At 34.3% G+C, this 57671-nt stretch carries 54 protein-coding genes and 5 pseudogenes (2 of these 59 cut by a window edge); 17 read left to right on the forward strand and 42 right to left on the reverse strand.

The genetic code is table 11. The features are described from left to right. The 19 genes from ACLL8X_RS00560 to murC form a co-directional block, all read right to left on the reverse strand. Positions 1-40, reverse strand: the beginning of a protein-coding gene (locus ACLL8X_RS00560; protein ID WP_411989012.1) for an ATP-binding protein. It extends 806 nt beyond the left edge of the window; 40 of the gene's 846 nt are visible here — the first part of the coding sequence; it begins with the start codon at positions 38-40; its stop codon lies beyond the left edge, outside the window. Between the two features lie 57 nt (positions 41-97). Next, complete coding sequence (locus ACLL8X_RS00565; RefSeq protein WP_411989013.1) at positions 98-982, reverse strand: helix-turn-helix domain-containing protein; 885 nt, start codon at positions 980-982, stop codon at positions 98-100. Beyond that, positions 975-1478 carry a GNAT family N-acetyltransferase gene (locus tag ACLL8X_RS00570; protein WP_411989014.1) on the reverse strand — a complete coding sequence of 168 codons (504 nt, stop codon included), beginning with the start codon at positions 1476-1478 and terminating at the stop codon, positions 975-977. Before ACLL8X_RS00570 ends, ACLL8X_RS00565 begins: the two co-directional genes overlap by 8 nt. Further along, positions 1472-2077: a thiamine phosphate synthase gene (locus tag ACLL8X_RS00575; protein WP_411989220.1), complete on the reverse strand. Its 606-nt coding sequence runs from the start codon at positions 2075-2077 to the stop codon at positions 1472-1474. Before ACLL8X_RS00575 ends, ACLL8X_RS00570 begins: the two co-directional genes overlap by 7 nt. Continuing rightward, positions 2067-3197, reverse strand: a complete 1131-nt coding sequence (gene thiH, locus ACLL8X_RS00580; protein WP_411989015.1) for a 2-iminoacetate synthase ThiH — start codon at positions 3195-3197, stop codon at positions 2067-2069. The genes ACLL8X_RS00575 and thiH overlap by 11 nt, the downstream gene beginning before the upstream one ends. 19 nt (positions 3198-3216) lie before the next feature. Next, on the reverse strand, positions 3217-3543 hold the full coding sequence (locus tag ACLL8X_RS00585) for a PDDEXK family nuclease (RefSeq protein WP_411989221.1): 327 nt from the start codon (positions 3541-3543) through the stop codon (positions 3217-3219). After that, on the reverse strand, positions 3544-3840 hold the full coding sequence (locus ACLL8X_RS00590; RefSeq protein WP_411989016.1) for a hypothetical protein: 297 nt from the start codon (positions 3838-3840) through the stop codon (positions 3544-3546). Further along, positions 3833-4579 carry a protein NO VEIN domain-containing protein gene (locus ACLL8X_RS00595; protein ID WP_411989017.1) on the reverse strand — a complete coding sequence of 249 codons (747 nt, stop codon included), beginning with the start codon at positions 4577-4579 and terminating at the stop codon, positions 3833-3835. The genes ACLL8X_RS00590 and ACLL8X_RS00595 overlap by 8 nt, the downstream gene beginning before the upstream one ends. Positions 4580-4700: 121 nt before the next feature. Beyond that, on the reverse strand, positions 4701-5477 hold the full coding sequence (locus ACLL8X_RS00600; RefSeq protein ID WP_411989018.1) for a thiazole synthase: 777 nt from the start codon (positions 5475-5477) through the stop codon (positions 4701-4703). Positions 5478-5490: 13 nt separating this feature from the next. Beyond that, on the reverse strand, positions 5491-6393 hold the full coding sequence (locus tag ACLL8X_RS00605; RefSeq protein WP_411989019.1) for a DNA adenine methylase: 903 nt from the start codon (positions 6391-6393) through the stop codon (positions 5491-5493). After that, a complete protein-coding gene (locus ACLL8X_RS00610; RefSeq protein ID WP_411989020.1) occupies positions 6390-7181 on the reverse strand; it encodes a type II restriction endonuclease in 792 nt (263 codons plus the stop codon). Before ACLL8X_RS00610 ends, ACLL8X_RS00605 begins: the two co-directional genes overlap by 4 nt. Before the next feature lie 13 nt (positions 7182-7194). Next, positions 7195-8019 (reverse strand): thiamine biosynthesis protein ThiF, encoded by an 825-nt coding sequence (thiF, locus tag ACLL8X_RS00615; RefSeq protein ID WP_411989021.1) that lies wholly within the window; start codon positions 8017-8019, stop codon positions 7195-7197. Further along, the gene (gene thiS / locus ACLL8X_RS00620; protein WP_411989022.1) at positions 8016-8207 is read right to left on the reverse strand and encodes a sulfur carrier protein ThiS; all 192 of its coding nucleotides are present in this window, start codon (positions 8205-8207) and stop codon (positions 8016-8018) included. The genes thiF and thiS overlap by 4 nt, the downstream gene beginning before the upstream one ends. Before the next feature lie 9 nt (positions 8208-8216). Continuing rightward, positions 8217-9308 carry a succinyl-diaminopimelate desuccinylase gene (gene dapE / locus ACLL8X_RS00625; RefSeq protein ID WP_411989023.1) on the reverse strand — a complete coding sequence of 364 codons (1092 nt, stop codon included), beginning with the start codon at positions 9306-9308 and terminating at the stop codon, positions 8217-8219. 3 nt (positions 9309-9311) lie between these two features. Then, entirely contained in the window at positions 9312-9911 is a 600-nt protein-coding gene (locus ACLL8X_RS00630) for a LysE family translocator (protein WP_411989024.1), read from the reverse strand. A 137-nt stretch (positions 9912-10048) separates the two neighbouring features. After that, a complete protein-coding gene (locus ACLL8X_RS00635; RefSeq protein ID WP_411989025.1) occupies positions 10049-14908 on the reverse strand; it encodes a restriction endonuclease subunit S in 4860 nt (1619 codons plus the stop codon). An 8-nt stretch (positions 14909-14916) separates the two neighbouring features. After that, positions 14917-17127, reverse strand: a complete 2211-nt coding sequence (locus ACLL8X_RS00640) for an endonuclease MutS2 (protein ID WP_411989026.1) — start codon at positions 17125-17127, stop codon at positions 14917-14919. Continuing rightward, complete coding sequence (locus ACLL8X_RS00645) at positions 17128-17475, reverse strand: hypothetical protein (RefSeq protein ID WP_411989027.1); 348 nt, start codon at positions 17473-17475, stop codon at positions 17128-17130. It lies immediately after the preceding gene. After that, on the reverse strand, positions 17468-18763 hold the full coding sequence (gene murC, locus ACLL8X_RS00650) for a UDP-N-acetylmuramate--L-alanine ligase (RefSeq protein ID WP_411989028.1): 1296 nt from the start codon (positions 18761-18763) through the stop codon (positions 17468-17470). The genes ACLL8X_RS00645 and murC overlap by 8 nt, the downstream gene beginning before the upstream one ends. Before the next feature lie 438 nt (positions 18764-19201). Here murC and ACLL8X_RS00655 point away from each other — a divergent pair. Both ACLL8X_RS00655 and ACLL8X_RS00660 read left to right on the forward strand, forming a co-directional pair. Then, a pseudogene (locus tag ACLL8X_RS00655) lies at positions 19202-20026 on the forward strand (cache domain-containing protein); the annotation flags it as partial. Between the two features lie 747 nt (positions 20027-20773). Then, positions 20774-21172: pseudogene (locus ACLL8X_RS00660) on the forward strand (methyl-accepting chemotaxis protein); the annotation flags it as partial. Between the two features lie 10 nt (positions 21173-21182). Here the strand turns inward: ACLL8X_RS00660 and ACLL8X_RS00665 are convergent. The 7 genes and pseudogenes from ACLL8X_RS00665 to ileS form a co-directional block, all read right to left on the reverse strand. After that, positions 21183-23149 (reverse strand): annotated as a pseudogene (locus ACLL8X_RS00665) (LTA synthase family protein). Beyond that, on the reverse strand, positions 23146-23931 hold the full coding sequence (locus tag ACLL8X_RS00670) for a carbon-nitrogen hydrolase family protein (RefSeq protein WP_411989029.1): 786 nt from the start codon (positions 23929-23931) through the stop codon (positions 23146-23148). The pseudogene ACLL8X_RS00665 and the gene ACLL8X_RS00670 overlap by 4 nt, the downstream one beginning before the upstream one ends. Next, positions 23924-24097 carry an exodeoxyribonuclease VII small subunit gene (gene xseB, locus ACLL8X_RS00675; RefSeq protein WP_411989030.1) on the reverse strand — a complete coding sequence of 58 codons (174 nt, stop codon included), beginning with the start codon at positions 24095-24097 and terminating at the stop codon, positions 23924-23926. Before xseB ends, ACLL8X_RS00670 begins: the two co-directional genes overlap by 8 nt. Continuing rightward, positions 24094-25551, reverse strand: a complete 1458-nt coding sequence (guaB, locus tag ACLL8X_RS00680; RefSeq protein WP_411989031.1) for an IMP dehydrogenase — start codon at positions 25549-25551, stop codon at positions 24094-24096. Before guaB ends, xseB begins: the two co-directional genes overlap by 4 nt. A gap of 3 nt (positions 25552-25554) precedes the next feature. After that, positions 25555-26922: an Asp-tRNA(Asn)/Glu-tRNA(Gln) amidotransferase subunit GatA gene (gatA, locus tag ACLL8X_RS00685; RefSeq protein ID WP_411989032.1), complete on the reverse strand. Its 1368-nt coding sequence runs from the start codon at positions 26920-26922 to the stop codon at positions 25555-25557. Next, entirely contained in the window at positions 26916-27029 is a 114-nt protein-coding gene (locus ACLL8X_RS00690; RefSeq protein WP_411989033.1) for a hypothetical protein, read from the reverse strand. The genes gatA and ACLL8X_RS00690 overlap by 7 nt, the downstream gene beginning before the upstream one ends. A gap of 1 nt (position 27030) precedes the next feature. Continuing rightward, positions 27031-29772: an isoleucine--tRNA ligase gene (gene ileS, locus ACLL8X_RS00695; protein ID WP_411989034.1), complete on the reverse strand. Its 2742-nt coding sequence runs from the start codon at positions 29770-29772 to the stop codon at positions 27031-27033. 98 nt (positions 29773-29870) lie between these two features. Here ileS and ACLL8X_RS00700 point away from each other — a divergent pair, with 98 nt between their 5' ends. From ACLL8X_RS00700 to rpsR, 10 genes are all read left to right on the forward strand, one after another. Continuing rightward, the gene (locus ACLL8X_RS00700) at positions 29871-30959 is read left to right on the forward strand and encodes a CinA family protein (RefSeq protein ID WP_411989035.1); all 1089 of its coding nucleotides are present in this window, start codon (positions 29871-29873) and stop codon (positions 30957-30959) included. A 10-nt stretch (positions 30960-30969) separates the two neighbouring features. After that, entirely contained in the window at positions 30970-31392 is a 423-nt protein-coding gene (locus ACLL8X_RS00705; RefSeq protein WP_411989036.1) for a GNAT family N-acetyltransferase, read from the forward strand. 57 nt (positions 31393-31449) lie between these two features. Then, the gene (locus ACLL8X_RS00710) at positions 31450-32073 is read left to right on the forward strand and encodes an NAD(P)H-dependent oxidoreductase (RefSeq protein WP_411989037.1); all 624 of its coding nucleotides are present in this window, start codon (positions 31450-31452) and stop codon (positions 32071-32073) included. Further along, positions 32070-32675 (forward strand): NAD(P)H-dependent oxidoreductase, encoded by a 606-nt coding sequence (locus ACLL8X_RS00715; protein WP_411989038.1) that lies wholly within the window; start codon positions 32070-32072, stop codon positions 32673-32675. Before ACLL8X_RS00710 ends, ACLL8X_RS00715 begins: the two co-directional genes overlap by 4 nt. A 116-nt stretch (positions 32676-32791) precedes the next feature. Next, complete coding sequence (pgsA, locus tag ACLL8X_RS00720) at positions 32792-33328, forward strand: CDP-diacylglycerol--glycerol-3-phosphate 3-phosphatidyltransferase (RefSeq protein WP_411989039.1); 537 nt, start codon at positions 32792-32794, stop codon at positions 33326-33328. Next, a complete protein-coding gene (gene rseP, locus ACLL8X_RS00725) occupies positions 33325-34431 on the forward strand; it encodes an RIP metalloprotease RseP (RefSeq protein ID WP_411989040.1) in 1107 nt (368 codons plus the stop codon). Before pgsA ends, rseP begins: the two co-directional genes overlap by 4 nt. Positions 34432-34444: 13 nt before the next feature. Beyond that, entirely contained in the window at positions 34445-35278 is an 834-nt protein-coding gene (locus ACLL8X_RS00730; RefSeq protein WP_411989222.1) for a DUF535 family protein, read from the forward strand. Positions 35279-35436: 158 nt separating this feature from the next. Then, a complete protein-coding gene (gene rpsF / locus ACLL8X_RS00735) occupies positions 35437-35814 on the forward strand; it encodes a 30S ribosomal protein S6 (protein ID WP_411989041.1) in 378 nt (125 codons plus the stop codon). 8 nt (positions 35815-35822) lie between these two features. After that, the gene (locus ACLL8X_RS00740; protein WP_411989042.1) at positions 35823-36368 is read left to right on the forward strand and encodes a single-stranded DNA-binding protein; all 546 of its coding nucleotides are present in this window, start codon (positions 35823-35825) and stop codon (positions 36366-36368) included. Positions 36369-36378: 10 nt separating this feature from the next. Continuing rightward, positions 36379-36639: a 30S ribosomal protein S18 gene (gene rpsR, locus ACLL8X_RS00745; RefSeq protein WP_411989043.1), complete on the forward strand. Its 261-nt coding sequence runs from the start codon at positions 36379-36381 to the stop codon at positions 36637-36639. A 53-nt stretch (positions 36640-36692) separates the two neighbouring features. On the opposite strand, the gene lon is transcribed toward rpsR, so the two are convergent. Both lon and bamD read right to left on the reverse strand, forming a co-directional pair. Beyond that, positions 36693-39068: an endopeptidase La gene (gene lon / locus ACLL8X_RS00750; protein WP_411989044.1), complete on the reverse strand. Its 2376-nt coding sequence runs from the start codon at positions 39066-39068 to the stop codon at positions 36693-36695. A gap of 16 nt (positions 39069-39084) precedes the next feature. Further along, a complete protein-coding gene (gene bamD, locus ACLL8X_RS00755; RefSeq protein ID WP_411989045.1) occupies positions 39085-39732 on the reverse strand; it encodes an outer membrane protein assembly factor BamD in 648 nt (215 codons plus the stop codon). Between the two features lie 153 nt (positions 39733-39885). On the opposite strand from bamD, the gene fliW reads away from it, so the two are divergent. From fliW to ACLL8X_RS00780, 5 genes are read left to right on the forward strand one after another with little or no spacing between them, the layout of a single operon-like run. Then, positions 39886-40275, forward strand: a complete 390-nt coding sequence (gene fliW / locus ACLL8X_RS00760; RefSeq protein ID WP_411989046.1) for a flagellar assembly protein FliW — start codon at positions 39886-39888, stop codon at positions 40273-40275. After that, positions 40275-41006 (forward strand): pyrroline-5-carboxylate reductase, encoded by a 732-nt coding sequence (locus ACLL8X_RS00765; RefSeq protein WP_411989047.1) that lies wholly within the window; start codon positions 40275-40277, stop codon positions 41004-41006. The genes fliW and ACLL8X_RS00765 overlap by 1 nt, the downstream gene beginning before the upstream one ends. Continuing rightward, a complete protein-coding gene (locus ACLL8X_RS00770) occupies positions 41003-41305 on the forward strand; it encodes a hypothetical protein (RefSeq protein ID WP_411989048.1) in 303 nt (100 codons plus the stop codon). The genes ACLL8X_RS00765 and ACLL8X_RS00770 overlap by 4 nt, the downstream gene beginning before the upstream one ends. Next, positions 41302-41958 (forward strand): hypothetical protein, encoded by a 657-nt coding sequence (locus ACLL8X_RS00775; RefSeq protein ID WP_411989049.1) that lies wholly within the window; start codon positions 41302-41304, stop codon positions 41956-41958. The genes ACLL8X_RS00770 and ACLL8X_RS00775 overlap by 4 nt, the downstream gene beginning before the upstream one ends. Next, positions 41955-42404 carry a hypothetical protein gene (locus ACLL8X_RS00780; RefSeq protein WP_411989050.1) on the forward strand — a complete coding sequence of 150 codons (450 nt, stop codon included), beginning with the start codon at positions 41955-41957 and terminating at the stop codon, positions 42402-42404. The genes ACLL8X_RS00775 and ACLL8X_RS00780 overlap by 4 nt, the downstream gene beginning before the upstream one ends. A 23-nt stretch (positions 42405-42427) precedes the next feature. Here the strand turns inward: ACLL8X_RS00780 and ACLL8X_RS00785 are convergent, their stop codons facing one another. The 14 genes and pseudogenes from ACLL8X_RS00785 to leuS all read right to left on the reverse strand — a co-directional run. Beyond that, on the reverse strand, positions 42428-43624 hold the full coding sequence (locus ACLL8X_RS00785) for a GmrSD restriction endonuclease domain-containing protein (RefSeq protein WP_411989051.1): 1197 nt from the start codon (positions 43622-43624) through the stop codon (positions 42428-42430). Between the two features lie 399 nt (positions 43625-44023). Beyond that, positions 44024-45166 carry an adenine-specific methyltransferase EcoRI family protein gene (locus ACLL8X_RS00790; RefSeq protein WP_411989052.1) on the reverse strand — a complete coding sequence of 381 codons (1143 nt, stop codon included), beginning with the start codon at positions 45164-45166 and terminating at the stop codon, positions 44024-44026. Positions 45167-45472: 306 nt separating this feature from the next. Next, a pseudogene (locus ACLL8X_RS00795) lies at positions 45473-46111 on the reverse strand (uroporphyrinogen-III synthase); the annotation flags it as partial. Next, positions 46089-46721: a thiamine phosphate synthase gene (gene thiE, locus ACLL8X_RS00800; protein ID WP_411989223.1), complete on the reverse strand. Its 633-nt coding sequence runs from the start codon at positions 46719-46721 to the stop codon at positions 46089-46091. The gene thiE and the pseudogene ACLL8X_RS00795, both read right to left, overlap by 23 nt. Beyond that, positions 46715-47521, reverse strand: a complete 807-nt coding sequence (thiD, locus tag ACLL8X_RS00805; RefSeq protein ID WP_411989053.1) for a bifunctional hydroxymethylpyrimidine kinase/phosphomethylpyrimidine kinase — start codon at positions 47519-47521, stop codon at positions 46715-46717. Before thiD ends, thiE begins: the two co-directional genes overlap by 7 nt. Then, a pseudogene (locus ACLL8X_RS00810) lies at positions 47518-48205 on the reverse strand (3-methyladenine DNA glycosylase). Before ACLL8X_RS00810 ends, thiD begins: the two are co-directional and overlap by 4 nt. After that, positions 48202-48963, reverse strand: a complete 762-nt coding sequence (locus ACLL8X_RS00815; protein WP_411989054.1) for an ATP-binding protein — start codon at positions 48961-48963, stop codon at positions 48202-48204. Before ACLL8X_RS00815 ends, ACLL8X_RS00810 begins: the two are co-directional and overlap by 4 nt. Further along, positions 48964-51894 (reverse strand): transcription-repair coupling factor, encoded by a 2931-nt coding sequence (gene mfd, locus ACLL8X_RS00820; protein WP_411989055.1) that lies wholly within the window; start codon positions 51892-51894, stop codon positions 48964-48966. Continuing rightward, a complete protein-coding gene (locus tag ACLL8X_RS00825) occupies positions 51894-52286 on the reverse strand; it encodes a bactofilin family protein (RefSeq protein WP_411989056.1) in 393 nt (130 codons plus the stop codon). Before ACLL8X_RS00825 ends, mfd begins: the two co-directional genes overlap by 1 nt. Continuing rightward, positions 52226-53125 carry a peptidoglycan metallopeptidase Pgp4 gene (gene pgp4 / locus ACLL8X_RS00830; protein ID WP_411989057.1) on the reverse strand — a complete coding sequence of 300 codons (900 nt, stop codon included), beginning with the start codon at positions 53123-53125 and terminating at the stop codon, positions 52226-52228. Before pgp4 ends, ACLL8X_RS00825 begins: the two co-directional genes overlap by 61 nt. Further along, complete coding sequence (locus ACLL8X_RS00835; protein ID WP_411989058.1) at positions 53112-54272, reverse strand: Mur ligase family protein; 1161 nt, start codon at positions 54270-54272, stop codon at positions 53112-53114. The genes pgp4 and ACLL8X_RS00835 overlap by 14 nt, the downstream gene beginning before the upstream one ends. Beyond that, complete coding sequence (locus ACLL8X_RS00840) at positions 54269-55663, reverse strand: hypothetical protein (RefSeq protein WP_411989059.1); 1395 nt, start codon at positions 55661-55663, stop codon at positions 54269-54271. Before ACLL8X_RS00840 ends, ACLL8X_RS00835 begins: the two co-directional genes overlap by 4 nt. Further along, positions 55653-56159: an LPS assembly lipoprotein LptE gene (gene lptE / locus ACLL8X_RS00845; RefSeq protein WP_411989060.1), complete on the reverse strand. Its 507-nt coding sequence runs from the start codon at positions 56157-56159 to the stop codon at positions 55653-55655. Before lptE ends, ACLL8X_RS00840 begins: the two co-directional genes overlap by 11 nt. Next, positions 56156-57671, reverse strand: the 3' portion of a protein-coding gene (gene leuS, locus ACLL8X_RS00850; protein ID WP_411989061.1) for a leucine--tRNA ligase. Its footprint extends 911 nt past the window's final position; the window shows 1516 of its 2427 coding nt (coding positions 912-2427); its start codon lies beyond the right edge, outside the window; the stop codon is at positions 56156-56158. Before leuS ends, lptE begins: the two co-directional genes overlap by 4 nt.

A 57671-nucleotide genomic window follows, 5' to 3' on the forward strand; every position in this document is an offset into this window, starting at 1 on the left:
AACTCATAGCACATATTAAACTTAAAACATATTTTTTCATTTTTTACCTTTCATTGAAAATATGCCTTATTATAGGGAGTTTGAGAAAAAAAGGGTATTAGTTTTTTGATAAAAAATAGGGGTTTTTTGATTTTTGATATTTTTTGGGTGTTTGATGAAATTTCTCCTTAAAACGCAAAATAAACCAAGACACATTACCAAAACCACATTCAGTAGCAATTTCATTTACATTCTTAGAAGAAAACTCCAGTAGAATTTTAGCCTTTTGCAAACGCTTCTCATCTAACCATTGCTTTGCACAAATACCAAAGCATTTTTTAAATTCTTTAGAAAAGCTAGTCAAATCAAGTCTAGCAAAACAAGCCATCTCATTTACACTTAGAAATTCTCTATTACAATAAGTAAAAAGTTGAGCTAAATTAAGCTTAAATTCTTTAAAAATCACACTCAAAAAAGCGATAAAATGTTTATTTTTACTTAAAAATAAATGCAAAAATATTTCTTCAAATTTTAAAGCAATCAAGGGGTCTAAAATCTGAGTATTTTCTTCAAAATGCGGATTAAAAGATTCTAAAATCCCGCACAATACTAAATCATTTCTTACCCAAAAAATCCCCTTATTTTCGCTTTCTTCTGTGTGATAAAATGCTTGGTATTTATAAATGAGTTCAATCAAAAAAGCATTATCAAAGAAAAATAAATAAGCTTCATAATTTTCTTGATAAGGTATATTGCTTAAAACATAACTTCCAGCCTTTAGAAATAAAGCTTCATTTGTGTTTATTGGATAATCCTTGTTCGCAGAATGCAAAATTTTATAACCTTTTTTGACAAAAATTAAAACATTAGTTGAAAATTCCACAAAAGAAGAATAAGAACAATCCTTTTGTGTATATTTTGTAAAAACACAGGCTTGAAATTTTTTATACTCTAAGTCTTTGATTTTCTTCAAATCCTGTGGCAAAAAAATCGTTTTATCCAAGCTTTTTCTCCATTGAAACTAAATCTTCAAATTCTTCTTCATTTGCTTCTATAAGAAAACCATTTTTAAGCCAAAAATTTCTAGCTTGTAAATTATCTTTATGAAAGCTTAAAACACACTCTTGAAAGCCTTTTTGCTGTAAAATTTGAAAGAAATTTTGCAAGAACTCACTTCCGTGATTTTGCCCTTGCAGTTCTTTTGCCAACATAAAAAATCCTAACATCGCAGTATTCTCATCAGGGTAATGTAAAATAAATTCCAAAACCACACAAAGTTTAGTTTCTTTAAAAAAACCTAGATAGAATTTATCTTCAAACCTAGCACCTTGTGGTAATGCTTTAAGGTCTTTTTGAAGTTTTTCTTTGCTTAAAATTTCATTTGAAATTTCATAATAAAAAGCATTTTTAGCACAAAATTCAAAAAGCACATCGAGATTTTTTTCTCTTAAAGCAATGATTTCATACTCTTTATAAAATTTTCTCAAAAAAGCTAACATAATTTTTGCCTACATTTTAAAAGATAAGAACGCGGATTTTTTTCTCTCATCAAAACTTCACGCATACAAATTCCTGCCAAATCAAAGTCCTTTAAAAGCTCTAAATTTTCTGCTCTAATACCACCTATGGCATAAAGGGGCAAGGAGTGGTTTTGAAGTAAGGATGATAAAAAATCAAGCCCCTTAGGCTCTAAACCTAGCTTACAAGAACTTTCAAAAATATGTCCCACAAAGGCGTAATTAAGCTTAAAATTTAGAGCTTCTAAAAGCTCTTCTTGGCTATGGATTGAGGTGCCTAGGAGCTTAAAATACCTTCTTAAATTAGGCTCAGTTCTTAGCAAGGCAAGAGGAGCGTGAAAATAAGGGTGTCCTAACTTCAAGCCCACCCTAGTAAAAAAATGCAAAAAACAAGTCGTTTTTGTCTTCGCACAAAGGGCTAAGACCTCTTTGGCTAGGCTAAAATACTCATCCTCACTTAAATCCTTTTCCCTTAAAACTATGCCATCAACCCCAGCCCTAACAAGCCTTTCTAGTTGTTTTAAAAAATCGCCTTGGGCGCAGCTTCTATCACTTATAGCGATGATTTTTTTAGCCCACATAAATACTATCACTCATCACAGCTTGCAAATGGGAATTTTCAAGCATACTCATAATCTCATCCACGCTTCGCTCATCTGAAATTTCAAATTGCCCATCGCCCTTTTTTTCGCCTGAGTGCTCACCTATGCCCACACTTACCCCCGCACTCATCTTAGTCGCAGCAATTTTAATAACCTCATCTCTAAAGCCCCTTCTTTCACGACTTGAAATAGTAATACCCGCAAAAGGCAAAAAAAGCCTATAAGCACAAAGCACTTGCAAAAGGCGTTTTTCACTCACATCCTTAGGATGAATTTTAGCATTATTGATGATAGGACGCAATCTTGGAGCGGATAAAGAAAGCTCACAAGCTGGAAAAAGTCTCTGGGTAAAATAAGCGTGCAAAGCCGTAGCCAAAGCGTCTTTTCTAAAATCATCAATGCCCAAAAGCGCCCCAAAAGCCACCCCACGCATACCCGCTTTTAAAGCCCTTTCTTGAGCGTTAAAGCGATAGGAAAAATCGCTTTTTTCTCCGCTAAGATGAATTTTGGCGTATTTTAAAGGATTATAAGTTTCTTGATAAAGGGTTACATATTCACAGCCAAAGCGGCGTAAAAATGCGTATTCATCTTCGTTTAAAGCATAAATTTCAAGCCCTACGACCTTAAAATACTGCCTAGCGATTTGACAAGCCCTAGCTATGTATTCTACGCTTGAATTTGCCCTATCCTCGCCTGTTAGCATTAAAATTTCTTGCAAACCTGTCTTAGCAATGGCTTGCATCTCAGCGTGAATTTCTTCTTCATTTAGCTTTGAACGCTTGATTTTATTGCCCTTTTGAAAGCCACAATAAACGCATTTAGAATCACAATAATTTGACAAATAAAGCGGAGTAAAAAGCAAAACAGAATTGCCAAAATATTTTTGCCTAAGCTTTGCGGATTTAAAAGCCATTTCTTCTATAAATTCTTCAGCCGCACTAGAAAGCAAGGCTTTTAAATGCTCTATGCTAAGATGTGTAGCTTCTAAAGCCTTCTTAACATCCCTAGCTTCAAACCTACTCTCATCGTAATTTTTAGCTTCATTCAAAACCTTAGCTAAAACATCATTTTCTAGCTTTAAATACTGCAAATCTAACATAAGCTCTATCCTTTTTTAATCACTTAAACAACTCACAAGGGTTAATCTTAAATTGCAACATATTCGCACTCAATCTACCCTTATCCCCACCCTTTCTTTGCATGGTAATTTTACCAATTTTTAAACTTCCTCTATCCGTCATAACCACATCTCCGCTATAAAAATTGATGACTTCATTAATGGGTTTTAACAGCCATTTTAAATCTTGTTTTTCAATCTTTAAAATGACTAAAAACCATTCACTAGCAAATTGCCCCCTGCCTTTTAAAATATCATTTACGATTAGAGCTTGATTTTTGATAAAAAAATCCAAAATTTTTTCTCGCTTATTTTTTTTAAAATTTATTTAAAATATACGACTTTTATTATCAAACACAGTAATCTTATAATCGAACTCTTTATTACAAATAGCTTCTAACTCCATAGTTTTTAGTTCTTTAAGACTTTTTGCCAAAAGCTCTGTTTTATGTGTCTCTTCGCTTATATCATCATATACAACACCATAACCTACAAGGTAAGTAACAAGCAAAATTCTATATTTTTCTAATGCTTTTTGCTTACTTTTATAATGAAAAATTTCAATAGATTTTGGCTTTGCATACCCTTGCATACAGCCTAAATATTCCACTTTTATCCTATACATCAAAAAATCCTTGATAGTTTATTTGCACACTTTGTTTGCTTTGCTTTTTAAAATCAAAGCATTTTATGGGGTTAAAAAACAAAGTTTTTTTGGGTTTTTCTTTGAGATTACTAACCAGATAAAGACAATATTTATCCTCTAAATTTTGGGCTACTTCATATTCTTTTTGTGTTAGCATAAAACCCCCGCTTAAATCATTTAAACCCTTCACTTCAACGCAGTAAAATTCCTGTTTATTTTGCATCTTAAAGTCAAAACCACAGCCAAAATCCCTACTATCAAGCAAATCAAAATACGCAAAATCTTTCTTAAAATTATCCTTAAAATACTGCTCAGCAGCCCTGCCTGTGCTTATTCTTTTAATAAAAGCACTATCTATTTTAAAATCCAAAAATTCATTTACCTGCAATTTTGCTTCATAATCTTCAATAAGAAAACTTAAAACAAGCTTTTTAAAAGCTTCAAATTCCAAGTCTTTATGTTTTTCAAAAAGCTCTCTTGTATAAGCTCTTAAATCCCGCTGATACCAACCCTTTCTTGCATTATCAAAATAAGGGTCAAATTCATCTCTATAATTTTTAATATTACTCGGCTTTCCACCCAAAGAAAGCCCTAAAACATTAAAAGCTTCCATAAAACTAGAAAAGCCTAAAGATTTATAAGCTAAGGTGTCAAATTTCGCAAGAAATAAGCCACAAAGTATTAATTTATCTCTATTTTTCACATAAATTTTTGGCATTCTTTTTCCTAAAATTTTTTAGTGCAAAACCTTTCTCACAAGGAAAAGCTTTGATTAATAAGTCAAACAAGTCCCAAACGCCCACCACCAATACCACTACAAAAATCTATAAATTTCATCATCAATCTCTTAAAAATCCCGTCAATGGAGAACTTGCCTTAGCCTCACTCACACTTGCTAATCCTGCTAAAAAAGCCGCTCTTCCCGCATTTACTGCCAAAGAAAAGGCTTTAGCCATCAAGGCTATATCTTTAGCCTCAGCTATGGCTGTATTTACCATCACTGCACTCACTCCCATTTGCATAGCTTCACAAGCTTGTGCAGGACTTCCAATACCAGCATCAACAATAATAGGCAAATCAATTTCATTGAGTAAAATTTGTATGAATTCCTTAGCACACAAGCCCTTATTACTCCCAATAGGCGCACCTAAGGGCATAATAGCCGCAGCTCCTGCATCACGCATAGCCCTAGCAGCGTAAAGGTCAGCATGCATGTAAGGTAGGGGCGTAAAACCCTCTTTGACTAAAAGCTCACAAGCTTTAATCGTTTCGTAATTATCAGGCAGCAAATACTTACTATCGCTTATCACTTCTATCTTGATAAGTTCCCCGCAGCCAAGCTCCCTTGAAAGCCTTGCAATGCGTAAGGCTTCATCAGCATTTCTTGCTCCTGAAGTGTTGGGTAAAAGCGTGATATTTTTAGGGATATAATCAAGTATATTAGCGATTTCACCCGTATTTGCACGGCGTAAGGCTAGAGTGATGATTTGAGCTTTGGCTTCTTCTACGGCTGATTTTATAAGCTCTAGAGAAAATTTACCCGAACCTAAGATAAAACGACTTTTAAATTCAAACTTTCCTATTTTTAAGACATCGTTTTTTAAATTTTCTTGCATTTTTAATCCTTTTTCATAAACTCTTTGCGGTTTTAATCTTTCTGTTTATATTTTCTATTATATCTTGTGTGAAATCTCCATTAATAATATAATTTCTTATTAATAATTCTCTGATGGCATTTCTATTGTTCTCACTCGCTCCTAAATGATAAAAATGCTCTATCATATCGCTATAAAACTGCCCCCAAAAATTATCAATATATGTATTTTTTCTATATTGATTGCTATGCCAAGTAGAAAGCATAAATTGTGCTTTTGTCGCTTTTAAAAGACAAAAAAGCTCATTTTCCCTTTTCTCACTCCACGCATTGAAATAATCTGCATGTCTATCAATATAAGGTGGGTCGCAATAGATAAAATCCCCCCTGCTTGCTAGTTGCACGCTATCTGTAAAATCGCAGATTCTAAACTCATAGTCGTTATTTTTTATAAGTTTGCCTACCCAATCTACTTGATTAGCAATCTTTGTAATATAGCTTTGAGAAAAGCGAGAATCTTTTTTGCAATAAGGCACATTAAAGCCACCTTTTGAATTAAAACGCATTAATCCATTAAAACAACTACGATTAAGAAATAAAAAGTCAAAAGGATTATAGCTTTGATTAAATCGCTCTCTTATTTTTAGATAGTGTTCTTGCCCCTCTTTTTGTAAAATCAGCCCCTCTTTATAAAGGTATGTCCTTATAGAATCTTTATTGATAATACCTTTTTGAATGGCTTGATAAAAATGAATAAGGTGTGGATTATTATCGCTAAATATTGCCCTTTTTGGTGCGATATTAAACCCCACAACACCACTACCCATAAAAGGCTCAAAATACATTCCCTTATAATCCCAAGAAATATGTCGTTTAATATGAGCAACAAGCTTACTTTTAATGCCTTGAATTTTAATAGGCGGAATAAGAGTTTTCACTTCTTAGCTCCTATTTTGCCTCTATATGCTAAGTATTCGGCAAGTTTTGTAATCTTTTTTATATTGCCTTTAGAATCTGTGATATTGATTTGCCCATAATTTATCCAATAATCATCAAAGATTTTTTCTCCAAGCTCTGCAAACACACCCCTTTCGTTGATAATATCATCAATATTTTTAATGCTCCCTATATTTGCAGTGTTGCCACTACCGCTAGAATCACTTGCAATTTTGTATTTTTCAACAAAAAATAAAGTGAGATTTTTGATTACTGATTGAATTGTTTTTAAATCCTGCAATTCATATCTTTGCAGTTCATCAACCAAAACCCTATCATAAATCACGCCCAAACAAAAATGCCCCAAATATTCTTTATAAGGGAATTGAATATTTTTGTTTGAGTTTCTATTTTTAAAATATTCTCCGTGCGAGCCTAGAGTAAAGCCATTGCAAAAATTTGGATTTTTTTCATTGCGATAGCTTGTCTTTAAATCAAGTGCGAATTTGATTGTAAAATCTTTTTGCGATACAAAAGATAGGTCAGGATAATAATTTTGATGAGTAGGCAAAATAATGTCAAAATGATTTTGCTTTGCAAATTCTGCTATAAAAGGAAAAATATGGATTTCTAAAATTTTAGAAATGAGCTTTGTATCATTTGATAGAGAAAAAATATTTTTATCACTGTCAATAAAGCCTTTGATTTTCCATTCTGCATTTTCACAAAGCTTATTTTCCAAAGTGCCAAGAAAGATTCTAAATTTTTCTTTGAATTCTTGTTTTTTCATCTCTTAGTTCTCACTAGCTATTAACTTTGCGACTTTCATTCTTTTCCGCCAAAAGTTCTAAAACCAAATTGCTTTGATGTCCAGCGCAAATATTTACCCGCGGAGCCATCAAACCCCTTCCTACCTTAGCCCCACTTACCAAATCCCCACACACATAGAAATTTTTAGCAATTTTTTTTGTCTGTATGCTGTTGCTTTTCCCATAGCCTGCAAGCCCTGAAGCACAGATTAAAATCGCTTGGGGATAAAGGCGGTGAAAATTTTGCGCTAACATAGCCTTAGCACTCGCACCATCAAAGGCTTCACAAACTATATCTATGTCTTCAAACAAGGACTTTAAATTGCTCTCATCGATTTTTAAAGTGCAAATTTCAACACTGATATAAGGATTTATTTCAGCTATTTGCTCTTTTAAAGCTTCGGTTTTAAATTTACCCAAATCACTTATGCGGTAAGCTTGGCGGTTAAGATTACTTGGCTCAATCACATCAAAATCAATCAGTTTTAAATACCCCACTCCACTTCTTGCCAAATTGATAGCAATATGAGAGCCAAGCCCACCAAGCCCACACACAGCCACTTTTGCCGCTTTTAATTTGCCATGAAGCTTAGGTGTGTGCCTTGCTCTCATCATCGCATCAAGGGCGTTTTTTGGCGGTAAAGTGGTTTTAGAGATACAAAAAAGCTCATCATCTTCGTTTAAAACCATATTTTCTTTTGTCGCAAAACCATTGACAATCCAAACATCATTTTCATTTTTGCTGATATTTTCAAAAAATTCCAAACTTGTTTTAAAATCCGTATCCATCACCTTGCCGTTGAATTTCACTCTCATCATCCACCCCCTACAAAACTTACGATTTCAGCCTTATCATTCTCTTTTAAAACCAAATTTTCAAATTCACTTTTAGGCACGATTTTGCCATTTAATTCTAAGGCGATAAGTTCGGCTTTTAAGCCTTTTTCTTTAAGAAAAGCTAAAAATTTAAGCTCTTTAAACTCAAGTTTTTCTCCATTAATTATCATTTTAAATCCTTAAAAATTCTCCACCAAATCCCTAAAAACAAGGCAAAGTTTTTCAAATTCTTCAACGCTTACTCTTTCATTGACAGCGTGAATGGTATCATTGCAAACTCCAAATTCCACTACCTTTACGCCGTATTTTGCAAAATACCTTGCATCGCTTGTGCCGCCTTTGGTATTCAATTCAGGCACTTGATGGGTAATTTTTTGCACACTCTCATTCATTTTTTGAACGATTTTATTATCAATATTTGTCAAAAAAGCTTCGCTTGACTGTTTAAGCTCTAATTCATAGTTTAAACCATGACAAATTTTTTCTACATAGCTTTTTACATCTTCTAAGCTTGTATCAGGAGAATTTCGCACATTAAACAGCACTCTTAAATCATTTGGCGTTACATTGCTTACTCCCATACCCCCACGAATATCGGTTATAACTATCTTTGAAGGGCTAAACTCAGCACTACCCGGGTCAAGGTCAAAACCCGCTAAAAGCTTTAAAACGGGGGCAAAATCATGCACGGGATTGATACATTTTTCAGGATAAGCGGCGTGTCCTTGTTTGCCCCTGATTAAAAGTTTGCCATTGATAGAACCGCGGCGTCCAATTTTAATACTATCGCCTATTTTTTTAACGCAAGTTGGCTCAGCAACCACAGCATAATCAGGTAGCATATTTTTTTGCTTCATCCATTCTAAAACAATTCTAGTTCCATATATAGCTTCGCCTTCTTCATCGCTTGTTAAAATAATACTAAGCCTTGCTCCTTTAAAATCCGCATTTTTCGCCGCATCCACAAAGGCTGCCACTCCACTTTTCATATCTTGTGCGCCCCTTGCATAGATAAAACCTTCTTTTTCCACAGGCGAAAAAGCATCGCTACTCCAACCCTCACCTGCTACAACGACATCGATATGCCCACCAAAAGCCAAATGCTCGCCTTCATCTTTAAATTTTTTAGTGAGTAAAAGGTTTTTAATACCCTGTTCTTCGATAAAAAACGCCTCAAAATCGCTTAATTCCATAGCGATGAAATTTAAAGCTCCATCATCATTTGGAGTAAGGGATTTAAATTTTAAAAGTTCGATTAAAAATTCTTTCATTTTTCATCCTATAAAAGTTTTGTATAGTAAATTAAGAGCAAAATACTCTATAATTATAGCTGAAATTATATTGATTGCAAAAACCACTCTTGCGTTAAAAATATGACTATACCTTGCCACTACAAAAGCCAAAGCACTTACCCAAGAAAGAATAGAAACAACAAGCCCCAAAATCATCGAATAAGCATGAGTATTGCTTAAAACCACACTTGAAACACTGAGCCAAAATCCTATCACAAAGGGATTTGAACCATTTAAAAAAGCTCCTTTAATATAGCTTTTGGGAAGACTTTCTTTAAATTCTTTGTGTTCTAAATTTAAGCTTTCTTTCTTTTTTCTTAGCATCAAATACGCCATATAAGTTAAAAAGCAAAAACCAAAAAGCCCCAAAGAACGCATAAAAATAGCATTGTCTAAGAAATTCAAAAGCCCAAATTGAAGCAAAAAAAGATAAAGCATATCCACACTAAAGGCTCCAAAGCCTACCGCAAAGGCATTTTTAAAAGATTTTAAGGCATAGCTTAAAATCAAAATATTTACAGGTCCAAAAGGCACACTCACCCCAAAACCTAAAAATACGCCGTTTAAAAAGGAATCAAACATCACTAGCTTTCATAAAATTTTCTATATCAAGTGCGATTTTTTTATAAACATAATGCAGACAAACCCACTCCGCTTAGTATCATAATATTCTTCATCGCTAAACCTTATAAAATTTACAAAGTTTAGCGAAAAATACTTTAAGAAAATAAATATTTATGCAAGATTTTTTCTTTTTCTTTTTCTAAAAATTCTAATTTAGATTTGATAAAATCACTTTGCTGTTCTACTAGCTCAATACTTTGAACAATTTTGTCCTGTGCTTCTAGAGGTGGGAGGGGGATTTTTGTATTTTTGATTTCATCAACACTAATGCTTTCAAACGCCATTCCTTGTCTACCTACAAATAAATGTTTGTTGTATGAAATGCAATAAAAAAGAAAGCTATGATTTTTCGCACGGATAGCCGCCAAGCCCCTGCCAATACAGATTTTTTCATAAGGGTTGATATTGACATCGCCAACAGGTGCTCGCACGCTCATCAAAATATCATTTTTAATACTCTCTTTGGTTACTTGAGAAGTCCAAACTCCAGAATCTTGCAAATATTTTTTACCAAAATCTTTTTTACCTTGAAAAAATAAAAGCCCCTCTTGCCTATCATTATAAAACTGCGACTGCGGGGATTGCCCTGCGATAAGCTCTGCAATTTCGCCTAATTTTTTCATTTCCCAGCCGTGTTTTGGTGGAGTAGGAAGAGTTTGTAATAGCTCTTTGATATTTTGACTTATTCCCGTCTTTTGCAAAATGAAGCTAATGAGCTTTGCAAGCTTTAAGCGTTCTTGAGTGAGGGTGGTAATTTTGCTTAAGATTAATTTAAGCTCTGCTTGCTCTCTCTCTCTCTCTCTCTCGTTACCTGCATTTAGGGCATTATTTAAAATTTCTGCCTTTCTTGCCTCTAGCTTTGCTAGGCTAGAATCTATGTTTGCGATTTTTACTTCTACTGCTTCTATGGCTTGAATAATTTTTTCCTGAGCTTCTAGAGGTGGCAGGGGGATTTTAAATGTTTTAATATCATCAACATTAATGCTTGGATAGGAAGATTTTGGCATTTTTTCCTCCATTTGTTGCATTAAGTCATCTGAAAACATAAAAAGAATATAGAGAAATTTAGATTTTAACTTTTCCCTGCCCCTAAGAATAGCAAACCCTGTTGAAAATATAGAATCTTTTATGTGTTCTTTAATGTAGGCAAACCCTTTAAGGTAGGGTCGCACGGTTGAAATTATTACGCTATCATCATCGGCTAATCGCCTAGCTCTTGTCGGCAGTTTTGAACCCAAAATTCTATTATCAAGGGATAATATACCCGTGCCTTTTCCCACCGAATCTATGTCAATATAAATATATTCCTTGTCTATATCATTGCTTGGATTGTAAGTTTTTTCATTAATAGCACAGAGATTTATTAGTTTGTGTTTTTCCCAGCCGTGTTTTGGTGGAGTAGGTAGAGAATTTAAAAGGATATTTAAGTCGTCATTACGAGAATTTGACTTGTCAAATTCGTGGTAATCTAAATTTGGGTTTAAATGGATTGCTTCGGCTTCGCCTCGCAATGACGGAGTTTTGTCTCGCAATGACGGGGTGGGGTTCGTTTCAAGCTCTTGAGATGATGGGGCTAAAAGAGTGAAATCTAGTTTAGCTTCTAGCTCTTCTAAGGTCTCTAGGATAAAGGAAAAATCACTCCTGCCCCCCGTATCGCAAATTCCACATTGGACTAAAATGGCACGGATTAGCTCTTGGTATTTTTCTATACTCATTCTTATGGTGTTGTATTGCTCTTCTACCTTTTCGCATTCACGGACGATTTGCTTTTGAATTTCAAGCGGCGGAAGGGGGATTTTTAAGCGTTTATATAAATTCATATCTAAATTTCTAATTCCACTCATTCCCCCTTGCATTGCAAAAGTTGTACCTTGTTGGTAAATATAGTGTAATACTAAATGCAAGAAAAAGGGATTAATATCATCTCGTGTAACTCTTAATCTTGTCGTAAAATTTGAAAAAGAATAAGGTTCATTTGTTTTAAAAGTAAAAATCACAACTCTACCTACTGCTTGTGTGGAGCTGCCGCCTGATTTTTCTATGATAATGTCACCATATTCCAACTTTCTTTTTTCAAATTGGCTTTTTTCAACTTCAAGCTCTGGATATTCAGAATCTAGCTTTAAAGTGCCTTTCATTGAAAAATTCGTATTTCTAATAACCTTTGCCTTTGTAAAGGGTGGCTTTTTGCCTGTCCATAAGCCGCCTATAAATTCGCCACATTCTGCAAGGTAGATTAACTCATACTTGCAATTAGCAAAGGGGTTTTGTGGATTGTTTTGCTTGCCTTGCTCGCTTAGAGTGGCGGGGCTTAGGCTTATAGTCTTTTGAAACAGGGCGTTATCAAAAGTCAAAAGATGGCAGGTTTTTGCAAAGCTTACATATTTATCAAAGGCTTTATGAGTATAAAACTCGCCCTTGAAGCTTTGCTTGATAGCATAGGCGATTTTATCCTCTGCGTTTCTATTCTCTTTATGGCTTAAAAGCCCCTCTGTCTCTTGCAAGCCTGCATTGCTTGTCTTGCCCTTATTGATGACAAAGCCTAAGAATCTTTTCTGCTCGGCGGTGTCATCTGGGGATTTTACGATGAGAGTGTTTTGCTTATAAGTTAGGGCGAAGTATTTAAGCTTTTCTCTTTCCATTTGAAAACAAAAATCAAAAAGCCTTTTTTCTAGCTCTTGTTTTTGAGAGTTTGTATCTAGTGCCTTAAAGGCTTTAGAATCTTTATATTTTTTTATCTCACTTTGCTCACAAAAAGCTTCTTTATAGTTTTTAAAAAGCTCGTAGCTTGGAATTTGCTCTTGTTTTAAAAAAGCCTTGTAATCTTGCAAGTCTATGTTTTGAAAAGCTACATAAGATTGCAAAATCTCTTTGTCTTTGAAATTTTCTAAGTTTTGATTATTAAAAATCGCACTTAAGCTATCTTCTAAAAGTTCGGTAATTTTGGGTGGCTCATCAAAGCGGCGGAGGAATAAAACGGCTGTGTTTGTGCCTGTGGTGCCAAAGGTTTGAGAGCCAAAGGAGCAAATGGCGTGGATGGCAAAATTTTGTAAAATGATTTCTCTTGCGAGTATGGTGGATTTGTCTGTGTTGCTTAGTATGGAGTTTGGCAAGATTATTGCACAAAGGGCTTTTGGTTTTAAGATATGCGTAAGCCTTTCTACAAAGACATTTTCTATTTCTTTGGCGTTGGGGCTTAAGTGTTCTAGCACTTTATAAGGGATATTGCCATTTTTGCCTTTTAAAACGCTGCGTGATAGGTGTTGTTTGAATTCTTTCACACTATAAGGGGGATTTGCCACTAAGATGTCAAAATCTTGCTGGTTTTCTCCATAAAACTCTTTATCGTATTCTAAGCCGTCTATGAAGCGGATTTTATTTCCCCCTGCACCATTGAGTAGCATACTCACTTGAGAAGTCATAGCTAGGCGGTCATCTGCGTCTATGCCATAAAAATAGCGTGAAATTTCAATATCTTCTATACTTAGTCTATCTTTACAATAATCGCTTATCGCACTGACACCTTCTGTTAGAAAATGCCCAGCCCCACAAGCAAAGTCTATAACTTTTGGGAATGTTTTATTGCGTAAATTTACAAAGTCTTCAAAGGGCAGAGAATTCCAAATAAAACGAGTAATGGGCATAGGAGTGAAATAAATACCCTCATTTTGCGTAAAGCCCTCGTTTAAAAAATGCTCAAAAAGGTCGCTTATAAATTGATTTTTATTTGCATATAAAAGGAGATAGTTTTCAAAAAGCTGGACGACTTCTACTAAAATCTTGCCATTTTGATTAAAAAGCTTTTTGTTATAGACTTTTTTAAAGGCAAAAAATTGTGCGGAGTAATTTTGTGCATCGGATATGGCGTCTTCTAGAATCCTTTGGGCTTGTTTGCGGTTGGTGTGAAAATAATCTTTAAAGGTTTTTTCTACTAAATCATCGGCGACAAAAAAGACTTCTTCGTTTAAAAACTCTCTCATCGCAGAGATAAAAAGCCCTTTTAATCGCTTATAAAGGCTAAAATAATCATCGCTAAAGGGGTTGTAATAAAACTCTAGCCTTTCATCATCACTTTTCTTTTCATCGTAGCATTTTGCTAGAAATATGGCTAGTAGCACATCAAAGGCGGTGTTTCTATTGCTGACTTTATTGTGCCTTAGAATTTCTCTAAATTTTAGATTTAAGCCATCGCTTTCATCAAAGGGTTTTAAGTCTTTTTTGTAAAGAGGTAATACGCCTATATTGTAAGCTTGTGATTTAAAGATTAAATCGTGATAACTTTGCTTGTTGTAAGTATCCTCCCAAGTGGAGAAAATATCGCTAGCTTCTGAGGCTTGTTTAAAGGTTTGGATGCTTGTATCGCTTAGAGCTAAATTTAAAACATTATCATCGTCTTTAAATTGTATAAGCTCATCTTTATAGCTTATACTTTTCGTATTTGCATCAAAATCACTTGCATAAAGACATAGCCACTCTACACTTCTAGCCTGTGCGGCGTAGCTAAAGAGCTGATTACCCTCTTCGTTTGTAAATAGGTCTTGCTTTGCTTTGGTGTATTCTTTTCCAGCGGTTTTACACTCTATGATGGCATAGACAAATTTTTCTTTTGTGTCCTCTGCCTCTTTGTAAATAGTGATGTCTGCCCTGCCGCTTTTGCCTGTGTGTCCTAGCCTCCAAGTTTTCTCTAGCACTAAATCCTCTGGCTTATAGCCCTGCTCTAAGAGCCTATGCACGCACTCAAAGACGACAAAGTTTTCATTTCTTGCTTTGCCATCTGTGGTGGTAAAGCCCACAACAGAATCGCTTTCTGTGTATAAGTCTTTTGGGTAGATAAGCTGTTGGTTAGCAAAATCCACTTGCATTATGTAGGAATTTATGGTTTTGCTATAAACATTTTTCTTTTGGCTAAACCCTAAACTCTTTAAAACTTCTTTTAAATTATCTTTTGTAATCATTTATACCCTTACAATCTCACTATCTTAGCACCAAAGCCGCCTTGATTCATCGGTGCGTCATTAAAGCCTTTGACACTTTTATGAGTTTTTAAAAACTCTCTTACTGCAAAGGCAAGCTTTCCTGTTCCTATACCATGATAGATTAAAATCTCATCAAATCCCGCAAGTAAGGCATCTGAAATAAATTTATCAAGCCTTGAAATAGCCTCATCACTCCTAAGCCCGTGCAAATCTAAACTTAGGCTTAGTTGAGTGGGTTTTGTGATATTAATGCTTGTTCTTGGACTTATTTTAGGCGTAGGAGTGCTTTTTTTAAGCAGTTTTAAAGGCACACGAAGTTCAATCCCATTGCTTTGTATCCTAGCGTCATTTTTTGAAATACTTATGATTTTACCCTTGATTTTTTCATATTTTACAAAATCACCCACACACAACTCTTCATTTTGCTCCCTACTTGGCAAGATGATTTCTTTTCTTAGCTCATTGGCTTTATTAAGGCTTCTTTGCTTGTCCTTTGTGTCTTTAAGCTGTATGGTTTTCTTAGCTTCTTCTATGGCTTTGTGAAAGCTAAATTCTAACTTTCTCAAACTCGTGCGAAATTCTTGTTCGTTTTTTTCTTTTTGTTCTTTTAAAGAAAACAAAATTTCATCAACTTTTTGTTCTTTTTTATGGACATCTTGGAGTTTAGCTTTAAGTTCTAATTCAAGATTGATATTTTTACCCACAAGCTCTTCTAAATTTTCTTTATCCTCACCATAAAGTTTTTTCGCCTCGCTAACCAAATGGGATGGAATTTGATAACGCAAAGCCGTTTCAAAAGCATAAGATTTACCCAGTATGCCTTTTAAAAATTCATATTTTGGACGCGAAAACTCTTCATCATACAAAGCAGCGATGAGTTCAACTTGCTCATTTTTTGCCAAAAGCATAGCAAGGCGTTTATGATGGGTTGTGATGATGATTTTAAGATTATTCGCTATAAGCTTTAAAATCAAAACACTATACAAGCAAGCCGCTTCTTCAAAATCCGTTCCAAGTTCTATTTCATCGATACCTAAAAGCAAATTTTTCTTAGAAAAAAGCCTAGAAAAATGCAGCATTCTTCCAGCAAAAGTTGAAATGTCATTTTTAACATTTTGCGGGTCTTCTATGATGGCGTCAAATTCTTTAAAAGTGCCGATTTTACTTTCACTTGCTTTTATAGGCATAGGAAGAAGAGCCTTAGCCAAAAAAGCCGCACTGAGTAAGGATTTTAAGAGCATAGATTTGCCCCCTGCATTAACCCCTGTGATGATTAAAACTTGTTTTTTAAATTCCAAACTCACACTTTTTGGATTTTTTAAGGCAGGATGAGCGAAATTTTTAAGCACCAAATCACTAGAATTATCACACAAAATAAATTCCAAATCCCTTTTTTTAGCTAGCATTACCCTAGCTGCGTAGCTGTCAAATAAATCAAAGGCTTGATTAATGAATTTCAAAAAGGGCAAATTTTTTGCTAAAAAAGCTGAGAAATTTTTAGCGTATTCATAATAAATTTCTTCTTTTTGATTTTTGATTTTTTCTATATCATTTTGCAAATTTTCAATGCTTAAAGGCACGATATAAAAGCCACCGCCACTGCTTCTGCCTATGATTTTTGCCTTTATAGCGTGATTAAATCCCCCTCTTACGAGCAAGGCTTGAGTATTGCTTATAAGATGCACTTGGGTATCGATAAGATAGGGCATTAAGGCTTTTGCATAGCAAAATTTCTTAAACTCAGCCATAATGCTTTCATTTTTCATTCTTAAGGCGGTATTAAGATTTATAAGTCTTTCATCTAAACTTTCTTTTAATTCGCCCTTTTCATCAAAATTCAAACAAAGTTCCAAAACCTCGCTACGCAATTGTATCTTTTGTAGCCAAGAATCCAAATTTGTTCCAAATTTTAATTTTTTTAACTTTTCAAAATAACGAAAAATTTTTACAAATTCAAAAATTTCATCTAAGTGTAAAATTCCTTGCTTACTTAAATGCACTAAGGCTTTGTCAAGATTGCTAAGTTCTGGCATAGCAGGAAATTCCACTTCACAAAGCTCATTAATGCGTTTAAAGTGAAGGCTGGAATCGCCTTGTAAAAATATGTCCTTATCCCTTGCAAAAAGGGCTTTAAACTCTTCTAAATAGCCGTTTAAATCAAGCTTTGAGATTAATTCTTCTTTACTCTCATTCATCATTTAATCCGCTAATTTGCAATCTTTAATATCTATGATTAAAGAATTAAAGCTTTGATTATTATCCTTTGAAATAAAACTTCCTGTGCCAAATTCGTAGTTAAAATACGCCTTAGAAACATTAATATCCTTGCATAAGATATTTTTGTTTTGATTAAAAGCCACAATAATATCTGTTCTTAAATGGCTTTTTTGGGTGTTTTTCATTTCAAAAAATACGGCTAAAATTATGAAAATTCCTAGCAAAAGAGCGAAAAAGGGCTTGGTCTTAGAGCCTAGTTTTTCACGCAAAGCAAAAGCGATTAAGGCTAAAATTAAGATGATTAAAAGATAAAATAAAATTCTACTCATTCTTTTGCCTTAATTTATTGCTAATATCTCCTGCACCAAAGCCTATAATAAGCCCTTCTTCAAAAACTTGCCCCCTAGAAGCGACCAAAAATTTACCCTCTCTTTTAATATCTTCTACAAACAAAGCCTTAGGAAAAACTGCCTTTAAATCAAGCTTTATAAGCTCTTCTCCTGCGGCATAAACAGGTAAAATCACAAGTTCATCGACTCCTTCAAAAGCCTTTGCAAAGCCCTCTAAATTTGCAGCCAAACGCGTATAGCGGTGAGGTTCAAAAATCGCTGTGATTTTCTTATATCCACCTAATCTTGCGTATTCTTTTGCTGCACTTAAAGTCGCTTTTATTTCAGTTGGATGATGCCCATAATCATCGATTAAAACCAAATTTTCATCCGCATGTAAAATATCAAAACGCTTTTTAATGCCTTGATAGTTTTTAAGCCTAGTTCTTATCGTTTCTATATCTAAAAAATTTAAAGCCGCTAAAATCGCTAAAGACGCATCAAGGGCTAAATGATACCCCATACCAAAAACCCTAAATTCCCCCAAATCCTTAAGCTCAAAGCTTGTAAAAGGTTTGAAATTTTCTATACACATAGTGCAGTTTTTAATGTCCTTGCTAGGATAAAGCCTCAAAGCCTCGCCCTTGTAGTTTTTCAAAAACCCATCTTCGCCGTTAAGCACACGCAACTTAGCACTATTTAAAAAACTTTCATAAGCATTGTGAAGCTTTAAAAGCTCATTATCATAATGCTCTAAATGCTCAGCTTCTGCGTTGGTAACCAAAGCCAAATAAGGATTGGAATTTAAAAAAGAACTATCGCTTTCGTCAGCTTCAAAAATCAAATTTTGACTTTCTTTATAAATCATATTGGAGCCAAATTCTTTTAAAATCGCACCGATAATCACAGAAGCATCATCCATCAAAGAAGCCAAAATGCTTGAAGTTGTGCTTTTTCCGTGTGCTCCTGCAACCGCAAAAACACGCTTGTCTTCTAAGATAAGAGGCAAAGCTTCTTTGCGTGAAAGACACTTGATGCCTAATTTTTTAGCGTTCTTAAATTCGGGATTTTCTTCTTTGATAGCCGCTGAAAAAATGACTAAATCCTTACCTAAAACATTATCCTTATGATGAGGAATGCTTATATTTAGCCCTTCTTTTTCTAATTCTTGAGTGATTTTACTTTCTTTAATATCACTTCCGCTAATGACAAAGCCTTTTTCCTTTAAAAAGCGTGCCAAAGCGGAAATTCCTATACCGCCTATGCCGATAAAATGGATATTTTGCATACTCTAAGCCTTTGTAATTTAAAGGCTTGATTTTAACACTTTTTTACTAAAAAGAAAATTTAAATCCTAAGCTACAAAAACTAAGATATTGGGTTATTATCAAATTTTCACAAAACTTAGCCAATTTTTATCTTAATAATTTATCTTGCATTTTATGAAAAATACTTTTTATCCTAAAATAAACATCTTTTTTGCAAATTTTTAACGTTAAAGGATAATAAAATAGCTTTAACTTTTCGTTGATATTTTTTATTTTTTAAAATAAGTTGGAATAAATTTTATATTTTAAATCTCATTTGAGTAAATTTGTAGCAAAATTATAAAAAAAAAAAAAAATAAAACTAACATCAAGAAGCTTTTAATAATAAATTCTTTACAATTTGTCAATATTTAAGTTAATTTTTATCTTAAATATTAGGTAAAAATGAAGGAGTTTATATGGGCGTTAAGAGCAAGTTAAATTTAGGCGTAGGGATATTGCTTTTGGTGATATTTGGAGCCTTTGGTGTGCATAGTTATATCAGCACAAAAAACACTTACATAGAGCAAAGTAAGGAAAATAAAGAATCCACGCTAAGAGCGGTGCTAAACTACACCAACGACTATCTTAAAAGTAGGCAAGATATCATCGATGGAGCGGTTAAAACCCTAGAAGCAAATTCTCACATTTATAATAGCCGAGAAATTTATTCTTTCGTGCGTTCCATAGCTAGAAGCTCTGGTTTTGAAAATTTGTATTTTACTTATGTAAAGAACGGGGACTTGATTGTAGCGGGCAGGAGTAATGATTTTGCTTATGCGGAACTGCTTAAAAATAAAGATGGCACGAAGTTTGACCCCAGAGATAGATTGTGGTTTAAGCAAACCCTACAAACAAAGACTACTAATATTACCAAACCTTATGTGGATTTAGTAAGTAATGCTCTTGTCATTAGCTTTTCTCAGCCTGTTTTCAATCGCGATAATGAGATAGTAGGCATACTTTCGGGCGATTTGTCCTTAGAAATTTTTACTAAAAACATACGCGAGTTTAAATTCTCCCCTTCGGCTAGGGTGTTGATTTTTGAAGATTTATTCTATGTAACACCGGGTCGCTTTGTGCTTGATGAAAAAGGTAAGCCTTTTATAAATGCACTTAAAGAAGGTATGAAAACTTACAAAGGGGAAGCCTTTGAATATCTTTCAGCTTTAGACAATGACAAGCGTCTAGCAGTTTGTGGTGTTAGCAATATAGGCTGGAATATCTGCCTTACTAATTCTTACAAAGATTATGAAAATGCTTTAAAAAGTGCTGCGTTTTTGAATTTTATCTGGTTTTCAGGCACTCTAATTGTCGTGCTTTCGGGGCTATTTTTCATTACCTCTTACTTGCTTAATCCACTCAAGGACATTAGAAGCAATTTGCAGCAGTTTTTTAGCTATCTTAATTACGAGCAAAAAAACTACGAGCCTATATCCATAAAAAGCAAAGATGAATTTAAACAAATGGCGAATTATATCGATGAAAATATACGCACTATCCAAAAATTACGCACCCAAGAAGATGTCCTACAAAAGGATATTCACGCTATAGTTGAAGAAGCTAAGGAAGGACGCTTTGGTAAAATGCTTATATCTCAATCAAAAAATCCAAATCTTACCCAGCTTAAAACGACCATTAACGAGATGAGCCAAACCCTTTGTGAGACCATTGCTATAGATATTTCACGTGTTTTAAAGCTTTTTAAAGCCGCACAACAAGAAAATTTTAAAGGCTTAATCCCTGATGCAGTAGGCATTGAAAAAAATGCTAATGCTTTGATTGGCAGTATAGTTAAAATGCTAAATGCTTCCAAAGAACTAGCCATAAATCTCAACACAAGAAGCGATGAGCTAAATGAGTCTGTAACGAACCTAGAAAAAAGTTCTGCTCAACAGGTGGAATTTCTAACCAATATAGCAGGTGCGGTGGAGCAAATCGCTAGCTCAATGACCCATATGAATCAAAAAGGCGAAAGCGTTGTCAAACAAAGCGAAGACATTACCAAAATCGTTTCTGTGATTAAAGAAATCGCAGACCAGACCAATCTTTTGGCCCTAAATGCTGCCATTGAAGCGGCACGTGCAGGCGAACACGGACGAGGCTTTGCTGTGGTGGCTGATGAAGTAAGAAATTTAGCCGAACGCACTCAAAAAAGCTTAGATGAGATTGATGCCAATACCAATTTACTTACCCAATCCATCAATGAAATTGTAAGCTCCATAGCTGAACAAGCTCAGGGCGTAGAGCAAATCAATGAAGAAGTAGGAGAGCTTAAGAAAAGCACACAGACTAATCTTGACATTTCTTTAGCGACTTCAAATATAGGCCATAGCATTTCCAAAATCGCTAATGAAATTTTAGACGATGTGAATAAAAAAGAATTCTAAGCCTTTTGGCTTAGAATTTTGCTAAACCTAAACGCTGGGCTAATTGATAGAAATTTAATTCCCTATAAAATTGTGCGAAATTTTTATGATAATCATCTAATTCAAAGGCTTGATTATCATCTTTTAAAGTGCTATTGTCTTTAAAATAATATCCTTTATTACCACTATAAATACCTTTTTCATCCACCCAAACCGCATCATTGATACCAAATTCCAGCCTTTCATCGCTGGGCTTTGCTAGCATATTTCTCCCACCTACGCTAAGATAATTCACTTCACTTAGACTTAGAGCATAAAGAGTTGGAAAAATATCCTTATGAGAGCCTAAGCGAAACCTATCATAATAAAGCTCATTTTGTAAATTTTTTGGCACATAAAGATAAAAAGGCACACTATAAGCAAAAGCCTTTTGAGAATTTAAATCCATACTCATTTCACGCACTCTATGGTCTCCAGTTGCTGCTATGATAACGCTATCCTTAAAAGAACTTTGTTTTACTTTATCCAAAAATTTTCCAAATTCATCATTTGCATAAGTATAAGCTTTGATAATATTTTCTTGTTTGTCCTTTTTGTAAGGAAGCATATCAAGCAAAGCTTGAGGGATATTTTCTAATTTTGGTAAATCATTTTGGGGAATTTTATAAGGCGGATGATTAGAAATGCTAAGAGCAATTATAAGAGTGTTGCGTGGATTTTTTTCAAGCAAGTCATAAATTTTTCTATATAAAAACTCATCGGCTACTCCATAACCATTTTCACTTGCCTTTGCCTTGCTATATTCTTGCATTAATATATTTTCATCAATGATTTCATCCACTCCTAAAACACTGAGATAATTTTTAATATTTTGCCAAGACCCATTACCCGCACTTACAAAAATTACTTTATATCCTGCTTTTTTATAAACAGCAATAGGGGTTAAATCCAAATAAGTTTTTTGAAATTTGCTTGTAGAAATATTAGAAAATGGACTTACAAAAAATAAATTTGCAAAACTTGGTATAGTTCCATTACTGGAGCTTAAAAATCTTTTAAAAACAAAATCTTGTTTAAAGTGTTTATCTAAAGCACCTAAAAAATTATGCTCCTTACTTGAAAAATCAGCTAAATTTAATCCAAAACTTTCCATCAAAATTAAAGCCACACTAGGCTTAATTTCTTCAGCTTTCAGATTTATAGGACTTTGATATAAATAGTCAAAAAGTTTTTCTTTAAGCTCTTGTGCTTTTAAAGATGAGATAACTTTCAAAGTTGCTTCTTCTTTGTATTGTTTTAAAGCCCAAGAAAATGCCATAATAGGATTTAACATTGTATCATTTGCAACGCTATATTCACTAAAGGAATAATTTTGCACATTTATAGCCACGTGCTTAAAAGGACCCCTAAGAGCAATAGTATAGACAAGCAACAACAAAACAATCAAGGATAAAAATTGCAAGGGATTTAAGCAAATCGCCCTTAATTTTAACTTTAAAATTCTCACATTTAAAAAAATACAAAAAATTCCAAAAACTAAGGCAAGGGCTAGAATTTTAAAAACAGGATAATCAGCCATTATAATCTTTAAAATGGCTTCTGTGTTGTCATTTTCTAAGCCGAAGATAAAAATATCAATTTTTGTTTTGTAAATTTCGTAGTAATAATACTTGATAAAAGAAAAAACTATACACAAAAAAGCCAGAAGAAAAATATAAAAACTCGATAAATAAAGATAAAATTTTCTTATCCCCCCCCCGTTATTTTCACACGATGAAAAATAAGAGCTAAAAATCCACAAAACAAAAGGGGCAAAAACGCAGCACTTAAAAATCTTATATCGTGAAAAGCTCCCAAAAAATACATCAGGGCTAATTCGCTTTTAGGCTCAAGCAAACCCGCAGGGATAAAAGCATTTTGCATTAAAATGCGATTAATGCCAAAAATCGCCACAAACAGGGTGCTAAAGATGAGAATTTGGAGTAAAACCTTTCTCATATTTGTCTTTCGTAATTTTTAATTATCCTATCAAAAGCCCAAATTTTCCTTGCTTCATCGGCTTTTTTGGGTTCTATGATAAGCATTTCTTCTTCAAAACCTAAGCGACTTTCTATTTCGCCAAAGGCATTAATCAACATCGTATCGCCGTAAAAATTCCACTCGTCTTTTGTTTTGCCTATGCGATTGACCCTTAAAATACTTGTGGAATTTAAAAAGGCTCTTGTTTTTAAAAGCTCTTCCCATCTTTGCTTACTTTCAAAGGTGCAAGCACTAGGAGTAATCACTAAATCAATTTTTTTAGCCATAATCTGCTGCCAAAAAATATCAAAATGCGTCTCAAAGCCAAAAAGCAAAGCACATTTTAATTTATCATAATTAAAAGTGAAAAGCTTCAAATCCTTTGCCTTATTGCCAAAGAATTTCTCTTCATTCCAGTGTGTATAGGGCATTAAAATTTGCTGCTCATAGCTTTTAACACCCTTTGGAGTAACCTTCAAGCAAAGCTTTTTATAATTCTTAGCTTCCACACTCACATAAGGAGCAATGATTTCAAGCTCGTATTTCTTAGCAAGTTTGATTAAACTTTCTTTTTTGACTTCACTTTGCTCTTTTATCATATTTTTTGGCATAGATAAAAGCTCGGTAAAAAAGCTATTTAACACATATTCGCCCAAAACCACCAAATTCGCCCCACTATCCTTTGAAGCCTTAAGATAATAATCAAGCCTTGATTCACTCAAAGCCAAAGTCGCAAATTGCAAAGCCGCTATCTTACCCATCGATTTGCTCCACTTCTAATTTTGCCTTTTCAAGCTCAAGCCTTGCTTTTTTGATACTTTCTAAACCTGCTTTATAAATTTTCACACTCTCATCTAGGCTAAGTTCTTTGTCATTTAGCTTTTCTAAAGCTTCATTGGCTTCTTTTAAATTCTCTTCAAAACTCATTGATGATTGACCTTATAATTTGGTGCTTCGTGCGTGATGGTTACATCATGCACATGACTTTCTTTAAGTCCTGCAGTGGTAATCTCCACAAATTCAGCCCTAGCTTGAAAATCTTTTATATCCCTAGCACCCACATAGCCCATAGAAGAGCGAAGCCCCCCTAGAAGCTGATGCACCACGCTTTTGATACTTCCCACATAAGGAACACGACCTTCTATGCCTTCAGGAACGAGTTTATCCTGTGCTGTGCCTTGCTGAAAATACCTATCCGAACTTCCCTTTTGCATAGCTCCAAGAGACCCCATACCCCGATAAGCCTTGTATTGTCTGCCTTGATAGGTAAAAAGCTCTCCGGGACTCTCATCTGTGCCTGCTAAAAGTGAGCCTATCATAATAGAACTTGCCCCAGCCGCTAAAGCCTTAGCAATATCGCCTGAATATTTAATCCCCCCATCAGCGATAACAGGCACACCAAACTGATTAGCAACCTCAGCACACTCATCAATGGCTGAAATTTGAGGCACACCCACACCCGAAACAATGCGAGTTGTGCAAATGCTTCCGGGTCCTATGCCGACCTTAATCGCATCAGCACCAGCTTCGCAAAGTGCCTTTGCCGCCCCAGCTGTGGCGATATTGCCCGCTATAAGCTCTAGGCTAGGGTATTTTGCCTTAACCGCTTTGATAGTATCGATAATACCCTTAGAATGTCCGTGTGCGGAGTCAAGCACTAAAACATCAACACCCGCTTCAAATAAGGCATCCACTCGCTCCATCTGCCCTACCCCAATAGCCGCTCCTACGCGTAATCTTCCAAAATTATCCTTATTTGCATCAGGGTATTCCTTGCGTTTTTTCAAATCCTTTATAGTGATAAGTCCTTCTAAATGCCCTTTTTCATCGACAATAGGAAGTTTTTCGACCTTATTGGTGCTAAAAATTTTCTCCGCATCATCTAGGGTGCAACCTTTTGGAGCCGTGATTAAAGGAGCTTTTGTCATTACGCTTTGGACTAAATTAGAAGGATTGTTTTCAAATCTTAAATCGCGATTGGTAAGAATTCCTATGAGTTTTTTATCTTCATCAACCACAGGTACGCCTGAAATTCTATACTCTGCCATAAGCTCTAAAGCTTGTGCCACACTTGCTTTGGGACTTACAAAAATAGGGTCTATGATGACTCCGCTTTCGCTTTTTTTCACTCTTTTTACTTCTCTAACTTGCGAAGCTATGTCCATATTTTTATGAATAACCCCAAGCCCTCCAAGTCTTGCCATCATAATAGCCGCTCTGTGTTCGGTTACCGTATCCATAGCCGCAGAGATTAAGGGCATATTTAAAGAAATATTTTTGGTAAGTTGGGTGTGAATTTTTACTTCTTTAGGCAAAATTTCAGAATAGCACGGACGCAACAATACATCTTCAAAAGTCAAAGCTCTTTTTACAATTTTCATCTTTTATCCTTCATTTTTAATCATTCGCTCTAAACTCAAAGCCCCATCTAGCAAAGTTTGTTCATCAAAGGCTTTGCAAATCAGTTGTGCTGAGATATTAAGCCCATCCTTATCCTTTGCCACAGGCACACTAATAGCCCCAAGTCCTGCTAAATTCACAGAGATGGTATAAATATCTTCTAAATAAGTCTGCATAGGGCTTTTTTGAGTGTCAAATTTAAAGGCTGTTGTAGGAGCTACGGGCATAAAAATCAAATCACAATCGCTTAAAATCTCTTCATATTTTGCCTTGATAAAAGCCCTTGCTTTTTGTGCTTTGATATAATACGCATCATAATATCCACTGCTTAAAACAAAGGTTCCAAGCAAAATTCGTCTTTTTACTTCTTCGCCAAAACCTTCACTACGGGTATTAACATACATATCTTTTAAATTTTGTATATCCCCAGAGCGTTTGCCATAACGCACCCCGTCATAGCGACTTAAATTCGCACTTGCCTCAGCTGTTGCGATGATATAATAAGCGGCTATGTCAAATTTAGAATCGAGTAAATTTTTATACACTAGCTCGTGTCCATTGGCTTTTAGCTTGTCTAGAGTTTTTAAAAGGGCGGTTTTTACTTCATTACTTGCATTATTGACATAATTTTCAATCACTGCGATTTTTAGTTTTTTATTGGCATTTAAATGAGGAGCGGTTTTGATAAATTCGATATTTGCACTGGTGCTATCCCTTTTGTCATATCCCCCAATCGCATCGTATAAAAGGGCTGCATCTTCTACGCTTTGTGTTAAAACTCCAATTTGGTCTAAACTTGAAGAATAAGAAGCCAACCCGTATCTACTTACCCTACCATAGCTTGGTTTAAAACCCACACAACCGCAAAAAGCCGCGGGCTGACGCACAGAACCGCCCGTATCCGAACCCAAACTTGCTAAAGCCAAACCAGAAGCCACCGCAGCAGCACTGCCCCCGCTTGAACCGCCCGGAACGCGCTCAAAATTCAAAGGATTTAAGGTTTTGCCATAACAAGAACTCGCACTCGAATTTCCCATAGCAAATTCATCCATATTACAACGCCCAAAAGGAGCAAAGCCATTGGCTTTTAAATTGACAATCGCACTTGCATCATAAGGGGCGATATAGCCTTGTAAAATCTTACTCGCACAAGTAAGTTCCCAGCCCTTGACACTGATATTATCCTTTATAGCCACAGGCACACCTTCGCCACAAATACTCAAATCTTTATCTAAAAACTGCTCTATATAAGCACCTAGCTTTTTTTCTTTTTTTGCTTTTTCATTGAGTTCTTTTCTCAAATTTTCAAGCTCTTCTTTGGAGTATTTTAAAGCTTCTTTTAAACTTACCATTTCTTTTCCTTTGTTTTTTTAATCAAAAATACCGCTAAAGCACTCAAAGCCAAAACCACCGCTATCGTAGCGATGATAAGGCTATTTGGGATAGGATTTTCTAGCATTTTATTTTAAAACCCCTTGACATCTTAAGCAAGGCTCATTTTCGCTTTTACTTTCAAATTTCCAACATCTTGGACACTTATGAAGTGAAGATTTTGTGATTTTTACCTTCTCATTTTCTACTTTAAATTCAGCTAAAATTTCTTCATTTTCATAGCCAATTTGACTTACCATAAACCAATCAGCTAATTCTTCTTTTGGAACTTTGTCAAAAGTAAGAATTAAGTTTGTCTCTAGGGTGGATTTGATGATTTTATCCTTTTTAAGCGTATCAATTTGCTCAAAAAATTTCTCTCTAGCACTCATTAAAAAGCTATCATCTATACCAAAATCATAAGAAAAATCATCCATCAAATTCAAATCAAAAACATCCTTAGCATCACCCTTAATCAAAGCATTAGCGTGCTCTAAGGCTTCATCTACGCTATAAGTTAAACAAGGTGCTAATAAATTTAAAAGCTCTTTGCTTATCAAAGCCATAGCCACCCCAGCTGATTTTCTTCGCTTGCTATCTTTACTATCGCAATAAAGCCTGTCTTTGCTAATATCAAGGTAAATTCCACTCAAATCCGCACTTAAGAAATTTAAAAGCAAAGCAAAGCCCTTAGCAAATTCATAAGCAAAAAATGCTTCTTTGGCTCCCTTAAATACTCTAGTAGCACGCGTTAAAATCCACTTATCAATAAAAGAAAATTCCTCAACTTCCAAATCCTTTAAATCGCTGGTATTTGCGAGTAGAAATCTTATGGTATTTCTTATTTTGCGGTATTGTTCGCTTACTTGTTTTAAGATATTGTCTGAAATTTTTAAATCACTAGAATAGTCGCTTAAAAGTATCCAAAGTCTTAGAATTTCAACCCCATAGCTTTTTGCTACATATTCAGGGGCTATGACATTACCTTTGGATTTAGACATTTTCTGCCCTTTTTCATCGGTTGTAAAACCATGCGTTAAAATGCTTTCATAAGGCGCACATTCATTGATGGCTGTTCCTACAAGCAAGGAGCTTTGAAACCATCCGCGGTGCTGGTCGCTTCCTTCTAAATACATACTCGCTCTTTTTGCACCCGCATCATAAAGTCCGCTATTTAAAACCGCATTAAAGGTGCTTCCACTATCAAACCAAACATCTAAAATATCATAAACTTTTTCTAAATTTTCAGCCTTATATTTTGAATTTTGTGGGATTAAATCCTTGATTTCAAACTCCCACCAAACATCAGCTCCGTGTTTTTCAAAAAGCTGGGCTACAAAGTCAAAAAGTTCATCATCAAAAAGCACTTCTTTGGTATTTTTATCCCTAAAAAAGGCTATGGGCGTTCCCCAGTCTCTTTGCCTTGAAATACACCAATCAGGACGGTTTTCTACCATAGAGCCTATTCTTTTAACCCCACTTTGTGGATAAAAACTTGTCTTTAAAAGCTGTTCTTTAGCACACTCTCTTAAGCTTTTACCCTTTAATTTTGGCTCATCCATTAAGATAAACCATTGTTTAGTCGCTCTATAAATCACAGGCTTGTGCGTTCTCCAACAAAAAGGATAAGAGTGTATGAATTTAGAAACATTTAAAAGCTTCTCCCCTAAAAGCTTCAAAATTCTTTCATTTGCCTTAAAAATATGAAGCCCTATAAATTCTTCAAGCAAATGAGAAGGCAAAAGCCCTTTAGTCCTTAAAGTCTCATCATAACAACCCCCATCATCCACAGGCATAAGCACCTCAATGCCGTATTTCAAACAAGCATAATAATCATCTTCGCCGTGTCCGGGTGCTGTATGCACAAGCCCACTTCCACCTTCCATTAACACATGCTCACCCATAATCAAAACAGATTTTCTTCCATTTAAAGGGTTGATAGCTTCTAGTTTTTCAAATTCTTTTGCGTTCAATTCTTTTTGAATTTCGCCCTTTGTAAGCTTTTTTTCCACCATATTTTTAAGCAAGGCACTTGCGAAAATCAAGCCCTCTTTGGTAATGACATAATTTTCATTAGGATTTAAGGCTATGGCTTGATTTGCCACCAAAGTCCAAGGAGTAGTCGTCCAAATAACCGCACTTGCCCTACTCACTCCTAGTTTTTCACAAGCTTTTTCGTCTAAATCAAAAGCCACAAAAATAGAATAATCCTCTTTATCCTGATACTCCACTTCAGCCTCTGCTAAGGCTGATTTTGCCGCCCAACTCCAAAACACAGGCTTAGAACGCTCACAAAGTAAGCCTTTTTTAGCAAGCTCGCATAAACTTCTATAAATAGCAGCTTCAAAGCCAAATTCCATAGTCAAATAAGGCTTATCCCAATCCGCAATGACGCCTAAATTTTTAAATTCTTCCCTTTGAATAGCTACAAATTCACTAGCGTGTTGTCTACAAAATCCGCGAATTTCTTTTTTGCTTAGACTTTTTTTCTTTGCTCCAAGCTTAAGCTCTACTTGCTGTTCTATGGGCAAACCATGACAATCCCACCCCGGAGTAAAACGCACACTTTCGCCCTTAAAATAATGTATTTTGATAATGGTTTCTTTTAAAATTTTATTTAAAGCGTGTCCTATGTGAATGTGTCCATTAGCATAAGGGGGTCCATCGTGTAGAGTGAAGCTTTTCTTAGCGTCTTTGCGTTTTTCTTTCATCTTTTCATAAGCATAATTTTGCTCAAACCATTTTTGAAATCTTTGAGGTTCAAGCTCTGCTAAATTTGCACGCATAGCAAAGCTAGTGCTAGGCAAAAGTAGAGTTTCTTTGTAATCCATTTTTTCCACCTAATTTTTAATAATCTTAAATTTTACTCAAAATAGCTTTAATTTCTACTTTGTTTTTGGCTATAATTAAAAGAAAAAAGGAAAATTTTATGAAACATTTGCTTTATCTTATAGGAGATGAGCTTACTATGAATGAAAATTTCAAAAATTACATTTATAGAACTTATGAAGAAAAATTTAAAGAGATTAACGAAATTCGCATACAAAATAAAACCGACAAAGATTTGCCTTTTTTGCTTGAAAATTTACTCAACCAGTATGATTTTATCACCCTTTTTACAAGCCCTGCTTATTATGCGACCATAGCTAAAATTCTAGCAACCTTAGATGAAGATAAACTCATTTTAAAAGAAGATACCCTAGTGCCTAATAAGGCTGAATTTAGCAAGGATAGCTTTGTGTGTCATTTTTCAAATTCAAAAATCAATGTCATCAAAACAAATCCCGGTGAAAAACTTCCCCCGTTGCTTGGGGATATAAAATTAAATTTTGCTTATTTTTGCATCTTTGGAATGGATGATGAAAGTGCTGTATTGCTACTTCAAACCCTAACAAAGTCCTATGAAGTGAATATAAAATCAAGCAAACTTTTAGACAATCTTGTGCTGATTAAAGCCACTTGTGCGAATTTTGGAAAACTTGATGGCTTTTTAAAAAGCGTGAAAAAACTTTTTGGGCAAAAACTTTTCTGGGGTAAAAATCCTATTGAATTCATCGCTTCAAAACTCTTAGAAAAAAAACTAAAAATTTCCTTTGCTGAAAGTTGCACAGGGGGTCTTTGTGCTAGTGCTTTAACTCAAATTTCAGGCGTGAGTGAAATTTTTGAGGGTTCTATCATAAGTTATTCTAACCGCCTTAAACACGAATGGCTAGGCATTAGCGAAGGGGTTTTAGAAAACGGGGGTGCGTATAGTGAGCGTTGTGTTTATTTTATGCTAAAAGGCATTTTTAAAACAGCCCAGCCTGATTTTGCCCTAGCACTAAGCGGAGTAGCAGGAGAACAAAGCGTAGGGGCTATACAAAGTGGGAGTATTTTCATAGGAGCGATGTTTAAAGATGGGACCTTTATACAAGAGCTTTTGCATCTAAAAGGCGACAGAACACTCGTGCAAGAACAAGCCGTTTTGGCAGCTTTTTGCCTACTTCTAAAATTAAAACCTGAAATTTTTGAATTTTAAGGACTTAATAATGAGAGAACTTAGCCTACAAGAAGATTTAGAAAAAATTTATCCCTTAATAAAACAACTAAGAAACAAGCTATCTTTAAAAGACTTTTTAGATAAATTTCAACTTGCCACACAAACCCAGCATTACAAACTTTTTGCTTACGAAGTAGAAGGAGAATTTCAAGCAGCTTGTGGGGTAATGCCCTTTAATGTGCTTTATCATAGTCATTGTCTTTATATTTGTGATTTTGTCGTAGATGAAAAGCTAAGAAGCAAGGGCGTAGGTCGGGCTTTTTTGGAAAAAATTCAAACTTGGGCAAAAGAACAAGGATACGAAGAATTAGAGTTAAGCTCCAGTTTTTTTAGGGTAAAAGCTCACGAATTTTATGTTGAAAAAATGGATTTTGAAAAATCAGGCTTTGTTTTTAGAAAAAGCCTTTTATAATATTTGTGATTAAATTTTGTCTTTTATAATTAAAAATTATTTTACAAGGAGTTAAAAATGGATTTTAAAGATTTGATTTCAAAACGCCGTGCTTGCAAGCTTTTTAATGATAAAAAAATTAGCCAAACAGATTTAAGATTTGTTTTAGAAAGTGGGATTTTAGCCCCTAGCTCACACGGCTTTGAGCCTTGGAAATTTGTGGTGCTAAGTGAAAAAGAAGATAATTTAAAACTAGCCCGCTTGTGTTTTAATCAAGAAAATGTCGCAAGTGCCAGTCATAATATCATTCTTTTAGCCAGAAAGGATTTGCAAAGCAAAGATGAATTCACACAAAAACAAATCCGCCGTATTTCAGGTTCGAGTGAAGAAAATTTTCAAAAAATTTTAGAGCTTTACACTTATAAGACTAATGCTATGAATGATAAAGAGCTTTATCATTTTGCCAAGCTTCAATGCTATATAGCCCTAAATCAAATGGCTTTAGCGGCTATGAGCTTAGGCATTGATTCTTGTATGATAGGGGGTTTTGAAAAGGAAAAAGTAGATGAGTTTTTAAGCTTAAAACACCCTTTTGAAACGGCTGTGATTTTATCCTTAGGCTACAAGGCTAAAGAGCCAAAATATCGGGCTCAACGCTTAAAATTTGACGAAGTGGTTGAATTTTATAAGGAAAAACAATGAAAAAAGAACTTGAAATTTTTAGCACAAGATATTCTTGCAGGAATTTTAAAAAAGAAAAATTAAAACAAGAAGATTTAAATTTTATTTTAGAAATAGCAAGATTAAGTCCTAGCTCCTTAGGGCTTGAGCCTTGGAAATTCTTAGTCGTGCAAGATGAAAAGAAAAAAGCAGAACTTTCTCAAATTTGCAATCAACAACAGCACATTAAGGATTGTGCTGCATTGATTATCATCGTTTCAAGACTGGATTTTTTAGCTTATTTTGAAAAAAAGCTTAGAAAAAGAGCTTTAAGTGAAGCCGAAATTCAAAAACGCCTTGATACCTATCTGCCCTTTTTAAAAGCTTTAAATGATGAACAAAAATTAGCTTACTCAAGGGAACAAGCCCACATAGCAATGACTAGCATACTTTATGGTGCTAATGCTCTTAATATAGCCACTTGTCCCATAGGTGGCTTTGATAAAGAAAAGCTCGATGCCTATTTAGCCCTTCAAACGCAAAAAGAAAGGTCTGCTTTAGTGGTGGCTTTAGGCTATTCTAATGATGAAAAAATTCCGCAAAAAAGTCGTTTTTCTTTTGATGAAGTTGTAAAATTTGTTTAAATATTACTTAAAAAATAATTTTGAATGAGAAAAATTAATTCTTTTACCCCTTTCTTTACTAAGCCTTTGCATAATTTTTATATAATTTTAATTATAACCCATTTGCAAGGCTTGATATGAATTTACCCAATATTTTAGCAATTTTTAGAATGCTTTTAGCACCTTTGCTCTTTTTTTTGCTGAGTTTTAGCTTTGAAAATATCCATCAAAGCTGGGTGAATTATTTTGCCACTCTTACCTTTTCACTGGCTGCTTTGAGTGATTTTTTTGATGGTTATATAGCAAGAACTTGGGGACAAAGCACTAAATTAGGGGCGATTTTAGACCCTTTAGCGGATAAAATGCTTATTCTAGCGGCTTTTTTAGGGCTTTTACTGGCTCACAAGGCTAATGAATGGGTGGTTTATATCATCTTGGTGCGTGAGTTTTTCATCACTGGCTTTAGGGTTGTGATGGTAAGCGAGAATTTAGATGTCAGTGCTTCTTTCGCGGGCAAACTTAAAACAGCTTTTCAAATGACGGCTATTATTTTTTTGATTATGGATTGGATGGGTGCAGGGTTTTTGCTCTATGCGGCTTTGTTTTTAACCCTATATTCAGGCTTTGAATACATTTATGTCTATATTAAGGCTCACAAGGAAAGGAAAAAATGAAGTCTTTGTTGTTTTTAGTTCTCATTTTAGTTTTGGGATTTAATTTTTATTCTGTGGAATTTTTAGCCACTATCTTAGTCATTTCATTTTTAATCTTCTTTCACGAATTAGGACATTTTTTAGCCGCAAGGTCTTTGGGTGTAAAAGTTGAAGTCTTTAGTATAGGATTTGGAAAAAGTCTTATAGAGCGTGAATTTAAAGGCACAAAATACCGCTTAAGTGCCTTACCACTTGGGGGTTATGTCAAGCTTAAAGGACAAGATGATATGCGTCCGGGTTTTGAGAATTTAGAGCCGGATAGTTATAGTATTTTAAGTCCTTTGAAGAAAATTTATATACTTTTTGCAGGACCTTTTTTTAATCTCATTTTAGCCTTTTTTCTCTATATCATCATAGGAAATTTAGGCATAGAAAAACTTGCCGCACAAATAGGCAATATAGCACCCAATTCCGCCGCAGAGCAAGCAGGACTTCAAAAAAATGATACAATTTTAGAAATTGATGGCATAAAAATTCAAAGCTTTGATGAAATTTCAAAATATTTAAGCTTAGAACCTTTGAAAGTATTAATCAATAGAGAAGGAAAAAAGCTGGAATTTATCCTAAGTCCCAAACTAGCACAAGGATATAATGACTTTGGACAAATTATTGAAAAACCCCAACTTGGAGTGAGTCCAAGTGGCTCTACAATCCTTGTTTTTCATCAAGGCTTAAAAAGCCTTCAATACGCCCTAGATGAGAGCATTAGGGCTTCTACGCTCATTGTTAAAGGCATAGGAAAACTAATAAGCGGAGAAGTGGAAGCAAAAAATTTAGGTGGCATTATCACAATGACAGAACTTACTTCAAAGGCTGCTAGCTCCAGCTTTGCCTTGCTTTTATTTATCGCCGCCTTAATTTCTATAAATTTAGGTATTTTAAATCTCTTGCCTATTCCTATGCTTGATGGCGGACACATACTTTTTAATCTTTATGAAATGATTTTTAGACGCAAAGTTCCCCAGCGTGCTTTTGAATATCTAAGCTATGGCGGAATGGCATTACTTTTAAGCCTAATGCTTTTTGCAACTTATAATGATATAGTAAGGGCAGTGGGTGAATAAATTTAAACTCTCAATGCCTAATTTTGACGACCCTAAAAGAAGCATTGTTCTCAAAAGAAAAATGAGATATTATTTAAGGCATTTATTATTTTTTTCTTATAAGACAAAATTTGAAAAATTTTTGATTTTAAATCCCCATTTACAAGAATTTTGTATAAGAAATTCTTGGATACTCTACTCTATATATAGAGATTTTTGCGACATTAGTTTTAATGTAAAAGAACGCTATGAAAATTTAACCCAAGACCTTTTACAAGGGTATCATTTTTTTCAAGGTTTTTTAACTCAGCCTTTGAAAATATATTATCAAAATAACCCTGATGAGATTGAAATATTCTTAGGATGCAATGGAAATTCTTGCGAAGAAGGCTTTTGGAATATTAGTATTTGTTATAATCATCAAACAATTTACCAACTTTCTTATTGTTTCACTGCTCAAAAGAATCTTTTAATTGCTTGCGTTCAAGGAATTAAAGGGAATTTTGATAATATAAAAATCAATAAAATTCTCACAAAACAATGTTATGGACTAAGACCTAGTGCCTTACTCATAGAATGTGCTAAAATGCTTTGTGAAATTCTTAAATTTCAAATGACCTTAGGCATATATGAAAATACTCAGCTAAGACATGGAAAAAGCAAAGACAAAGGCTATTTTGTGGATTATAAAAAAATTTGGCTCGAAAATGGTGGAGAGCTTGTAAAAATCAACAAACACAAATATTATAAACTCTCGCACACTCGTAAAAATATTGAAGAAATTCCAAGCCAAAAACGTTCTATGTATAAAAAACGCTTTGCTATGCTTGAAGAACTAAGACAAAATTTAATTCAAGTTCTATCTTAAAGTGCTTTTGTTAAATTTTTACCCTAAATTTTAGACCTTAAGCAAAGTCCATATTTTGTTGAAGTATAAATTAAGTATATTTTGATATAATCTGGTCTTGCTTTATGCAAAATCCTTGCCCATGAAAATGGGCTTTTAATATCCACAAGGAGAAAATAATGAAACATTATGAGGTTTTATTTATTTTAAAACCAACGCTTGCCGAAGAGGAAGTGAATGCGAAGTTGGAATTCGTTAAAGAAGTCCTAAACAAAAATGGTGCTGAAATTGAAACCATAGTTCCCATGGGCACTAGAAAATTAGCGTATAAAATCAAAAAATACGAAAGAGGGACCTATTTTGTGATTTATTTCAAAGCTCCTACAAATTTAATTGCCGAGCTTGAAAGGGTGCTAAGAATCACTGAAGAAGTGATAAGATTTTTAATTGTTAAATATGAAAACAAAAAAGAAATCGCAGCTTGGGAAAAACTTAGCCACGGAATTAAGCAATCTAAAAAAGAAATCAAACCTTTAGATGCTCCTGAAATTCAATAAGGAAAAAAATGTTTAATAAAGTTGTTTTGGTAGGCAATCTTACACGCGATATAGAAATGCGTTACGCACAAAGTGGGAGTGCTATTGGAGCTTCTGCTATTGCTGTTACTAGAAGATTTACTACAAATGGAGAAAAAAGAGAAGAAACTTGCTTTATTGATATAAGCTTTTATGGAAGGACTGCAGAAATTGCAAATCAATACCTTGCAAAGGGTTCGAAGGTTCTCATAGAAGGTCGTTTGAGATTTGAGCAATGGAGCGACCAAAATGGACAAAACCGCTCCAAACATAGCATTCAGGTTGAAAATATGGAAATGCTTGGCAATGTTGCTTCGCAGCAAGGTGGTAATTTTGCTAATAATGGCTTTTCAAACAATAATTATTCAAATTATGAAAATCAAAGCTACGACCCTTATACGAGCGAAAATCAAAATTTTAATAAAGCAAAAGCAAATCAGGCTCCACAAAAAAACCAAAACCCACAAAACGAAGAAAAATTAAAAGAAATTGATATCGATGCTTATGATAGCGATGATACAAATTTACCATTTTAAAGGATAAACTATGGCAGAAAAAAGAAAATACTCTCGCAAATATTGCAAATACACAGAAGCAAAAGTTGAATTTATTGATTACAAAGATACAGCAATGTTAAAACACGCTTTATCTGAAAGATTCAAAATTATGCCACGCCGCTTAACAGGCACAAGCAAAAAATATCAAGAGATGGTTGAAGTTGCGATTAAAAGGGCTAGGCATGTGGCTCTCATTCCTTACATAGTCGATAGAAAAAATGTAGTCAGCAATCCTTTTGAAGGACTATAAAAAAGCAAGCTTAATAAGCTTGCTCAATCTTTCTTATTTTCTTTACCTAATCTTCAAACCAAAGTGTGTTTTAAGACTTCATCAAAAGTATCCACAGCGATGATTTTCATATTGTCCTTAACCTCATCAGGAATGTCTTTTAAATCTCTTTCGTAATTTTTTCTTGGAATTAAGGCTGTTTTTATATCTGCTTTATAAGCCGCAATTAATTTTTCCTTTAAGCCACCAATAGGCAAAACCTTTCCTTTTAAATCTATTTCACCCGTCATCGCCACATCGGCTCTAACTTTTTTATCGCTAAAAACAGAAGCAAGGGCTACACTCATTGTAATACCTGCACTTGGACCATCCTTTGGGGTAGCTCCATCAGGCACATGAATATGTAGATTATAACTATCATAAACATTGATTTTAGGGTCGATAATCATTTTTTTAGGTATTTTTATCTTCCCTTCATCGATTAAAACTTTTATCATACTAAAGGCGATTTTAGCAGATTCTTTCATCACATCACCTAAGCTTCCAGTAAGTGTTAATTCTCCCTTGCCCTTAATTTTTACAGCCTCTACTTTTAAAACATCGCCACCTACACTAGTCCAAGCCAAACCATTCACTTGACCGACTTGATTTTCTCCATCATTTTTCTCAATTTCAAAAACTTTCTTATCTAAAAACTCATTTAAATTTTTTACATTGATACTAACTTTTTTAATATTTTCTAAGAGTAATTTTTTGACACTTTTGCGACACAATTCTGCAACTTTACGCCGCAAATTCCTAACCCCTGATTCGCGAGTATAATCACTAATGATTAATTCTATGGTTTCATCATCAATAGACAATTCACTTGGCTTTAAGCCGTGTTTTTTAAGTTCATCGGGGATAAGATACTTTTTCATAATATGAAATTTCTCATTTGGAGTATAAGAGCTTAATTCTATAAATTCCATTCTATCCCTTAAAGGTGCGGGGATATTGCTAATATCATTGGCTGTGGCTATAAAAATTACCTTGCTTAAATCTATATTAAAATTTAGATAATAATCCCTAAATTTAGAGTTTTGCTCAGGGTCCAAAATCTCCAAAAGAACAGCCGAAGGATCGCCTCTAAAACTACGATTTAGCTTATCTATCTCGTCTAAAACAATCACAGGATTAATCTGTTTTGCCTCTATAAGTCCCTGAGTAATGCGTCCGGGCATAGCTCCTATATAAGTTCTACGATGCCCACGAAGTTCATTGACATCCTCAAGCCCCCCTAAAGCTATACGAATAAGCTCTCTTTTCAAAGCCTTAGAAACAGAATTAGCCAAAGAAGTTTTCCCCACGCCCGGAGGTCCATAAAGACAAAGTATAACCTTAGCACCATCCTTATCTGCTATTTTTCTTTTTTCCAAAAGCTCTCTGACGGCAAAATACTCTTCTATGCGTTCTTTTGGTTTATTTAAGGCGTAATGGTCGTAATTGAGTTGTTTTGCAACTTCTTTAATATTAAGTTTTTTCTTAGAAATTTTTTCAAAAGGAACATCTAAAGCCGTTTCTATATAGGTTTGAATCATTGAAGCTTCGGAATTGTCTTGATGAATGCGTTCGAATTTTTCAATTTGCTTTTTAATTTCCTTATAAGCATCTTCGTGCATAAATTTTTTCTTAGCCTCCAAACGCTTTTGATACTCTCTAACTTCATCTTCTTTTTGGCTATCCGAACCAAGCTCTTTTTGAATTTGTCTTAATTGTTCTTTTAAAAAATACTCTTTATTAACCTTGTCAATACGCGAATGGACCTTATTTTTAATTTCTTTTTGAATTCTGCTTGTTTCAATTTCTTGAGCTATTAAATCAATCAATTTCACAAGTTTTTGCTCTAAATCACTCAAAATAAAAAATTCATAAGCCACTTGTTTTTTAATGCGTATGGTATTTAAAACCAAATCACAAATTCTACCCGCATCAAAGCCTTCTTCAATGGTTCTTAAAAGATCAGGCGAGAAATAAGGGCTAATGCTGGCTAAATTTTTTACCTTTTCTTTTAAAACTTCAAGCAAGGCTTCTTTTTTTGCTCCTTCTAAAAAATCTTCTCTTATCAATTCTATCTTAGCTTCTAAGGGTTTATTAGAGATTGGCTCTATGATTTTACCCTTAGCATAGCCTTGAAAAAGTATTTTTACTCTCCCATCGGGCAAAGGAACTTTTCGCATAATAGTCCCAATCACTCCACAAGGATAAATTTCATCAAAATTTCTTCCATTTTCAAGCCTAGAGGGTGCGACAAAAAGCATACTATCATTTTTAATCGCAAGCTCTAAGGCTTTCATATTCGAAGCGTCATTGATGAAAATAGGAGTTATCATAAAGGGATATAAAAACAATTCATCTTCAACCAATACAGGCAAATTGGCTGGGTAATTTTGTAACTCTTCAAGTTGCATTTATTTTCCTTAAGTTTTAAAATCTTTCAAATATACTTCTATACCAAGGAAGCTCAGGTTCGATAATGCTTTGCTTATAAAATTCACTTTCTCTAAGTCTTTGTTTGTAAATTTCCGCACTTTCATCACGCCCTGTGCGTTGGTATAGATTTTCTATGGTGCTATCAAGGTAAAAAACGGCTAAATTAAATTTAGTCAGCATAGTTTGAACCAAAGGCTTATATTGTGTATAAGGATAATCTTTTAAGAATTTATCGATTTCTTTTTGACTTTCAAGCATTAAGGCTTGATTGCGATTTGGCACGGCAAAGGCATCAAATTTAGCCTTAATCTTAAGATAAAGAATATAATCAGCATTACGCGAAGTCCCAAATTTTTTGTTGTATTCATCTAAATAAAATTCAGCTAATTGGTATTCTTCTTCATCCATATGAGCTTGGGCTAAAATAATCAAAGTCGTTTCTAACAAAGGGTCAGCAATATGCTCACTTGCCATACCATTATAATGCTCATCAGCCTTTTCCAAATCCTTGCTTTGTAAATCCTTAATGATTTGTTTATACCACTGGCTCGCACTAAGATTATACAAACCTTCATCGCTTTTTACGCTACACGCACTAAAAAAAATAGCCATAAAAATGAGTAAAAAAATACTTTTTTTCATATTCCACCTTGATTTTAAAAATTTGTATTCTAACCATTTTTTGATTAGCTTCTTATAAAATTATAATAAATTTCATTAAATAATTTAAAATTTTGGAATGATTATTGCTTATTTTATGTTAAAATATTGTTTATTATAACTTGAGGAGAAAACATGACCCTAGCTGTTAAATGCCCTATCTTAGGTTTTGAAGAGACTAAAAATATGGAATTTTCAACTATTGATGAAGTATTTGTAAGACTAAAAAGCCTTGATGGAAAAGACTTTTCTTTTGTTTTAATCAATCCTTATTTAATTAGACCTGATTATGAATTTGATATACCGACTTATTACCAAGAGCTTCTTTCTTTAACACCTGAATCCAATATGAAAATTTTTAACATAGTCGCCATTGCAAAAAGCATTGAAGAATCTACGGTAAATTTCTTAGCCCCTGTGGTGATTAATGAAGACAATAACACTATGGTGCAAGTCATTTTAGATACGATAAATTACCCTGACTTTTTCCAGGCTGACCAAATTGCTAATTATATTAAAAAATAATGCTCTACATACTTGCAAATGGAACTATGGCAACAGCCTTAGCTTATGGCTTGAAAGATGATTATGAACTTTGCATAGTAGGAAGAAATCCTAAGAAGCTTCAAACCCTTAGCACTCAAGGCTTTAAAACCCTACTTTACGAAGATTTTGATATAGAAGGCAAGGATGTTATTTTAGCTTTCAAACCCTATGCTTTAGAAGCTATGGCTACGATTTTAAAAGGACAAGCTCGTATTTTAATCTCTGTCTTAGCCAATGTTGATTTTGAAAAATTACAAAGCATCAAAGCTCAAAATTATGCCCGAATTATGCCTAATACAGCAGCCAAATACAAAGCCTCAACCACTCCTTATATACTTAAAAATTCTCATTTTGAAAAAGAAATTTTAGACATTTTGCAAAGTTTTGGCTGGGCTTTTAAACTAGACAATGAAGCACAAATGAATGCAGCTATGGCGATTAGCGGTTGCGCTCCTGCTTTTTTAGCTCTCATAGCAGAAAGCATTGCTAATGGGGGAGTTTATGAGGGTTTGCCAAAAGAACTTAGCTTAAATTTAACTCGCTCTTTATTTAAAAGCTCTAGTGCTTTACTAGAACACGAACACCCAGCCCTTATCAAAGAAAACATTTGCTCCCCCGCTGGAGTTACGATAAAAGGCATAAAAATACTCGAGCAAAAAGGGGTTCGTGGAAGTTTCTTTGAAGCTATCAGTGCTAGTGCTGCTAAATGAAAAAAGCCTTTATACTTATAGAATTTATCAGTGCTATGATGATTATGTCTTTGATTTTTATCGGCATTTTTTATTATTACACTCAAATTTATAAAAACTATGAAAATTCAAAGCTTTTTGAAAAACTCTACAAACTTGAAGAGAGCTTATATGAAAAAGCTATTTTAAAACCCCTTATACTCCAAACTTCAAGCTTAAAACCTATGATGATACAAGAGCAAGTTGCAAGCGATGAAGTATTTGAATTTCGCAAACTTCATTTTCAAAATCAAGCTTACAAGTTTTATTTTAAAGAATGAATAAAGCCTTCACACTCTTTGAACTTGTAATATCGCTTATACTTTTTACACTCATAGCCACCTTGCTTTCCAAACCCTTAGTCCATTTTTATCATTTAAATTTTAAATCCTTAGATGGCAACACAAACGCTATTCAAACGCATTTAAACTTACTTAAAATAGAAAAATGGATACAAAATTGCATTCATATCACTTTTTCGCAAAATACCTTACAATGCCTTTTAAAAGATGAGTTAATCAGCTTAGAAGACAAGCAACTTTATCTTATAAATTCAGCTCTTATTTTGGAAAATAATCAAACGCTTTATTCGCCCAAATCCCAGCTTAAAATCCAGCTTCAAAATAGAAAAGATTTATTTAGTGATAATGAAAAGGCTATTTACGCTCTAAAATTTAATAAAATCGAAAAAATCTCTGTCTTAGAAAATGATAAGCTTAATGCCAATTTCACAGGAGTATTTATCCCCTTACAAGCTAAGCTTATTATAAAATTACAAAATCAAGAACTTTTATACGAACTAAGACCCAAATTTAGCGAAAAACTCATTCAAAAGGGTTTGATTTCTAAAAATATCACTTTATTTGAACTTAAAAATAATAAATTAAAAATTTGCTCCAAAGAATACTGCCTTGAAAAAAGGTTTGTATTATGAAAAAAGCCTATGTTTTAATTTGGACTATTTTTTTGATACTACTCATTGGCTTATGGATGAGCCTGAGTTTAAATATCTCAGGCTATACACCCAAAATAATTCAAGATAGTTATTATTATCTCCAAGCTCAAATTTTAAGCCACAATGCTAAAGAATTTGCCAAATACTTTCTCTATCAAGCCAAGCAAGAAAATAAAGAATGTTTAGATAATATAAGCTTTCATTACGCAAAAGCTTTGATTAAAATCAAATATTTTTACCCTATTGCCGGGTGCATTAACTTTAAATTTTCTAATTTCAATCCTGATGCAAATTTAAGTCAAGATGGACTTATCATAGCCCATATTAGCATAGCTTTTAATAGCGATTTAAATGTCAATGATGAAATTTTACTCACAAAAAGCCTTATTCTTTATCCTAAAGAAAATTTTTGGCAGAAAAATTAATTATTTTTTAGACAAGATTAAATTCACCTACCACTCTTCCTTCTATTGCACTCACGGCAGAGCATTTGGCAGTTCTCCTTATCGCTTTTACCGCCCTTGCTCCAAGGCTTTATATGGTCAGCTTCCATTTGACTAATATCTAGCTTTTCATTTTCATATAAGCATTTTACGCCCTTTATATGCCCATCACTATTTGCACACACTCCCCCTTGCTTCTCATACACCGCACGCTTGATACTTTCACTAAAGGCACGCAGATTCAAATGCCGCTCATCGCCGCTTAGCACATATTCATACACGCCTTTTTTGCTCGTTATCTCATCATCTTGCATAAGCTCTGCTATTTCAGATTCTAGCTCTTTAGCGTCTAGCTTTTTGTCCTTATATTTAATGTAGAAAAATCCCCATTCTAGCCCCTTCATCTCCTTGCGGTATTTGGGGAATTTCGCCTCCACCCAGTTCATTATATTTTGAAAATAGCTCCATAGCTCATTAGCATCGCTTAAGTTATCTGTTTTTTGCTTATCCATATATTTTTCTATAAGCTCATCATCTCTTTTACCCACCTTCCAGCTTATAGCACTCTCTAGTATGTCCTGCCTGTCGTATTCACCCTTAAGATACTTGTCATAATTTGTTTTTGCCTTGCAGTTTTTACGCGAGAAATACCTTTTGGCATCATCAAGCCAAGTGCTTACATAAATGGCATTTCTTAGCTCCTGTGCCTTTAGCTCCTTACCTGCTATATTTATAGTCTTAAACCACTCTAGCTTCTCACTATCATCGCCCTCACAAATATATACATCAAGCTTGTAGTTTAAAAACTCTTCTTGCTTATCCTTTGGCATACCGCTAAAGCTCGTTACCGCCCCAGCCCAATTCGCTCTAAATTGCATTTGCGTAAGGCTAAAATCGCCCTTACAAAACTGACAAATACTAATAGTCCTTTGCTGCCCATCTAGCACTTCAAATTCATATTCACAGCCTTTAGGATTTTTTGACCAATACATAGTGTTTAAAGGAAAGCCCCAAAGCACAGTGCCAATCACCGCCGCCCTTTCTTTCTCCTTATAGACAAATTCCCTTTGGTATTTAGGGCGTATATTAAGCCTTGCTCTGCCTTTAGCATCGGAGTAAGCTACAACTTCCCCGCTCTCTTCATCGTCATTATAAGCTTGTATAAGCTCTCTTATGCTGATCTGTGTTCTTGTGATGTTCATTTTTTCTCCTTAATTTTTAAACCTAATTTTAATTTAAATCATAATATACTTTTCAAGTTTAAGTTGGCTAACTTCTTTTATGCGAGAAAGGAGGCTAGAATGGGAATTAAAATCATAGAAATTTTAATTTTAGTTTTAGAATTGATTAAAGAGCTTTTAAAACTCCTTAATCAAAACTCTTAATCACATAAAAATTATAGTTAAACCGCCTTAGCTAAAACTTAAACATTCAATAAATTCGCATAAAAGAAGGGCGGTTCTTTTATGCTGTATTTTTTAATGACACTCACCCCGTCATTGCGAGACACGAACGCAGTGAGTAACGAAGCAATCCCCTTAATTTAAAGAGTAGATTGCCACGCCTTGACAAAGTCAAGTCTCGCAATGACGAATAGAGTTTCATTCTTGCTCCTTTTTAGCTTTTTGTGCCTTTCTTTTTTCTCGCTCTTCTTGCTCTAGCTCCTCTACTTCGGCGATTTTGCGGATTAGAATTCTAGCGTAAGTTTTCTTGCCGTTGATATAGGGATAGCCAAAATTAAATTCATCAATCCCTGTCGTGGTCATTTTTGCCACTATCTCAAACTGCTTAGGATTGTGCTTGTCTAAAAAGGTGATAGGCACACCCATAACGCCCTTATAATCCATAGGAATTTCACTCGTTTTATCCACATTTATAGCGTCATAATTATCGTATTTGGGATATTTTTCAGGATTTTTTGCATAACTTGCATTGGTTTCTAGAATCTCGGCACGCTTTTTGTGGGTAAGATTTGTAAGCCACCTTGTAAGCCCATTTACTTGCTTGGTAATAATAAAGCCTGTGCCATTTTCATTAGGCGTTAAAAATTCATTGGCTGAGGTATAGCCTAGCCATAGCTTATTTCCTTTGATGAGCTTAAAAATTTCTTTATAAGTAATAGCGTTTTTATTCCCTATAATCAAAAACTTCTTATCATATTCTATCAATTGTGCGACATATTCGCGAAAGAGAGAAAAGGGCGGATTGGTTACTACTATATCAGCACTCTTTAGCAGTTCTATACATTGCAAACTTCTAAAATCCCCTGCGGGATAAAGCTCTTTATCTTTTAGCTTAACCCCCCCCCCATTAGGTTTTTTTAAATATTCTTTATCGTTTTTTAGTTCTTGAATGGGAATTTGCGTAGCTATAAATTCATCAATTTTTTTATTTTCTATTAATTTTTTACCCTTCTTACCTAATTCCTTACCATAATATTCAAAAAAGCAAGATTTATCTCCGCTTGGGTCTTCTTTTATGAGTTTGTCTTGATTGTGGAATTCCACTCCACTGGCGTTTTTATAACAGGTGCAAATAAGCTTTTTTAGCCCTAAATCATAGTAATTATGGGCAAAATACTTAAAAAAGTTTGAAATTTTAGGGTCATCACAATTACATAGCACAACCTTGCCATAAAAATGCTTTTTATAATGCGCAAGCTCATTTTGTATGTCTTCATACTGGGTGTAAAACTCGTCCTTTTTTGCTGCCTTTGCCCCGTGTAAATTAGTATTTTTTGCCACAATTTTTTACCTTTGAAATTTTTTTGTTATTGTAGCATTTTATTTTAGCTTTTAAAACAAGATTTAAAAGCTAAAAGGACTAAAAATCCGCAAGGATTTTTAGGTGGGTGTGCCTTTAGTAAAGCGACTTTTTGCAAACTTGTTTTCAAAAAGTAAAAGCATAGATTGCTTCGGCTTCGCCTCGCAATGACGGGGTGATAGTTATTGTCATTGCGAAATTTGGCGTAGTCAAATTGAAGCAATCCCCTTAAATTTAAAAGTAGATTGCTTCGGCTTCGCCTCGCAATGACAGGACTTGCGGACTTTTGCTATTTTCTTAGCCAAAGCCACACAAGCTTTTAAACTCTGCTCCTTGCTGATAAAAAACTCGCTACAAGCTTTATTAGAAGCTTTAAAAGCCTTTGCCGTGCTTTGTCCTATCAGCACGATTTTATCGTCCTTAGCTAGGGTGTAAAATTTTAAGAAATTTTCCACACTCAAAGGAGAACTAAATATAAAAACAGCAGGACGACTAAGCTTTTTAGTTCCCTTTTTAAAAATATTTTCATAAACCATGATTTCATCTAAATCCACGCCTATATTTTTAAGTTCCAAATTTAAAGTTGAAGCGATATTTTTAGCCCTTAAATACAAGGTTTTTTTTGTTTTAAGCTCTTCTTTAAATTCATTAAAAAGCTCTTTTGCGTAAGCTTTTTTTGGAATTTTAATCTTTTTAAAGCCCAAAATTCTAGCAAACTCGGCACTATTTTGACCCACTGTGTATAAATCAAGCTCGTAATTTAATGCGATACTCGCTTTTTGCAAAGCTTTTAAGGCGTTTTTGGAAGTATAAATTAAGGCTTGATACTTGCTTAAATCCACACTAAAATCGTAAAAAACAAGCTCATTTAAGATAAGATTTTCCACGCCTTCAAAGGGGGTTTCATTTAAGAGATAGATTTTCATATACAAGTTTTTTTAAATTCAAAGCTGCATCGTAGGGTTTTTTCGCGTCCATAATAGCTCTAACCACCGCAACACCGCTTAATTTTATACCCCTTAGCTCCTTAAGCACTTCTTCATCAATGCCCCCTATGGCTACCACACCCACGGGACTTTTTTGAGTAATTTGAGCTAGGGTTTGAAGACTTAAAAGCGAACTTTGCTTAGTAGGAGTGCTTTTAATCGCCCCACAACCTAAATAATCCACTCCCTTAAGTCCTTGAAGCTGGGTTAAATTTTTCACACTCACGCCTATGATTTTATCTTCGCCCAAAAGTCTTCTTGCAAGGCTAGACTCTAAATCTTCTTGCCCCAAATGCACCCCACTTGCATCCAAAGCCAAAGCAATATCAACCCTATCATTAATGATAAGTGGCACCTTAAATTCATCACAAAGCCTTTTAAGCTTAAGCCCTAACTCAAAAAATTCTCTACTTCCAAGCTCTTTTTCTCTTAGCTGGACTATGCTAACGCCACCTTTTAGGGCTTGTTTAATATGATTTAAAAAACTCTCATCGCTTCTTTGTCCCCTATTTGCCACAAGATAAAGGCTTAAATCCAGCTTTTTCATAATAAATTCTTAAAAAAATGATTCGTAGGACCACAACCCTTGCCAAGCTCAAGCGAATAATAAATAGCATTTCTTACATATTCTTTAGCCTTTTTTACAGCATTAAGCAAAGTTTCATCTTTGGCTAAATTGCTCGCAATAGCCGAGCTTAGAGTGCAACCTGTGCCGTGGGTATTTTTAGTCTCTATGCGTTCGCCTTTTAAAATATGAATTTCTTTTCCATCAAAAAGCACATCATTAGCGTTCTCTTGTCTGTGTCCGCCTTTAAGCAAAACAGCCTTTGCTCCTAAATTTGACAAAGTTTTAGCCGCTTTTATCATATCCTCTTCACTAACAATTTTAAAACCACACAAAAACTCTGCTTCAGGTATATTTGGAGTAAGAACATCAGCAAATTCCACTAAGGTTTTTTTAAAAAAATCACAATGCTCTTTGGGCATCAAGGCATAACCATTTTTTGCAAACATCACAGGGTCAATCACCACATTTTTAGGCTTAAACTGGCTTAAATTTTTAGCCACACAAGTCATAAGCTCACAAGTTCCTATCATACCGATTTTAGTAGCCTTTGGCACTATATCTTCAAAAACGGCAAGTATTTGCTCATCCACACTCTTTACAGGCACATTATGCACGCTAATCACTCTAGCTGTATTTTCAGCCACCACACTTAAAATCACACTCATACCAAAAAGATTGTGTGCGCTAAAAGTTTTCAAATCCGCTTGCACACCCGCACCCCCACTACAATCACTTCCTGCTAGGGTTAAAACAGGGATTAATTCACTTCCTTTTGCTTTCATAAATCTTCCTTTAATTTTTTTAAATATTTCTCCCCTTCTAAGCTTAATTTAGCCCCCTTAAAACTCTGCTTTGCAAAAGCGACGATAAGGGCGTGAAAAATTTGATAAAGCTCAAAAAGCTCGTATTTTTTCTTTAAAATTTGACACAAAAGCTCTTGCGAATTTTCTATGCCGCTTTGAAAAAATTCCCTTAATTCTTCATAAGTTTCAAGCTCATAGCCTAAATGCAAAGCCAAACGCATACTATAACTATCCACAACCAAAATTTCCCTTTTTGCAAAGATAATTTAAAATGCTATCTACGCTTTCATAGCCTAAGCCTTTGATATTTAAAAGCCATTCCCTGCTTACTTGGGCTTTAAAATTTTCTAAATTCTTAAAAGTATTTAAAATGCTTAGTGCTAAATTTTTTAATCTTTTAGCTTTGGTATTATAAAAGCCGCTGGGCTTGATAAACCCCGCTAGTTCTAATTGGGATAAAGCATTGATTTGCTCTAAACTTGTAATCTTTTCTTTTTTTAAATTTTCTAAAGCCTTTAAGACATTTTTCCAATTTGTATTTTGAGTTAAAACCACAGAAATCAAAAGCTCAAATTCACTCAAACCCCTATTTTCAAGCCAGTCAAAGCTCTCATAAGCTAAATCAAATTCTAAAAGTTTTTCAAAAATTTCCGCTCCTGTCATTTAAAACTCTCCTTAAAAGCCAAATAAAATTGCTTTGCAGTGCGACCACTCCTACTGGCTCTTAGGGTGGCAAATTCTTTGGCTTTAGCGTGTAAAAGCTCCTTATCACAGACTATATCTTTAAAATAAAAATCTATCATTTTTAAATACTCATCCAAACCACCCTGATAAAAACTCAGCCACAAACCAAATCTATCGCTTAAACTAAGCCTTTCCTCGCTTGCATCGCTAAGGTGTAATTCGCCTTTTAACACCTGAGTGCCTTGATTATCTTCTATGCTTTCACTTAGCAAATGCCTGCGGTTAGAACTTGCGTAAATAAGGATATTGCTCGGGGCTTTTTCTATACTTCCTTCAAGCAAGGGCTTTAAAAATTTATAGCTATCATCGCCTTTTTCGAAAGAAAAATCATCACAAAAAAGTATGAATTTAAAATCTTGCAATCTTAACTCATCTATAAGCTCGGCTAAGATAAATAAATCTTCTTTATTTAGCTCCACAAGCCTTAAGCCCTGCTCTTTAAATTCATTAAAAACAGCCTTAATCAAGCTGGATTTGCCCGTGCCCTTAGCACCCCATAAAAGAGCGTGATTAGCCCCTTTGTTTTGGATAAAATTTAAGGTGTTTTCATAAAGGGCTTTTTTTTGACTTTCCATACCCACTAAATCTTTTAAATAAAGCTCATCAAGCTCACTAATGGGCTTTAAATAATCCTTTCTTGCCCTATAAACCGCCGCATAAGTTTTATCCCAGTTCATTTAAACCTTTCTTAAATGCGTTAAAATCGCTTCTAAAATATCATCACCGTCTTTACTTTTTGCCTTGATAAGCTCTTTTTCGTCATTAAGCCTTGTAAATTGTATATTTTGCTCGAAATTGCTTATGCTTTTAAATTTATTTAAAGCCAAAATTTTAATGCTAATCAAGGATAAAAATTGCTTAGTATAAACATCAAGTTTTCCAAAGCGGTCTTCTATCTCGCCTTCTATCTCATAAAGCTGGGCGATTGTAGTGCATTTGCTTAATCTTCTATAAAGCTCAAGCCTTAAGCGGTCTTCGCTGATAAGTTCGCTATTTAAAAAAGCATTGACATTTAGCTTTAAATCAAGCTTGTTTTTTTCCTGCTCTATTTCGTTTTTGCTTAAAGCATTTAGCTCATCTTCTAGCATTTTAAGATACAAACTATAACCGATTTGCTCTATATGACCGCTTTGGTCAATGCCTAATAAATTCCCGCCCCCACGAATTTCAAGGTCGTGATAGGCTAAAACCGAACCCGCACCCAAAAAAGAATTACTCTCCAAAGAAACAAGTCGCTTTAAAGCGTCCTTAGTGATAGCATTTTTATCTTCAATGAAAAAATAACAATAACCCTGTCTATCGCTTCTGCCTACGCGTCCTCTTAATTGATGTAAATCCGCCATACCAAATCTATCGCTTTTTTCTACGATGATGGTATTGGCATTAGGCAAATCAATTCCGCTTTCTACTATGGAAGTGCTTAAAAGCAAATCGTATTCTTTATTTTCGAATTTCAACATCTCTTCTTCTTGTCTCTTCGCATCAATCTTAGAATGCAAAATCAAAATACGCAAGTTAGAAAAAAGCTCTAACAAATGCTTCTTGCACTGCTCAATGCTGGCTATATGATTGTGAATATAAAAAATTTGCCCCCCGCGTCTTAATTCTCTTGCTAGGGCTTCTTTTAAAAGCGTCTCATCGTTTTCTTTGACAAAGGTTCTTACATCCATTCTATCTTCGGGTGGAGTTTGTAAAACGCTATAAGATTTTATAGAGCTTAAAGCCTGATTTAAACTTCTTGGTATAGGCGTGGCTGACATAGATAGGATATGGGAATTTTGTGTGAGTTCTTTAAGTTTTTCTTTTTGTTTTACTCCAAATTTATGTTCCTCATCGATGATAACGAGAGCTAAATTTTCACATTCTACACTTAAAAGTGCGTGAGTTCCTACCACAACACAGGGCTTTTTTTCTTTCAAAGCCTCTAAAACCTGCTTTTTTTCCGTGCTAAAGCGGTCTAGCTTAAAAACGGCTATATCAAAGGGAGCAAAACGCTTTTTTAAACTTTTATAATGCTGATGAGAAAGCAAGGTTGTAGGACAGAATAAAAAGGCACAAAATCCACTTTTAACCACAGGATAAATCGCATTCATAGCCACTTCAGTTTTTCCAAATCCCACATCTCCACTTAAAAGCCTATCCATCACTTTCCCGCTTTGAAAATCTTGCAAAATTTCTTCACAAGCCTTGTCTTGGTCCTTTGTGTAAGTAAAACCTGCACTAGCGACAAAATCAGCTTGTTTGCTTAAATCAACTTCGATTTTCTTTGCTTGTATTAAAGACCTTTTAGCCGCCATAATGACAATTTGCGAAGCGATGGCTAAAAGCTTGGCTTTAAGTTTTTCTTTAAGCTTGATAAAGCTTGTCTTACCTAGCCTGTCTAAAGTGGGTATAGAACCACTTAGCCCTAAATATTTATCAATCATATATAAATTTTCTACGGGTAAAAGAAGTTTGTCTGAATTTTGATATTCTATGGATACAAATTCTTTTTTCGCTCCCGCTACCACTATCATTTCAAGACCTAAAAATTTACCCACCCCATAATCTTCATGCACTATATAATCATCCTTCTTAAGTTCATCTAGGATAAGTTTGGCTTTTTTTATTCTCTTGGGTTTTTCTTTTTGATTTAAGGAAATGATAAGCTCTTTAGTGCTGATGAGATTAAGTCTTAAATCACTTTTTACAAAATGAATATTTTGCGTATCTTCAAGCTCTAAGGCTTTAAACAAGGCTTCATTTTTAGCTAGGATAGTGATGTTTTTATTTTTATGAAACTCAAAGAAATCTTTATTATAAGAGCTTTGCAAAGCTTTAAAAATTTTAGCCTGAGGTAAAATTCTTGCATTCACAAGACTTAAATCTTTTTCATACTCGCAAGAATCAAATTTTTCACAAGCTAAAAAATCAAGCTCTAAATAATCAAAAAAATCATCAATACACCAAAAACCCAAAGAATGAATATCGTGTATCAAAGCATCGCTTTGAAAATTTTGTAATTTTTCTTGAAAAATTTCATAATTTTTGGCATTAAAATAAGCCAAAAAAGGACAAATTTCAAAACGCTCTAATTCATTAGGAATAGACTTTTGGCTTTGCAAATCAAAATATCTTATGCTTTCAAGCTCATCGCCAAAAAGCAACATTCTTATAGGATAATCCTCGTTGATACAAAAAATATCAATAATATCCGCACGGATTGAAATTTCGCCCTTATCCTGCACTATATCTACAAATTCATAACCCGCTCTTGTAAGCTCATCTTTAAAAAAATTTAAATCAAATTTTTGTTTTTTATCTACAAGATAATTTTGCAAATGTTTTTTTGCAGGAAGTTTTTTTAAAATTGTATTTAAAGGAGAAATGAGAATTTTTTTCCCTTCTTCCTTATGATAAGCACTTAAAACCCTGCAAAGCTGGGAAAGTTCTTTAGAAAAAGCTCTTAAATCATCCCCAAATTCTGCTCTAAAATCAGGTAAAACAAAGCTTTTTAAACCCTTAAAACGCGAAACTTGAGCAAGTAAATCCGCTTGTTTGTCATCTTTACAGAGTAAAAGTTCGCAAATTTTTGGATTTTGTAGATACTCATAAAATGAAGCTTGCATTATTCTTCGTTATTGTTTTCAATGAGTCTTACTGAATCTTCTTTTATCTTGCTCGTGCCGTTAAAGCGACCTCCATCTTCTATGGAAATTTTTTCCACCACAATATCGCCATTAACCATTCCACCGGCTAAAATTTCTAAACTATTAGCTTCAAGCTGTCCTTCAAAATAGCCATTGACGACTATTTTATCGGCTTGTAATTCGCCTTTTAAATTCCCATTTTTTCCAATCACTACTATACTTTGAGAGTGGATAACTCCACTTAACTCCCCATCAACATGAAGCATAGAAGCAAAATAAAACTTACCCTCAATCCTAGCTCCTGAAGAAATTACTGTTGTTTCCGAGCCGGAACTTGCTGGGCTGACACCGCCTTTATTAAAGATTGCCATGGAACTCTCCTTTCTTGATTAAAAAAATCATTCATATTTTTTCTTTGTAAATTTAAAAAATACAAAGGCTCTAAGGTTTTATTAATAAAACGCACCTCATAGTGCAAATGCGGACCCGTTGAAAGACCCGTATTTCCACTATATCCTATGAGCTGCCCCTTATTTACAAATTCCCCAGCCTTTACCACTTCTTTACGCATCATATGCGCATAAACCGTTTTAAAGCCAAAATTATGAAGCAAAATAACATTATAGCCATAGCCATTATCGCTATACCCTGAAAATTCTACAACCCCACTCGCAGGTGCATAAATAGGAGTGCCAATCTCAGCCCTTAAGTCAATACCCGGATGAAACTCACGCCTTTTTAAAAGCGGATGTTCTCTCCAACCAAAATTGCCCGTAATGCCTTTATTTGCAATAGGCCAGCCATTAGGAACTTGATTTAAAATTCCAAGTTGTTGCTCATTGGTTAATTGAAGATTATCAAGCCTTGCACTAATAGTAAGATTATTTTCCGCTTCCAAACCCAAAGCCTCTTCAAAAGAAGCGATTTTATCCTCGATGGCTGCGTATTGCTGGGCTTTTTCCTCTATGCTTTTTTGCATTTGAGTATTGGTTAATTCTAATTCTTTGCTTTTGGCTAAAAGCTCTTCTTTTTTTTCATTAATATCACTGAGTTTGCCGTCTAAATACTTGATATAAAAACCGCTAAAAACTAGAAATAAAACGATAAAAGCAAGGATATAAAAAACTATTTTTTTAATAATTTGATTTAAATAAAAATGCCTTGAACCATTAATATCTGTAATCGTAATAGTGAATTTATTTTTTATCACGGCTCTCCTTTAAAAAATTTTCCACCAACATAAAAGAACCAAAAACCAAACTTTTTTTATCTTTTTCTAAGTTTTCAAATTCTTCGCATTTTATCCCTAGTTTTAAGGCTATGCTATAAATCGCATCATTGGCTAGTTTTCGCTCTAAACTTTTGTATTTGTATATTTGTATTGTATCAATAATAGGCTTTAATGTTTTTAAAATTTCAAAAATATCTTTATCTAAATAAGAATTATAAATAAGATTGATTTTTTCTCCTTGAAATTTTTCAAGCAAAGCCTTTGCTGCCATAGCATTGTGACCCACATCCACAAAAAGATTTTCCGAAAGCTTTTGGCATCTTCCTTGTAAATTTAAAGCCCCCAAAGCTTTTAAAGCCTGTAAGCTTTCTTGTTTTGAAGTTAAAATTTCACAGGCTTTTAAAGCCAGTTTTAAATTATGAGCTAAAAAAGAAGCTAAGGCAAATTTTTCACAATAGTCCTTAAAATCTTGCTTTAAATAATCCCCCAAAGAACATAGGTGCAAATTGGCTTTTTTCACTCTGGCAATTTTTTGTGCCAAAGCCAAAACGCTTTGCTCTTGTTCGCTACTTATTAGAGCTAGGGGTGCCATTATTTTAAGCTTAGTTCTTGCGATTGCCTCTAGGCTTTGACCTAAAATTTGCATATGGTCAAAGCCTATTCTTGTAAAAATATTCATTTTTCTCTCAAAAACCGAAGTGGCATCGTATTCTCCGCCAACGCCCGCTTCTAAAAGGATAAAATCACATTTTTGAAATAAAAATAAGGCTAAAAAAGTAGAGTATTCAAAATAACTGAGTTTTTGCAAATCTTGTTTAAAAATTCCTTCAAGATTTTGATGGGCTTTTTGCAATTCTTCATCACTTGCGATTTTACCCTTTAAATAAAATCTTTCGTTAAAACTAAAAATATGAGGACTAGTAAAATGCCCTATTTTAAAGTCCAAATTCTCTAAAAGCTGGGCTAAAAATCTACCCGTGCTACCCTTGCCATTTGTGCCTACAAGCTGGATAATGGGGATATTTTTGAAATATTTTTTGTAATTTGCATGCATTCTAAACATCAAAAAGCGGTCGATTTTATCATAATTGGTGCTCTTTTGGGCTAAAAAATCTTTAAAATTCATTTTAATTCATCCGCTTGAAAACTTTGCGCTGCGATTTGAGTCATTAATTCTTCTAAAATATTAATACCTGGCTTACTTTGCTTATCTAGGTATGCCACTTGAATTTTAGGGCTTATAATATCTTGTTTATAAATAAATCTAAAATTTTCTATGCTTCTTAAATTTTCACTTACAAGCTGGGCGATTTCATCCTTACTCTTTCCGGGCGATACGATTAAATAGCTCTTTTCATCTATCATCCAAAGCTCATCTAAATCAGCACAAGAATCCTTAAGAATTTTTTTAAATCGAACAAAAATTTCATTTAAGCTTCCAACGCCGTATTTTTCCATAATAAAACGATAATTTTTTATAGAAAATAAAGCTAAAGAATAATTGACCTTGTATTTATTAAAATTCTCATCCATTTTCTCAAGCTCTTTAACAACACTCCAAGCTTCTCTTTCTTCTAAGCTTTGTGTGAATTCAATTTGGCTATTTAAGGATGCAATTTTCTCTCCAAGCTGCTTAAATTTTAACTTCAAATCTTCAAAACTAAGCTTTACTTCCCCCTTTTCATCGGGCTTTAAAGCCTTGATAAAATCCATATTTTTTTCATTGGATTTATTAAGCAAAACAAGCAATTCATAAATTTTTTTTAGATTCTCATTAAAAAAATTGAGATTTTTTTGCACATACATATTATCAACCATAGTGCGGCGATTGATAAAGTCCATCAATTCAGCCTTAAAGCCATCTTCGCCTATGACAAAAGGTTTTTGCGTTAAATTTTGCACAAAACCTTGAATTTTTAAATCTTCTACCAATGAAGGATGCAAACTCAAACACAATAATTCACTAAAATACTCAAAACTCCGCTCCTCAAGCTTGATTAGAAGTTTTTTAATCACACTATCATAGTCTTCATTTTTATGGGTGCCGTATTTGCGGGTTTGTTCTTCTAAGTCATTTTCATTATAGCTTTTTTCAAGTTCTTTCCATTTTTTAGAAAGCAAAAATATACTCTCACTATCCATAGTTTTTGAAATTCTAATCGAAGTTACCTTAGCTAAATCTCTTATCTTTTTATCTTTGCTTACCTGTAAGGTTTTAGATATAGTGGATAAAAACTCAAAAAATTCACTAAATTGCTTCCCACTTTGTCTGTTTAAAATAGAAATTAAAAAACTAATCAATTCTTCTAAGCTTCTTATATTTTTACTATGCAATTCTTGCTGATAAATAGGTAAAAGCAAGGCTTGATACTTATCCAATTTAGCTTTATTAGCACTTGTAAAGCCGTGTTTTATGGATAATTCTTCAAAAAGTTCAGCATAATTTTCAGGAGTGGGTTTGAGTTTTCTTTCTCCTAAGGCAATTAGGGTTTGTTTTGCTATTTCGTTAATATTCACGCCTTTGCCCTTTAATAGCAATTACAGAAATAAATTCATCAAAAGCTTCGCTTGAAGCCGCACGGATAGCATCATATCTTGCAGAATCGCTAATAATGCTATTGGGCGAAATTTCAAAATTATAGCTCCCGCTTGTGCTAAAAACTTGACTTGAACCATCTTTAAAAACAACATTAAAATCTAAATCCAATCTAGCCTTATAACTAATAACATAACCATTTTTATCATAAGCTAAAGGAATAAATTCCAAATTATTCATCCTAACATTGATAATATCATCTGCTTCGTGCTTTAAAGCAAGCTTGCGTCCTAGTTTTGAAATCACCATTTCTTTTAAGGTATCAGCGACAAAGATACTATTTTTTGGGTCTTGCATACTTAATTCCACATTGACATAAACTTTCTCATCAAAAATATTATTAGCAATTTTTGAAGTGGGAGCATAACCACAAGCAACAAAAAATAAAAGGGCAAAAAAAACTAAAATCTTCTTCATTTAATCACTAGATTAACTAGCTTTCCTTCCACATAAATTTCTTTAAGCACACTTTTTCCTTCAAGCCATTTTGCTACCTTTTCTTTGGCTAGGGCTAAAATTTCTTCTTTGTTTGCCGTGCTTGAAACTTCAAATTCAGCTCTTTTTTTGCCATTGACACTTACAGCTAAATTTAAATTATCCTTTATGAAAACTTCTTCTTTAAGTTCTAATTTTGTAAAATTTTTAAGCTCAAAAAGCTCCTTGCTTAACTCAAAGCAAATATGGGGAATAATAGGCTCTAAAATATTTAAAATAATATAAAAGGCTTCTTGCTCCAAAGCTTCATTTTTGCAAAGTGCCAAAGCATTTAAAGCTTCCATACAAGCTGCGATTAGGGTATTAAAAGCAAAGCTTTGATTATAAACTTCTTCAGCCTTTTTCAAAGCTTCATAAAGCTTTAATCTAGCGTATTTTTCTTCTTTGTTTAAATGCTCTTGTTTTAGCTCTAAAAGCTCACCCTTTCTTACATTTTTTGCCCTATCATAAAGCTTACAAATAAAGCGGTAAGCCCCTTCAAGTGCATCATCATTCCACTCAAGCTCTTTTGATGGAGGTGCGGCAAAAAGTATGAAAAGTCTCGCCGTATCCGCACCATATTTTTCAATGATTTCATCAGGATCGACGACATTTCCTTTGGATTTTGACATTTTAGCCCCATCTTTTAAAACCATACCCTGAGTTAAAAGTCTATCAAAAGGCTCATCTTGCGTCAAATATCCCAAATCTCTTAAGGCTTTTTGAAAAAATCTTGCATAAAGCAAATGCAAAATAGCATGCTCAATACCCCCTATGTATTGATTAACCTCCATCCAATACCCCACACTTTTTTCGTCCAAAGCTTTTTGCTGCCAAGTCTTCTCATCGCTTGCAAAACGGGCAAAATACCAAGAACTCTCAAAAAAAGTATCCAAAGTATCACTTTCCTTTTGTGCCTCACCCCCGCATTTTGGGCAAATGCAGTTTTTCCAAGTAGGATGTTTATCAAGTGGATTGCCCTCGCCCGTGATTTGCACATCTTCGGGCAGGGTTATAGGTAGGTTCTCAAGGTTTTGAGGCACTATGCCACAATTTTGACATTTAATCATAGGAATAGGCGCACCCCAATACCTTTGACGCGAAACCCCCCAATCGCGAATTTTAAAATTCACAACCCTTCTTCCCTTAGCTTCAGCTTCAAATTGAGAAATGATTTTTAATCTTGCCTCATTGCAATCAAGCCCATCAAAATCCCCGCTATGAATGAGTTTTCCTGCTTTTTGGGTATAGGGCAGCTCTGAAGTTTGAATGACTTGTTTGATAGCAAGATTGTATTTTTTTGCGAATTCAAAATCTCTTTCATCGTGAGCTGGAACAGCCATTACCGCTCCACTTCCATAATCAGCCAAGACAAAATTAGCCACCCATAAAGGAATTTTTTCCTTACTTAAAGGATGAATGGCATAAATTCCAAGAAAATAGCCTTCCTTATCG

Origin of the sequence: Campylobacter parajejuni (assembly GCF_046764905.1) — a bacterium.
Lineage (GTDB): Bacteria > Campylobacterota > Campylobacteria > Campylobacterales > Campylobacteraceae > Campylobacter_D.

Bases quoted from the DNA above. Each gene is read 5' to 3' on its own strand.
- dapE (WP_411989023.1), bottom strand. From the start codon at position 9,308: ATGAAAGAATTTTTAATCGAACTTTTAAAATTTAAATCCCTTACTCCA.
- ACLL8X_RS00610 (WP_411989020.1), bottom strand. From the start codon at position 7,181: ATGAAAAAACAAGAATTCAAAGAAAAATTTAGAATCTTTCTTGGCACT.
- ACLL8X_RS00785 (WP_411989051.1), bottom strand. From the start codon at position 43,624: ATGAACATCACAAGAACACAGATCAGCATAAGAGAGCTTATACAAGCT.
- bamD (WP_411989045.1), bottom strand. From the start codon at position 39,732: ATGAAAAAAAGTATTTTTTTACTCATTTTTATGGCTATTTTTTTTAGT.
- ACLL8X_RS00600 (WP_411989018.1), bottom strand. From the start codon at position 5,477: ATGCAAGAAAATTTAAAAAACGATGTCTTAAAAATAGGAAAGTTTGAA.
- ACLL8X_RS00765 (WP_411989047.1), top strand. From the start codon at position 40,275: ATGCTCTACATACTTGCAAATGGAACTATGGCAACAGCCTTAGCTTAT.
- ACLL8X_RS00645 (WP_411989027.1), bottom strand. From the start codon at position 17,475: ATGAGTAGAATTTTATTTTATCTTTTAATCATCTTAATTTTAGCCTTA.
- ACLL8X_RS00635 (WP_411989025.1), bottom strand. From the start codon at position 14,908: ATGATTACAAAAGATAATTTAAAAGAAGTTTTAAAGAGTTTAGGGTTT.
- ileS (WP_411989034.1), bottom strand. From the start codon at position 29,772: ATGGATTACAAAGAAACTCTACTTTTGCCTAGCACTAGCTTTGCTATG.
- murC (WP_411989028.1), bottom strand. From the start codon at position 18,763: ATGCAAAATATCCATTTTATCGGCATAGGCGGTATAGGAATTTCCGCT.
- lptE (WP_411989060.1), bottom strand. From the start codon at position 56,159: ATGAAGAAGATTTTAGTTTTTTTTGCCCTTTTATTTTTTGTTGCTTGT.
- guaB (WP_411989031.1), bottom strand. From the start codon at position 25,551: ATGAAAATTGTAAAAAGAGCTTTGACTTTTGAAGATGTATTGTTGCGT.
- ACLL8X_RS00595 (WP_411989017.1), bottom strand. From the start codon at position 4,579: ATGCCAAAAATTTATGTGAAAAATAGAGATAAATTAATACTTTGTGGC.
- ACLL8X_RS00780 (WP_411989050.1), top strand. From the start codon at position 41,955: ATGAAAAAAGCCTATGTTTTAATTTGGACTATTTTTTTGATACTACTC.
- ACLL8X_RS00700 (WP_411989035.1), top strand. From the start codon at position 29,871: ATGAAACATTTGCTTTATCTTATAGGAGATGAGCTTACTATGAATGAA.
- ACLL8X_RS00815 (WP_411989054.1), bottom strand. From the start codon at position 48,963: ATGAACTGGGATAAAACTTATGCGGCGGTTTATAGGGCAAGAAAGGAT.
- fliW (WP_411989046.1), top strand. From the start codon at position 39,886: ATGACCCTAGCTGTTAAATGCCCTATCTTAGGTTTTGAAGAGACTAAA.
- mfd (WP_411989055.1), bottom strand. From the start codon at position 51,894: ATGCAAGCTTCATTTTATGAGTATCTACAAAATCCAAAAATTTGCGAA.
- ACLL8X_RS00630 (WP_411989024.1), bottom strand. From the start codon at position 9,911: ATGTTTGATTCCTTTTTAAACGGCGTATTTTTAGGTTTTGGGGTGAGT.
- ACLL8X_RS00740 (WP_411989042.1), top strand. From the start codon at position 35,823: ATGTTTAATAAAGTTGTTTTGGTAGGCAATCTTACACGCGATATAGAA.
- ACLL8X_RS00770 (WP_411989048.1), top strand. From the start codon at position 41,003: ATGAAAAAAGCCTTTATACTTATAGAATTTATCAGTGCTATGATGATT.
- rseP (WP_411989040.1), top strand. From the start codon at position 33,325: ATGAAGTCTTTGTTGTTTTTAGTTCTCATTTTAGTTTTGGGATTTAAT.
- ACLL8X_RS00570 (WP_411989014.1), bottom strand. From the start codon at position 1,478: ATGTTAGCTTTTTTGAGAAAATTTTATAAAGAGTATGAAATCATTGCT.
- ACLL8X_RS00690 (WP_411989033.1), bottom strand. From the start codon at position 27,029: ATGCTAGAAAATCCTATCCCAAATAGCCTTATCATCGCTACGATAGCG.
- ACLL8X_RS00835 (WP_411989058.1), bottom strand. From the start codon at position 54,272: ATGAATTTTAAAGATTTTTTAGCCCAAAAGAGCACCAATTATGATAAA.
- ACLL8X_RS00715 (WP_411989038.1), top strand. From the start codon at position 32,070: ATGAAAAAAGAACTTGAAATTTTTAGCACAAGATATTCTTGCAGGAAT.
- rpsR (WP_411989043.1), top strand. From the start codon at position 36,379: ATGGCAGAAAAAAGAAAATACTCTCGCAAATATTGCAAATACACAGAA.
- ACLL8X_RS00640 (WP_411989026.1), bottom strand. From the start codon at position 17,127: ATGATGAATGAGAGTAAAGAAGAATTAATCTCAAAGCTTGATTTAAAC.
- lon (WP_411989044.1), bottom strand. From the start codon at position 39,068: ATGCAACTTGAAGAGTTACAAAATTACCCAGCCAATTTGCCTGTATTG.
- ACLL8X_RS00705 (WP_411989036.1), top strand. From the start codon at position 30,970: ATGAGAGAACTTAGCCTACAAGAAGATTTAGAAAAAATTTATCCCTTA.
- thiF (WP_411989021.1), bottom strand. From the start codon at position 8,019: ATGATGAGAGTGAAATTCAACGGCAAGGTGATGGATACGGATTTTAAA.
- thiH (WP_411989015.1), bottom strand. From the start codon at position 3,197: ATGTTAGATTTGCAGTATTTAAAGCTAGAAAATGATGTTTTAGCTAAG.
- thiS (WP_411989022.1), bottom strand. From the start codon at position 8,207: ATGATAATTAATGGAGAAAAACTTGAGTTTAAAGAGCTTAAATTTTTA.
- ACLL8X_RS00730 (WP_411989222.1), top strand. From the start codon at position 34,445: ATGCCTAATTTTGACGACCCTAAAAGAAGCATTGTTCTCAAAAGAAAA.
- ACLL8X_RS00710 (WP_411989037.1), top strand. From the start codon at position 31,450: ATGGATTTTAAAGATTTGATTTCAAAACGCCGTGCTTGCAAGCTTTTT.
- pgsA (WP_411989039.1), top strand. From the start codon at position 32,792: ATGAATTTACCCAATATTTTAGCAATTTTTAGAATGCTTTTAGCACCT.
- ACLL8X_RS00575 (WP_411989220.1), bottom strand. From the start codon at position 2,077: ATGTGGGCTAAAAAAATCATCGCTATAAGTGATAGAAGCTGCGCCCAA.
- ACLL8X_RS00775 (WP_411989049.1), top strand. From the start codon at position 41,302: ATGAATAAAGCCTTCACACTCTTTGAACTTGTAATATCGCTTATACTT.
- ACLL8X_RS00590 (WP_411989016.1), bottom strand. From the start codon at position 3,840: ATGTATAGGATAAAAGTGGAATATTTAGGCTGTATGCAAGGGTATGCA.
- gatA (WP_411989032.1), bottom strand. From the start codon at position 26,922: ATGGTAAGTTTAAAAGAAGCTTTAAAATACTCCAAAGAAGAGCTTGAA.
- rpsF (WP_411989041.1), top strand. From the start codon at position 35,437: ATGAAACATTATGAGGTTTTATTTATTTTAAAACCAACGCTTGCCGAA.
- ACLL8X_RS00670 (WP_411989029.1), bottom strand. From the start codon at position 23,931: ATGGGTAAGATAGCGGCTTTGCAATTTGCGACTTTGGCTTTGAGTGAA.
- ACLL8X_RS00825 (WP_411989056.1), bottom strand. From the start codon at position 52,286: ATGGCAATCTTTAATAAAGGCGGTGTCAGCCCAGCAAGTTCCGGCTCG.
- xseB (WP_411989030.1), bottom strand. From the start codon at position 24,097: ATGAGTTTTGAAGAGAATTTAAAAGAAGCCAATGAAGCTTTAGAAAAG.
- thiD (WP_411989053.1), bottom strand. From the start codon at position 47,521: ATGAAAGCAAAAGGAAGTGAATTAATCCCTGTTTTAACCCTAGCAGGA.